This is a genomic window from Massilia sp. CCM 8734, from assembly GCF_011682155.1.
GTDB lineage: Bacteria > Pseudomonadota > Gammaproteobacteria > Burkholderiales > Burkholderiaceae_D > Telluria_A > Telluria_A rubra.
The window spans coordinates 1-56,962 of sequence record NZ_WHJI01000012.1; the positions used below are offsets into that span (position 1 = coordinate 1).

The 56,962-nt window shown below is 63.6% G+C and carries 51 protein-coding genes (1 of these 51 cut by a window edge); 36 read left to right on the forward strand and 15 right to left on the reverse strand.

All coding sequences use genetic code 11. The features are described from left to right. Positions 1-167: 167 nt before the first annotated feature. Together F2P46_RS13025 and F2P46_RS13030 are read right to left on the reverse strand one after the other, a co-directional pair. A complete protein-coding gene (locus tag F2P46_RS13025; protein ID WP_166889955.1) occupies positions 168-1,838 on the reverse strand; it encodes a hypothetical protein in 1,671 nt (556 codons plus the stop codon). Positions 1,839-2,067: 229 nt separating this feature from the next. After that, complete coding sequence (locus F2P46_RS13030; protein ID WP_166889956.1) at positions 2,068-2,298, reverse strand: TonB family protein; 231 nt, start codon at positions 2,296-2,298, stop codon at positions 2,068-2,070. Positions 2,299-2,541: 243 nt separating this feature from the next. Here F2P46_RS13030 and F2P46_RS13035 point away from each other — a divergent pair, with 243 nt between their 5' ends. Both F2P46_RS13035 and F2P46_RS13040 read left to right on the forward strand, forming a co-directional pair. Beyond that, positions 2,542-3,393 carry an MOSC domain-containing protein gene (locus F2P46_RS13035; RefSeq protein ID WP_166889958.1) on the forward strand — a complete coding sequence of 284 codons (852 nt, stop codon included), beginning with the start codon at positions 2,542-2,544 and terminating at the stop codon, positions 3,391-3,393. 113 nt (positions 3,394-3,506) lie between these two features. Further along, positions 3,507-4,637, forward strand: coding sequence for a sensor domain-containing diguanylate cyclase (locus tag F2P46_RS13040; protein WP_166889960.1), 1,131 nt, complete (start codon positions 3,507-3,509; stop codon positions 4,635-4,637). A gap of 234 nt (positions 4,638-4,871) precedes the next feature. Here F2P46_RS13040 and F2P46_RS13045 read toward each other — a convergent pair whose 3' ends face one another. Next, on the reverse strand, positions 4,872-6,854 hold the full coding sequence (locus F2P46_RS13045; RefSeq protein WP_166889962.1) for a monovalent cation:proton antiporter family protein: 1,983 nt from the start codon (positions 6,852-6,854) through the stop codon (positions 4,872-4,874). A gap of 130 nt (positions 6,855-6,984) precedes the next feature. On the opposite strand from F2P46_RS13045, the gene F2P46_RS13050 reads away from it, so the two are divergent. From F2P46_RS13050 to F2P46_RS13075, 6 genes are read left to right on the forward strand one after another with little or no spacing between them, the layout of a single operon-like run. Next, a complete protein-coding gene (locus tag F2P46_RS13050; protein WP_208296611.1) occupies positions 6,985-7,983 on the forward strand; it encodes a KpsF/GutQ family sugar-phosphate isomerase in 999 nt (332 codons plus the stop codon). 1 nt (position 7,984) lies between these two features. Then, complete coding sequence (locus F2P46_RS13055; RefSeq protein ID WP_166889967.1) at positions 7,985-8,527, forward strand: HAD family hydrolase; 543 nt, start codon at positions 7,985-7,987, stop codon at positions 8,525-8,527. A 21-nt stretch (positions 8,528-8,548) separates the two neighbouring features. Next, a complete protein-coding gene (lptC, locus tag F2P46_RS13060; RefSeq protein WP_166889969.1) occupies positions 8,549-9,172 on the forward strand; it encodes an LPS export ABC transporter periplasmic protein LptC in 624 nt (207 codons plus the stop codon). Then, entirely contained in the window at positions 9,169-9,798 is a 630-nt protein-coding gene (gene lptA, locus F2P46_RS13065) for a lipopolysaccharide transport periplasmic protein LptA (RefSeq protein WP_166889972.1), read from the forward strand. The genes lptC and lptA overlap by 4 nt, the downstream gene beginning before the upstream one ends. Further along, positions 9,795-10,553, forward strand: a complete 759-nt coding sequence (gene lptB, locus F2P46_RS13070) for an LPS export ABC transporter ATP-binding protein (RefSeq protein ID WP_166889974.1) — start codon at positions 9,795-9,797, stop codon at positions 10,551-10,553. Before lptA ends, lptB begins: the two co-directional genes overlap by 4 nt. Before the next feature lie 2 nt (positions 10,554-10,555). Beyond that, positions 10,556-12,028 (forward strand): RNA polymerase factor sigma-54, encoded by a 1,473-nt coding sequence (locus tag F2P46_RS13075; protein WP_166889978.1) that lies wholly within the window; start codon positions 10,556-10,558, stop codon positions 12,026-12,028. Between the two features lie 25 nt (positions 12,029-12,053). Here F2P46_RS13075 and F2P46_RS13080 read toward each other — a convergent pair whose 3' ends face one another. From F2P46_RS13080 to F2P46_RS13090, 3 genes are all read right to left on the reverse strand, one after another. Continuing rightward, positions 12,054-13,376 (reverse strand): tetratricopeptide repeat protein, encoded by a 1,323-nt coding sequence (locus tag F2P46_RS13080; RefSeq protein ID WP_166889981.1) that lies wholly within the window; start codon positions 13,374-13,376, stop codon positions 12,054-12,056. A 218-nt stretch (positions 13,377-13,594) separates the two neighbouring features. Next, positions 13,595-14,914 (reverse strand): hypothetical protein, encoded by a 1,320-nt coding sequence (locus F2P46_RS13085; RefSeq protein WP_166889985.1) that lies wholly within the window; start codon positions 14,912-14,914, stop codon positions 13,595-13,597. A gap of 173 nt (positions 14,915-15,087) precedes the next feature. Then, a complete protein-coding gene (locus F2P46_RS13090; protein ID WP_166889988.1) occupies positions 15,088-16,425 on the reverse strand; it encodes a hypothetical protein in 1,338 nt (445 codons plus the stop codon). Positions 16,426-16,810: 385 nt separating this feature from the next. On the opposite strand from F2P46_RS13090, the gene raiA reads away from it, so the two are divergent. The 6 genes from raiA to F2P46_RS13120 all read left to right on the forward strand — a co-directional run bounded on the left by raiA (position 16,811) and on the right by F2P46_RS13120 (position 22,871). Then, positions 16,811-17,176 carry a ribosome-associated translation inhibitor RaiA gene (gene raiA / locus F2P46_RS13095; RefSeq protein WP_166889991.1) on the forward strand — a complete coding sequence of 122 codons (366 nt, stop codon included), beginning with the start codon at positions 16,811-16,813 and terminating at the stop codon, positions 17,174-17,176. 98 nt (positions 17,177-17,274) lie between these two features. Next, the gene (locus F2P46_RS13100; RefSeq protein WP_166889993.1) at positions 17,275-18,360 is read left to right on the forward strand and encodes an enoyl-CoA hydratase/isomerase family protein; all 1,086 of its coding nucleotides are present in this window, start codon (positions 17,275-17,277) and stop codon (positions 18,358-18,360) included. Positions 18,361-18,375: 15 nt separating this feature from the next. Further along, entirely contained in the window at positions 18,376-18,693 is a 318-nt protein-coding gene (locus F2P46_RS13105; protein WP_166889996.1) for a hypothetical protein, read from the forward strand. A 72-nt stretch (positions 18,694-18,765) separates the two neighbouring features. Then, positions 18,766-19,143, forward strand: a complete 378-nt coding sequence (locus F2P46_RS13110) for a BlaI/MecI/CopY family transcriptional regulator (RefSeq protein WP_166889998.1) — start codon at positions 18,766-18,768, stop codon at positions 19,141-19,143. A gap of 2 nt (positions 19,144-19,145) precedes the next feature. Continuing rightward, positions 19,146-20,678 carry a M23/M56 family metallopeptidase gene (locus tag F2P46_RS13115; RefSeq protein WP_166890001.1) on the forward strand — a complete coding sequence of 511 codons (1,533 nt, stop codon included), beginning with the start codon at positions 19,146-19,148 and terminating at the stop codon, positions 20,676-20,678. Positions 20,679-20,765: 87 nt separating this feature from the next. Continuing rightward, the gene (locus tag F2P46_RS13120; protein WP_166890004.1) at positions 20,766-22,871 is read left to right on the forward strand and encodes a TonB-dependent receptor; all 2,106 of its coding nucleotides are present in this window, start codon (positions 20,766-20,768) and stop codon (positions 22,869-22,871) included. A gap of 22 nt (positions 22,872-22,893) precedes the next feature. Here F2P46_RS13120 and rapZ read toward each other — a convergent pair whose 3' ends face one another. The 3 genes from rapZ to F2P46_RS13135 form a co-directional block, all read right to left on the reverse strand. Further along, positions 22,894-23,757, reverse strand: a complete 864-nt coding sequence (gene rapZ, locus F2P46_RS13125; RefSeq protein ID WP_166890007.1) for an RNase adapter RapZ — start codon at positions 23,755-23,757, stop codon at positions 22,894-22,896. Positions 23,758-23,961: 204 nt separating this feature from the next. Further along, a complete protein-coding gene (hprK, locus tag F2P46_RS13130) occupies positions 23,962-24,897 on the reverse strand; it encodes an HPr(Ser) kinase/phosphatase (protein WP_166870929.1) in 936 nt (311 codons plus the stop codon). Positions 24,898-24,948: 51 nt separating this feature from the next. Continuing rightward, a complete protein-coding gene (locus F2P46_RS13135) occupies positions 24,949-25,431 on the reverse strand; it encodes a PTS sugar transporter subunit IIA (protein WP_099873918.1) in 483 nt (160 codons plus the stop codon). Between the two features lie 136 nt (positions 25,432-25,567). Between F2P46_RS13135 and F2P46_RS13140 the strand changes: the two genes are divergently transcribed. After that, positions 25,568-25,876 (forward strand): hypothetical protein, encoded by a 309-nt coding sequence (locus F2P46_RS13140; RefSeq protein WP_166890010.1) that lies wholly within the window; start codon positions 25,568-25,570, stop codon positions 25,874-25,876. Here F2P46_RS13140 and queF read toward each other — a convergent pair. Together queF and ilvA are read right to left on the reverse strand one after the other, a co-directional pair. Then, complete coding sequence (gene queF / locus F2P46_RS13145) at positions 25,870-26,700, reverse strand: NADPH-dependent 7-cyano-7-deazaguanine reductase QueF (protein ID WP_166890013.1); 831 nt, start codon at positions 26,698-26,700, stop codon at positions 25,870-25,872. The genes F2P46_RS13140 and queF overlap by 7 nt on opposite strands. A gap of 169 nt (positions 26,701-26,869) precedes the next feature. Continuing rightward, positions 26,870-28,405, reverse strand: coding sequence for a threonine ammonia-lyase, biosynthetic (gene ilvA, locus F2P46_RS13150; protein WP_166890016.1), 1,536 nt, complete (start codon positions 28,403-28,405; stop codon positions 26,870-26,872). Positions 28,406-28,598: 193 nt separating this feature from the next. Here ilvA and F2P46_RS13155 point away from each other — a divergent pair, with 193 nt between their 5' ends. After that, positions 28,599-29,111 (forward strand): YqaA family protein, encoded by a 513-nt coding sequence (locus tag F2P46_RS13155; RefSeq protein ID WP_166890019.1) that lies wholly within the window; start codon positions 28,599-28,601, stop codon positions 29,109-29,111. A gap of 3 nt (positions 29,112-29,114) precedes the next feature. Here the strand turns inward: F2P46_RS13155 and F2P46_RS13160 are convergent, their stop codons facing one another. Continuing rightward, a complete protein-coding gene (locus F2P46_RS13160; RefSeq protein ID WP_166890022.1) occupies positions 29,115-31,247 on the reverse strand; it encodes a TonB-dependent receptor in 2,133 nt (710 codons plus the stop codon). Positions 31,248-31,333: 86 nt separating this feature from the next. Between F2P46_RS13160 and F2P46_RS13165 the strand changes: the two genes are divergently transcribed. The 8 genes from F2P46_RS13165 to F2P46_RS13200 all read left to right on the forward strand — a co-directional run bounded on the left by F2P46_RS13165 (position 31,334) and on the right by F2P46_RS13200 (position 41,242). After that, positions 31,334-32,524: a sensor histidine kinase gene (locus F2P46_RS13165; protein ID WP_166890025.1), complete on the forward strand. Its 1,191-nt coding sequence runs from the start codon at positions 31,334-31,336 to the stop codon at positions 32,522-32,524. Positions 32,525-32,534: 10 nt separating this feature from the next. Then, a complete protein-coding gene (locus F2P46_RS13170) occupies positions 32,535-33,302 on the forward strand; it encodes a LytTR family DNA-binding domain-containing protein (protein ID WP_166890027.1) in 768 nt (255 codons plus the stop codon). Between the two features lie 219 nt (positions 33,303-33,521). Further along, complete coding sequence (locus F2P46_RS13175; RefSeq protein WP_166890030.1) at positions 33,522-37,550, forward strand: FAD/FMN-binding oxidoreductase; 4,029 nt, start codon at positions 33,522-33,524, stop codon at positions 37,548-37,550. Continuing rightward, positions 37,547-37,969 (forward strand): HIT family protein, encoded by a 423-nt coding sequence (locus F2P46_RS13180; RefSeq protein ID WP_166890033.1) that lies wholly within the window; start codon positions 37,547-37,549, stop codon positions 37,967-37,969. The genes F2P46_RS13175 and F2P46_RS13180 overlap by 4 nt, the downstream gene beginning before the upstream one ends. Next, complete coding sequence (locus tag F2P46_RS13185) at positions 37,966-38,382, forward strand: gamma-butyrobetaine hydroxylase-like domain-containing protein (RefSeq protein ID WP_166890036.1); 417 nt, start codon at positions 37,966-37,968, stop codon at positions 38,380-38,382. The genes F2P46_RS13180 and F2P46_RS13185 overlap by 4 nt, the downstream gene beginning before the upstream one ends. Positions 38,383-38,506: 124 nt before the next feature. Next, on the forward strand, positions 38,507-39,544 hold the full coding sequence (locus tag F2P46_RS13190; protein ID WP_166890039.1) for a hypothetical protein: 1,038 nt from the start codon (positions 38,507-38,509) through the stop codon (positions 39,542-39,544). Beyond that, a complete protein-coding gene (locus tag F2P46_RS13195) occupies positions 39,537-40,856 on the forward strand; it encodes a hypothetical protein (protein WP_166890042.1) in 1,320 nt (439 codons plus the stop codon). Before F2P46_RS13190 ends, F2P46_RS13195 begins: the two co-directional genes overlap by 8 nt. After that, positions 40,853-41,242 (forward strand): hypothetical protein, encoded by a 390-nt coding sequence (locus tag F2P46_RS13200; protein ID WP_208296612.1) that lies wholly within the window; start codon positions 40,853-40,855, stop codon positions 41,240-41,242. The genes F2P46_RS13195 and F2P46_RS13200 overlap by 4 nt, the downstream gene beginning before the upstream one ends. Before the next feature lie 92 nt (positions 41,243-41,334). Here the strand turns inward: F2P46_RS13200 and F2P46_RS13205 are convergent, their stop codons facing one another. The 3 genes from F2P46_RS13205 to F2P46_RS13215 form a co-directional block, all read right to left on the reverse strand. After that, a complete protein-coding gene (locus F2P46_RS13205; protein ID WP_166890045.1) occupies positions 41,335-42,405 on the reverse strand; it encodes a hypothetical protein in 1,071 nt (356 codons plus the stop codon). Further along, on the reverse strand, positions 42,405-43,469 hold the full coding sequence (locus F2P46_RS13210) for a hypothetical protein (RefSeq protein ID WP_166890047.1): 1,065 nt from the start codon (positions 43,467-43,469) through the stop codon (positions 42,405-42,407). Before F2P46_RS13210 ends, F2P46_RS13205 begins: the two co-directional genes overlap by 1 nt. Positions 43,470-43,552: 83 nt before the next feature. Further along, on the reverse strand, positions 43,553-44,314 hold the full coding sequence (locus F2P46_RS13215) for a DeoR/GlpR family DNA-binding transcription regulator (RefSeq protein WP_166870955.1): 762 nt from the start codon (positions 44,312-44,314) through the stop codon (positions 43,553-43,555). A gap of 144 nt (positions 44,315-44,458) precedes the next feature. Here F2P46_RS13215 and glpD point away from each other — a divergent pair, with 144 nt between their 5' ends. The 12 genes from glpD to ubiB all read left to right on the forward strand — a co-directional run. Then, positions 44,459-45,985 carry a glycerol-3-phosphate dehydrogenase gene (gene glpD, locus F2P46_RS13220; protein WP_166890050.1) on the forward strand — a complete coding sequence of 509 codons (1,527 nt, stop codon included), beginning with the start codon at positions 44,459-44,461 and terminating at the stop codon, positions 45,983-45,985. Positions 45,986-46,036: 51 nt separating this feature from the next. After that, positions 46,037-47,137, forward strand: coding sequence for an ABC transporter ATP-binding protein (locus F2P46_RS13225; RefSeq protein ID WP_166890053.1), 1,101 nt, complete (start codon positions 46,037-46,039; stop codon positions 47,135-47,137). Beyond that, positions 47,138-48,232 carry an ABC transporter ATP-binding protein gene (locus tag F2P46_RS13230; protein ID WP_166890056.1) on the forward strand — a complete coding sequence of 365 codons (1,095 nt, stop codon included), beginning with the start codon at positions 47,138-47,140 and terminating at the stop codon, positions 48,230-48,232. It abuts the gene before it with no gap. A gap of 1 nt (position 48,233) precedes the next feature. Next, complete coding sequence (locus F2P46_RS13235) at positions 48,234-49,103, forward strand: carbohydrate ABC transporter permease (RefSeq protein ID WP_166890059.1); 870 nt, start codon at positions 48,234-48,236, stop codon at positions 49,101-49,103. Further along, the gene (locus F2P46_RS13240; protein WP_166890062.1) at positions 49,100-49,900 is read left to right on the forward strand and encodes a carbohydrate ABC transporter permease; all 801 of its coding nucleotides are present in this window, start codon (positions 49,100-49,102) and stop codon (positions 49,898-49,900) included. The genes F2P46_RS13235 and F2P46_RS13240 overlap by 4 nt, the downstream gene beginning before the upstream one ends. A gap of 1 nt (position 49,901) precedes the next feature. Beyond that, positions 49,902-50,186 (forward strand): DUF2160 domain-containing protein, encoded by a 285-nt coding sequence (locus F2P46_RS13245; RefSeq protein WP_166890065.1) that lies wholly within the window; start codon positions 49,902-49,904, stop codon positions 50,184-50,186. A gap of 64 nt (positions 50,187-50,250) precedes the next feature. Then, the gene (locus F2P46_RS13250; protein ID WP_166890068.1) at positions 50,251-51,975 is read left to right on the forward strand and encodes an ABC transporter substrate-binding protein; all 1,725 of its coding nucleotides are present in this window, start codon (positions 50,251-50,253) and stop codon (positions 51,973-51,975) included. Positions 51,976-52,115: 140 nt separating this feature from the next. After that, on the forward strand, positions 52,116-53,600 hold the full coding sequence (gene glpK / locus F2P46_RS13255) for a glycerol kinase GlpK (protein ID WP_166890332.1): 1,485 nt from the start codon (positions 52,116-52,118) through the stop codon (positions 53,598-53,600). 66 nt (positions 53,601-53,666) lie between these two features. Then, positions 53,667-54,401: a bifunctional demethylmenaquinone methyltransferase/2-methoxy-6-polyprenyl-1,4-benzoquinol methylase UbiE gene (gene ubiE, locus F2P46_RS13260; RefSeq protein WP_166890071.1), complete on the forward strand. Its 735-nt coding sequence runs from the start codon at positions 53,667-53,669 to the stop codon at positions 54,399-54,401. 10 nt (positions 54,402-54,411) lie between these two features. Beyond that, positions 54,412-55,014 carry a Tim44-like domain-containing protein gene (locus tag F2P46_RS13265; RefSeq protein WP_166890074.1) on the forward strand — a complete coding sequence of 201 codons (603 nt, stop codon included), beginning with the start codon at positions 54,412-54,414 and terminating at the stop codon, positions 55,012-55,014. Positions 55,015-55,118: 104 nt separating this feature from the next. Beyond that, the gene (locus F2P46_RS13270) at positions 55,119-55,793 is read left to right on the forward strand and encodes an SCP2 domain-containing protein (protein WP_166890077.1); all 675 of its coding nucleotides are present in this window, start codon (positions 55,119-55,121) and stop codon (positions 55,791-55,793) included. After that, on the forward strand, positions 55,793-56,962 hold the 5' portion of the coding sequence (ubiB, locus tag F2P46_RS13275; protein WP_166890080.1) for a ubiquinone biosynthesis regulatory protein kinase UbiB. It continues 399 nt past the right edge of the window; 1,170 of the gene's 1,569 nt are visible here — the first part of the coding sequence; it begins with the start codon at positions 55,793-55,795; the stop codon falls past the right edge of the window. The genes F2P46_RS13270 and ubiB overlap by 1 nt, the downstream gene beginning before the upstream one ends.

Below are 56,962 nucleotides of genomic sequence, written 5' to 3' on the forward strand. Positions count from 1 at the left end.
CGTCGTTGGATCGAGGAGCATCAAAAGCGAATGACTCTTCATGAGCTTGCTCAGGCCCTCACCCAGCTACGAAATATGATCAAGACATATGACGTTTGAGGGGAAGGGTCAGGGTCAGACCCCGGTTTTTCCGTTAGGGGTCTGACCCCGGTGTTAAGTCCCCGGTATCACACACCCTGGTCAGCGCTGGCGCGCGGCTTGCGGCGGCGCCGGATCAGCGCACCGATGCCGATCACGCCGCCCAGGGCGATCCCGGCAACCGGCAGCGGCACCGGGCTCGATGCCTTCGGCGGCGGCGCATTGGCGTCGCGCAGCGCGTCGGGAAACGGGCGCGCTCCGACCGGGACGATTTTCCAGTCGGCCTGGTTGGGCGGCGTGCGCTGCCTGTATTCGCTGAACGAAAACACCGGGTTCGATCCCATCACGCGGCTCGACGGTATTTGCGGAATGCGCACCAGCACCAGCGCCTCGATATCGCCCTGCAGCTGCTTTTCGTACGCCGTCAGCTTGCGCGCCTTGCCCTTGGTCGCGCCCACCAGTTGCAGCAGGTCGTTGCCGGCCGCCTCGAACGCCACCGCCGGATACAGGCGCACCTGTTCTTCGGTCAGGTAATCGTACATCTTGCGCCCGCTGGCCAGGCTCATGTCCTTGGCCGACAGGTAAGCGTACGCGCCCAGCGCCTTGAGGTTGCTGGTCGGTCCGCGCTGCGGCACGTTCCAGCCCAGCCCCTTGAACACGTCCAGGCTGATGCCGGCGCAGTTGGCCTTCGCATGCTGGTAGGTGAAGTCGTGGCGGTAGAACTGGTTGAACACGCGCTGCACGCCACCCTGGTAGGCGGCCGCCGTGCGCGCGTTGCTCAAGACCGCCACCAGCATGTACGAGGGCCGGTAATACTGCTGGCCGCTGTTGAGGTCCATCAAGTAGTTATCCATCGGGACCGGCGCGGCGATGATGCCTTTTTCGCTGACCGAATCGAGGTTGTAGAAGTTATTGACGATCCAGTCCGACCATTCGCCCTCGCGCCCGAGGTAGCCGGTGGCGACCGCGAAGTGGCCGCCGTAGGCTTCGTCGTCGTCGCCCTGGGCGCCGTTGAGCATCACGCCGATGACCGGCTTGTCCTGCCACTGGCGGGCCTGGCCGGGTTTGCGCTCCCACAGCAGGCGGGTCGAGAACGGGCTCGATGCGCCGCCGCCTTCCGCGCGCACGTAGGTGGCGAAGCTTTCGTCCTTGCCCAGCGGCTGCGCGCGCATCTTGGCCTGGTCGATCGCGAAGTCCTTGGGCCAGACGGTGCGCGCGACGAACGACGACTTGCCGTCCGCTTCGTTGTAGGTGCCGCGCATGCGCACTTCGCGCTGGGCGAAGAAGGCGGTGGTCTTGGGGTCCCAGTACGACAGGTTGCTGGCCAGTTTGGGCGCCAGCGCCAGGCTTGTTACGGCATCGTCGCTGCTGCGCACGTGGGCGCCGTCGGCCAGGATGTGGGCGTCATCGAGAATGTGCGGGGCGCCCAGCCACACCAGGCCGGGGAGCGCCAGCTGGTTGCTGGCGCCGTCCGGCGCCCACTCCTTGGTCCCGCGCACGATATCGCCGCTGCGCTTGAAGCTCGATACCGGCTGCGACGGCAGCGGCACCGCCAGTACTTCGTTCTGGAAATACCACAGGCCTTGCTTGACCGTGACGCAGTCCGGGCAGTTGCCATTGCTGAGCCGAAATTGCATGGCCGGCAGCAGCCCGAGTCGTTCTCCGGCGAGAGCGCTTTTCAGCCCTGCCGGTTCGGTTGCCTGTGTGCCTGCCGACATCAGCAGCACGCCGGCACCGAGTAAAGAACGGGTTTTCAACATAAGTTGTCCTTGAGCGTTAATGAGTAAAACCGCAAGCTTGCAAATCTACACGGGTTGCGTGACATCGCGATGATTTAAACTGCTTTAGAGCAAGAAAGAGGATGGAAAAGACACATTTTTCGACGTTCTGTTGTGATCACGGAAACAAGTAGTCAGCTTCTGTATCATTGTCGGCAACACAAGCATCCGCTCGGCGCCCGTTGCACGGCGCCTGTTGCACGACGCCCACTTAGTCGAGCGTCCAGACGTGTCGCATTTTGATAACATCCTGCACCGGCTTGGCGCCGAGGCGCGCCGGACGGAAGCGGCAGCGCGACAGCGCGACGATGGTGGCCTCATCCCACAGGCGATGGCCGGCGCTTTGCTCGACGCGTGCCGTGAGCACGCGGCCATCGGGCCCGATGACAAACGCAATCCCGACCGGGGCGAGCTCGTCGATCCGGACGCGCGTCGTGGCCATTGCGGCGCCGGGCAGGAGTTGGCGAGTACCGACGCCGGGATGCGTTCATGGGGTGATCGGGCGTACACCGGCGCGGCCAGCAACAGGCACGCGGGAAGCAGGAGATGGCGCATGAATCGGGCTGGGTCGACAGGGATACGCTTGCGAGGCCGCTAATGTACACCATCCTTGCCCGAATGGCGCCATCGGACAAAAACTGAGATAGACTTGGTTTTTCTCAACCTTCATGACGACGTAAACACGATGGCGATCCTGTCCCAACTGGTTTTGTACCCGATCAAGTCCTGCGCCGGCATCTCCGTGCGCGAAGCCACGCTGACGCGCTCCGGCCTGTCGGTCGATGCGGTGTACGACCGCGAATGGATGCTCATCGACGAGCACGGGCAGTTCCTCACGCAGCGCGAGCATCCGCGCATGGCGCTGATCGTGCCGCGCCTGTTGTCCGACACGCTCGAGCTGCGCGCGCCGGGCATGCTGCGCCTCGAAATCCCGCTCGGCCTGCCCGACCCCGACCACGAAGTCACGCGCGAAGTGACAGTCTGGGAAGACACCGTGCTGGCCTACGACTGCGATGAAACCACCGCCACCTGGTTTTCGAAAGCGATCGGCGTGCCGTGCCGGCTGGTGCGCTTCCACGCCACCGCCACCCGTTTTTCGAGCACCAAGTGGACCGGCGGATCGGCCGAGCCGACCCTGTTCTCGGACGGCTATCCGATCCTGGTGGTGGGCCAGGCCTCGCTCGACGACCTGAATCAGAAAATGCAGGCGGCCGGGCGCGATGCGCTCCCCATGAACCGCTTCCGCCCGAATATCGTCATCGAAGGCATCGAGGCCTTCGAAGAAGACTACGCCGACCATTTTGCGCTGGGCGAGGCGCGCCTGAAACCGGTCAAGCCCTGTTCGCGCTGCCCGATTCCGGCGGTCGACCAGGCCAGCGGCGAGCCGGGTCCCGATCCGCTCGACATCCTGCGCACCTACCGCAGCAAGCCGGCCATGGACGACAAAATCTGTTTTGGCATGAATGCGATCGTGACCGACGGCGATGGCGAGCGCCTGCAGGTGGGCCAGCCGGTGACCATGACATTGGCGTTCTGAGGCCGCGGGCAGTCCTCCAAATACGACACGGCGCAATTTTTCGTTTTCAAGGCCGGCCGGATGGCGTAAGGTGGCAGAATTGTCGAGGTCGACAGGAAAAAGGTGGGAACCGTATGCATGATCCCGGCGCCGCGGCGCGCGATGTGGAAGCCGAAAACGAGTCCTTGCGCGCGCGCCTGGACTATCTGGTGGAGCAGGCCGAGCGCAATCACGAGATCATGTGCCGGCACCAGGCGTTCGACCTCGAGATCGTCGGTTCCGACAGCTTCCAGGCGCTGATCGGCACCATCTTCCGCAGCCTGCCGGCGATTGCCGGTCTCGATATCGTCACACTGAGCCTGGTCGACGAAGACGCCGACATCCGTACCGTGATGGACAAGCTGGGTGTGGACTTCAACGATTTTCCGCACATGATTTTCGTGGACGCGGTGGCGGCGCTGGGCTTCGTGCCGTCGCGCAGCGAGGTGTTCACCGGCCCGCCCAAGCCGATGCTGGGGCCTTACCATCCGGCCGGGCACCAGCCGATGTTCCCGAACCAGCCGCCCGGCCTGCAAAGCATCGCGCTGGTGCCGCTGCTGCGCAACAAGCGCCTGATCGGCAGCCTGAATCTGGGCAGCCTCGATCCGACCCGCTTTACGCCGGCCATGGCCACCGACTTCATCGAGCACATGGCGTCGATCATCGCGATTTGCCTGGAAAACGTGATCAGCAACGAAATGCTCAAGTATATCGGGCTGACCGATTCGCTCACCGGGGTGTACAACCGGCGCTACATCGACCGTCGCCTGCTGGAAGAAATCGGCCGCGCGCGGCGCCAGGCGTACCGCATTTCATGCCTGTACATCGACATCGACCATTTCAAGCTGGTCAACGACAGCAGCGGGCACCAGGGCGGCGATGAAGTGCTGCGCGAGGTGGCCGCGCGCATCAAGGCCGAGCTGCGCCTGTCGGATGCGCTGGGGCGCTTCGGGGGCGAGGAATTCGTGGTGCTGCTGATCGATGCGAACCTCGACAGCGCGACCCAGGTGGCGCAGCGGATCTTGCAGAGCATCGCGGGCGCGCCGTTCGTCTTGTCGACTGGGGAAAACTTGCGTATTTCGGTGTCGATCGGGGCGGCCACGCTCGATGATTTCGAGCGCGATCACGCGATCGAAGGCGTGGCGCAGGAGTTGGTGGCGCATGCCGATTCGGCGCTGTACAAGGCGAAAGAGGGCGGGCGCAATCGGGTGGTGTCGTTTACCTGATCACTAGGAGTCTGCGCGGCAGAAGCTCGTCGGCCGAAACGGGTGGAGAAAAGTCCCACTTCCCACCCATTTCTCGATCTGTAGCGACGGCTACGGACCTCAAAAGTGGGCGTGAACTGGGTTCTTTTCCCACCCGTTCCGCCTCGACTCCTTCTGCCGCGCAGACTCCTAGCCCGTCGTCCCCGGCATTGCCGAAACCGACTCCCCGCCGGCGCGGGGACGACGGCATAGGGGCTAATGCAGCAAGCGCTCCTCGGCGCGGTTCACCGCATCGGCCGACCCGCGCAGCACCACCACATCGCCCACTTCCAGCTGCGTGAGCGGCGTCACATCGAGCCGCTCCTTGCCGCGTCGCACGGTGGTCACATCGGCCCCCAGCTGGCCCAGGTCCAGCTGGTCGATGCGCTTGCCGACCGAGGCCGCATCTTCGCGCAGGGTCACGGAATGGAGCCGCACGAACAAATGCTCCGGATCGTCGCTGACGTCGCCGCTGCCATGAAAATACCCGCGCAGCGACGCATAGCGCTCGTCGCGCGCGCTCTGCACCCGGTGCACCACGCGCCGCAGCGGCACGCCCATCATCACCAGCGCGTGCGAAGCGAGCATCAAACTGCCCTCCAGCGCTTCCGGCACCACTTCCGCCGCCCCCGCCTTTTTCAGCACATCGAGATCGGTATCGTCATAACTGCGCACGATCACAGGCAAGGTCGGCGCCAGCTCGTGCACCAGGTGCAGCACCTTGATCGCCGACGGCGTGCTGGCATACGTGATCACCAGCGCGCTGGCGCGGTAAATCCCGGCCGCCACCAGGCTTTCGCGGCGCGCCGCGTCGCCATACGACACATCCGCGCCGGCCGCCTGCGCTTCCTGCACCCGCTCCGGGTCCAGGTCGAGCGCCTGGTAAGCCACTTTTTCCTCGGTCAGCAAGGTCGCCAGGGTCTGGCCGCTGCGTCCGAAGCCGGCGATGATCACGTGCTTCTGGGTCGACATGGTGCGGCTGGCGATTTGCGTCAGCTGGAGCGACTGCATCATCCACTCGTTGGACGAGACCTTCATCACGATCTGGTCCGACTTGGCGATGATGAACGGCGCCACCAGCATCGACAGCACCATCGACGCCAGCACCAGCTGGATGATGAAGTCGTCGATCAGGCGCGCTCCGGACGTCAGGTTGAGCAGCACGAAGCCGAATTCCCCCGCCTGCGCCAGCGCCAGGCCGGTGCGTATCGACACGCCATCGGACGCGCCGAACAACTTGGCCAGCACCGCGATCAGGGCGAACTTGAGCAGCACCGGCAGCACCAGCAAGAGCAGCACCAGCCACCAGTTTTCCAGCACCAGGCCGACATTGAGCAGCATGCCGACGGTGATGAAAAACAGCCCGAGCAGCACATCGCGGAACGGCTTGATGTCTTCTTCCACCTGGTGCTTGTACTGGGTCTCGGAGATCAGCATGCCGGCCACGAACGCGCCCAGCGCCAGCGACAGGCCGGCGTGCTCGGTGATCCAGGCCGCGCCCAGGGTAATCAGGAGCAGGTTGAGCATGAACAGCTCCTGCGAGCGGCGCTTGACGACGATGGCGAACCACTTGCGCATGATCTTCTGGCCGATGAACAGCAGCAGCACCAGCACGATCACCGCTTTCACGCCGGCCCAGGCCAGCGTTTCGGCCAGTTCCTCCGGAGGTTTGCCGAGCGAAGGAATCAAGATCAGGAGCGGCACCACCGCCAGATCCTGGAACAGCAAGATGCCGATGATCTTGCGGCCATGCCCGCTTTCGAGTTCGAGCCGCTCGGTCAGCATCTTGACCACGATCGCGGTCGAGGACATGGCCAGCGCGCCGCCCAGCGCGAACGCGGCCTGCCAGGTGATTTTCAGGCCCGGCAGCTGGGTCGCCAGCAGCCAGCCAAACAGCATGGTGGCGACGATGGTGAGCACCACCTGGGCCATCCCCAGGCCGAACACGATGCGCCGCATCGCCATCAGCTGCGAGAGGGAGAATTCGAGCCCGATCGAAAACATCAGGAACACCACGCCGAATTCGGCCAGGGTTTCGGTGGTTTTGCTGTTTTCGGCCAGTCCCAGGGCGTGCGGGCCGATCAGGATGCCGACGGCCAGGTAACCGAGCATCGGCGGCAGGTGCATCATGCGGAAAGCGACCACGCCCAGTACGGCGCTGCCTAACAGAAGGAGGGTGAGTTCTAGTCCTGAAAACATGCGGTGCCGTGTAAAGAAATGGTAAAGGCCGGCCGAAAACACGGGGTAACCACGATTTCTGCGTCTGGCAAGTTTTTTGCTTTCGCAATTCGTTTATACTTCTGCCATGAGTGTAACCCATGAAAAAACAATGCTGAAAGCTTTTGACAAAAACCTCACGCAACGCGCCATGCAACTGGCCCGCGAGACCTTGGCAATCGAAGCGGACGCCATCCGCGCCCTGCACGCGCGCCTGGAGACCGACGACAGCGTCGGCCAGGCCGTCGGCCTGCTGATGGAGTGCGGCGGGCGCGTGGTCGTCTCCGGCATGGGCAAGTCGGGCCATATCGCGCGCAAGATCGCCGCCACCCTGGCCTCGACCGGCACCCCGGCCATGTTCGTCCACCCGGGCGAAGCGGCCCACGGCGACCTTGGCATGGTCACCGCGCAGGATGCCTTCATCGCCATCTCGAATTCCGGCGAGACGGCCGAGCTGATGTCGATCCTGCCGATCATCAAGCGCATGGGCGCACCGCTGATCGCCATGACCGGCAACCCGCAATCGAGCCTGGCGCTGCTGGCCGACGTGCACCTCGACGTCTCGGTGGCCAAGGAAGCCTGCCCGCTCAACCTGGCGCCGACCGCCAGCACCACCGTCACCCTGGCGCTGGGCGACGCGCTGGCCGTGGCGCTGCTCGACGCCCACGGCTTTAAAGAAGAAGATTTCGCCCGCTCGCATCCGGGCGGCGCGCTGGGACGGCGCCTGCTGACCCACGTGCGCGACGTCATGCGCAGCGGCGACGCGGTGCCGGCCGTGACTGCCGATGTGTCGCTCTCGGTGGCCCTGCTCGAAATCACCCAGAAGGGGATGGGCATGACCGCTATCGTCGATGACGCCGGGCACCCGGTCGGCGTATTTACCGACGGCGACCTGCGCCGGCTGATCGAGCGCGTGCAGGATTTCACGAAGATCACCATCCGCGACGTGATGCACGCCGACCCGCGCCGGGTCGGTCCCGACCAGCTGGCGGTCGACGCGGTGGCCATCATGGAAGAATTCCGCATCAACCAGATGCTGGTGGTCGATTGCGCCGGCAAGCTCGTTGGCGCCCTGCATATCCACGACCTGACCCGCGCCAAGGTGATCTGACATGACCGAGCCCGCAAACCAACTGGCCCACATGCAGCGCGCCGCCGCCGTCAAGGTCATGATTTTCGACGTCGATGGCGTGCTCACCGACGGCAGCCTGACCTACGGCCCCGATGGCGAAGCGACCAAGACCTTCAATGTGCTCGACGGCCTGGGCATCCAGCTGCTGCAAAAGAGCGGCGTGGCCACCGCCATCATCAGCGCGCGCCAGTCGCCGATCGTGGTGCGGCGCGCCGCCGACCTGGGCATCATGCACGTCCACCAGGGCATCCACGACAAGCGCGTCGCCTTTGCCAAATTGCTGGAAGCGACCGGCGTCACCGCCGCGCAGTGCGGCTACATCGGCGACGATGTGATCGACCTGCCGCTGCTGCTGCAGGTCGGCTTTGCCGTCACCGTGCCGACCGGGCATCCAGAAGTGCAGTACCGCGCCCATTACGTCACCAAGGCCGGCGGCGGGCGTGGCGCGGTGCGCGAAGTGTGCGACCTGGTCATGCGCGCGCAAGGCACCTACGACGCGGCACTGGCGCCGTACTTCGCCTGATGCACACCACAGGAGACCACCATGCATAAGCGCACCGCACACCGCTGGCGCCTGACCGCGATCATGGTGGTCGGGACCTTCTTCGCCTTCGGCACCTTCTGGCTGGTCCAGCTGGCGCAAAACGGCGACGACACGGTCGATCCGAACACCTTCAAGAATGAACCCGACTACATCGTCGAACAATTCAGCTTCGTGCGCATGACGCCCGAGGGCAAGCCGCGCTACCTGGTGTCCGGCGCCAAGCTCACGCACCGCCCGATCGACGATTCCTCCGATGTCGAGCTGCCGGTGCTGCAGGGCGTCGCGCCCGGCCAGCCGCTCACCACCATCACCTCGCAGCGCGCGCGCATCCGCCACGCCCAGAACCAGGCCGACCTGATGGGCGATGTCAAGGTGGTGCGGCCCGAGTCGCCCAACAACCGCGCGATGGAACTCAAGACCGAAGCACTGACCGTCTTTACCGACGAAGACCGCATGACGTCCGACCAGCCGGTCCAGGTCACGCTGGGCAATTCCACCATCAGGGGAACCGGCATGGAAGCGAACAACGCGACGCGCGAGCTCAAGTTCGCCAGCCGCGGGCAGATCGTGTATCCACCGAAAGCGGCGCGCGCAGCGCCAACCATCACAGGTAAACCACAATGAAAAAATTCCTAGCCATCGCCCTGCTGGGCCTGGCCGCGGCCACCGCGTCCGCCGAAAAGGCCGATTCCGCCAAGCAGGCGGTGATCACTTACGATTCCCTGGAGACCAATGAAGTGACCCAGGTGACGATCCTGACCGGGAACGTGGTCGTCACCAAGGGCACGCTGATTCTCAAGTCGGACCGCGCCGTCATCAAGGAGACGCCCGAAGGCGACATGTTCGTGACCCTGACCGCCAGCGCCGGCAAGGCTGCCACCTTCCGCCAGAAGCGCGACGGCGGGCCCGACCTGTGGATCGAAGGCCAGGCCCAGCGCATCGAATACGATGAACGCAACGACATGATGAAGCTGTTCTCGAACGCCAGGATCCGCCAGCTCGAAGGGCAGAAACCGACCAACGAAATCGAAAGCGAATTCATTTCCTACGACAGCCGCAAAGAGGTGTTCGTGGCGCGTAATGACGCCAGCGGCGTCAACAAGCCGGGCCAGGGTCGCGGCACCATGATCATCGCCCCGCGCAAGCCGCGCGCCGCGCCGGCCACGCCGGCGGCCGGCGCGCCGGCGGTGACGCCCGCACCAGCGCCGGCGCCCGCGCCGACCACCACGCCAGTTGCGGGAAATCCATGATCGAACCGAAAAATTGCGGCAGCACGCTGATCGTGCGCGGCCTGCAGAAAAGCTACGGCAAGCGCCTGGTCGTGCGCGACGTCTCGTTGCAGGTCGACTGCGGCGAAGTGGTCGGCCTGCTCGGCCCGAATGGCGCCGGCAAGACTACCTCGTTCTACATGATCGTCGGCCTGGTGCCGTCGGACGCGGGCACGATCGATATCAGCGGGGTCGATATTTCGAGCCTGCCGATTCACCGGCGCGCCGCGCTCGGCCTGTCGTACCTGCCGCAGGAAGCGTCGGTGTTCCGCAAGCTGACCGTGGAAGAAAACATCCGCGCCGTGCTGGAGCTGCAAAAGGTCGATGGCAAGTCGCTCACCAAGGCGCAGATCAACGAACGGTTGGATACCCTGCTGGCCGACCTGCAGATCGAAAAACTGCGCGAAAACCAGGCCATGTCGCTCTCGGGCGGCGAGCGGCGCCGGGTCGAGATCGCGCGCGCGCTGGCGACCAACCCGCGCTTCGTGCTGCTCGACGAACCGTTCGCCGGGGTCGATCCGATCGCCGTCATCGAGATCCAGCGCATCGTGCGCTTCCTCAAGCAGCGCGGCATCGGCGTCCTGATCACCGACCACAACGTGCGCGAAACGCTGGGTATCTGCGACCGCGCCTACATCATCAACCAGGGCGCGGTGCTCGCCTCCGGTCGTCCCGACGATATCATCGCGGATGAATCCGTGCGTCGGGTCTACCTGGGCGAACACTTCCGGATGTAGGCATGAAACAGTCCCTTCAACTACGCACTTCCCAGCACCTGGCCCTCACGCCCCAGTTGCAGCAGTCGATCCGGCTGCTGCAGTTGTCGACCCTGGAACTGCACCAGGAACTGGAACAGCTGTTGACCGACAATCCGCTGCTCGAACGGCTCGACGATCCGCTCGATCATTCGGTGCGCCTGTTGGGCGATGGCGCCATCAGCAGCACCTCGACGCCGACCGAAGCGACGCCCGAGCCGGGTGCGCAGGATGCGCCGGCGCCGAGCGAAGGCGAGAATTTCGAAGGCGGCGAAGCGGACAGCCCGTCCAGCAACGACAACGATGGCGAGTGGGGCGACCTCGGTCGCGCCAAGACGCCCGACGACGAGGATTCGCGCCCGCAGCTCGAAGCATCAAGCACCACCTTGCGCGAGCACCTGATGGAGCAGATGCGCGTGACCGTGCTCGAAGCGCGCGACCGGGCGCTGGTCGAACTGATCGTCGACGCCATCGACGACAACGGCTACCTGACCGAGTCGCTCGAAGAGATCCACGAGCGCATGCCGCCCGAGCTGGAGATCGAGATCGACGAACTGCGCACCGTGCTGGCGCTGCTGCAAAGTTTCGATCCGAGCGGGGTATGCGCGCGCAATGCGTCCGAATGCCTGGCGCTGCAGATCCGGCGCATGCCCGGCGTGCCGATGGTGACGCGGCGCATGGCGCTGACCATCGTCGAAAACCACCTGACCTGGTTCGCCCAGCGCGAATTCAACAAGCTGAAAAAAGCGCTCGATTGCGACGATGAAGACTTGCGCGAGGCGCAGACCGTGATCCGCCAGTGCAATCCGCATCCGGGCGCGGAGTTCGCGTCCGACGTGTCGGACTACGTGGTGCCGGACGTGATCGTGCGCAAGGCAAAAAACGGCTGGTCGGTGATGCTCAATAACGACGTGATGCCGCGCCTGCGCGTAAACAGCATGTACGCCGCGCTGCTCAAGCAGGGCAAGGGCGAAGGGCAGATGGGCGCGCAGCTGCAGGAAGCCAAATGGCTGATCAAGAACATGCGCCAGCGCTTCGACACCATCTTGCGGGTGGCCGAAGCGATCGTCGAACGCCAGCGCAATTTCTTCTCGCACGGCGCGGTGGCGATGCGACCGCTGGTGCTGCGCGAAATCGCCGACACGCTTGGCCTGCACGAGAGCACGATCTCGCGCGTGACCACGCAAAAGTACATGATGACGCCGCACGGCATGTTCGAGCTGAAGTATTTTTTCGGCAGCCACGTGGCCACCGAAGCGGGCGGCGAAGCGTCATCGACGGCGATCCGCGCGCTGATCGTGCAGCTGACCAGCGCCGAAGATCCGAAGAGCCCTCTGTCGGACAGCAAGATCGCCGACATGCTGGGCGAGCAGGGCATGGTGATTGCGCGCCGCACGGTCGCCAAGTACCGCGAAGCGCTCAAGATTCCGCCGGTCGCCCTGCGCAAGTGCCTGTGACCGGGCGGGCAGGTTTGCGCAGCGCTTACAAGAACTGCGGGTAGTCGCGCAAGAGCGACTGTTCCAGTTGGTCGACGTTGCCGAACAGGTCGAGCTCCCCGCCGTTCGAGATGCGTCGTCCCGCATCCCAGCTACGCCAGGCGCGCACGGTGTCGTCGCTTCTGTAAAGGGACATTCCGAGGCCGGCGTAGGCCGATGCCATTGCCGGATTGGCCTGCAGCGCCTTGGCGTACAACGCAGCTGCTTCGCGGTACCTACCCAACTCTTTGAGGTTATCGGCTTCAAACAGCATCAGGACGTGTTGCTTGCGTGTAGTGTGCTTGCGCAGTTCCTGCAGCGTGGCGAGCGTCGCTTCCAGTTCCGCCTTGGTCTCTTGTTTGCGCATCACCGCCGCAAGGCTGCTCAACTGCGGGTTGGCCTGGAACAGCGCCCGCTGCGCCGGCGTCGGCATGACCGGATCGCCCCCCCCGGAGAATACCCATTCGTTCATCCCCAGCATAGCGTCCAGCACGCGATTGTCGGCGAACGCCTGCGCGGTTTCGCGCTCGAACGCCTGCCTGGCCGCCGCTGTCGGCGGTGCTGCGCTGATGGCTCCCTTGTCGAGCACCTGGTCGATCTCGTCACCTTGCGGCGCGCGCAGCTTGTACGCGGCCAGACTGTAGCTGGCCGGTGCGCCTTGCTTGACGGCGCTGATCGTATAGGTACGCGTTTCGCTGTAGCCTTCGATCTGCTTGTGGTAGGTGACCAGGCTGGCCGGCAGGCGTGGTTGGGCGGAGAGGCGCGTCAGCACGCGCGGATGGGTACCGAAAGTGCGCAGGATGCGTGCGAACATGGCCGCGTCGCCGGCGCTGACGCTGGTTCCGCCGGCGCCGATACTGGCCAGGCGAAAGCCGTCGACAGCCAGCACCGTGGCGCCGCCTTCGGTCGATTCGGTCAGCGTGCGCGCCGCCACCTCGACCGACAGATTGTTTTCCAGCTCGATCAGGCCGTAGGTCGGCGTGAAGCTGCCTTTCTTTTTGACTGCGAGCAGGCGATAGGCGATGGTGTCGAACATCGAATAGGCCACGTAGCTGCGGCTTGGCTCGTCGATTTGATAGCGGCGCCGCGTGACCAGGTCGACAATCGTCGTTTCCTTCGCGTCTTGCACGGTCAGATAGCGTTCGCCCTGCGTGACCTTGAATTTATGCGTCTCGTTCGGTATGGGGACGCCGCCGCGCGTGGCGCCCGTGTAGTTGACGGCGACATGCAAGTCGAAGGTGATGGCGGCGCACGCCGGCGCGCCAGCGGCGCCCAGGGTGCCCAGCATCGCCAGGCGCAGCAGGGAAGTGGAGGTGTATCGCGTGAACATGGTTGGCCCGCTATGGTGGTGATAGACGGACCATTATAAGAGGAAGAGATTGTCGTAACGCTATCTTTTGGCGGTCAGCCGGCGGCTGCGCGCAGGGTAGCGCAGCTCTGTACCGCCGGTATCGGAGCGTCATTCTTCTTGCGTGCGGGCCGTCCGACGCCCTGCGTCGGTCGCCCTGCGCAAGTGCCTGTGACCGGGAGAGCAGGTTTGCGCTGCGCCTACACGAACTCCGGGTAGTTGCGCAAGAGCGTTTGCTCCAGTTGATCGACGTTGCCGAACAGGTCGAGCTCCCCACCGCTCGAGATGCGTCGTCCCGCATCCCAACTGCGCCAGGCGCGCATGGTATCCTCGTTTCTGTAAAGTGCCATTCCCAGGCTGGCGTAGGCCGACGCCATCGCCGGATTGGCCTGTAGCGCGCTGGCGTAGAGCGCAGCAGCTTCGCGATATTGGCCCAGCTCTTTGAGGTTGTCGGCTTCAAACAGCATCAGGACGTGTTGCTTGCGCGTGGTGTGCTTGCGCAGGTCCTGCAGCGTGGCGATGGCCGCTTCCAGTTCCGCCTTGGTATTTTTTTCGCCCATTGTCGCGCCCAGCCTGATCAACTCCGGGTCGGCCTCCACCAGCGCATGTTGCGCCGCCGTACGCGTTATCACATCGCCCCCCGAACATACCCATTCGTTCATCCCCAGCACGGCGTCCAGCAAGCGATTGTCTGCGAATGCCTGCTCAGTTTCGCGTTCGACGGCTTGTCTGGCCGCCGCCGTCGGCGGGGCTGCGTTGACTGCTGCCTTGTCGAGCACCTGGTCGATGTCGTCACCCTGCGGCGCGCGCGGTCTGTATGCGGCGAGGCTGTAGCCGGCCGGTGCGCTTTGCTTGACGGCGCTGATCGTATAGGTACGCGTTTCGCTATAGCCTTCGATCTGTTTGTGGTACGTGACCAGGCTGGACGGCAGGCGTTGTTGGGCGGAGAGCCACGCCAGCACGCGCGGATGGGTGCCGAAAGTGCGCAGGACGCGTGCGAACATGGCCGCGTCGGGGGCGCTCACGCTGGTACCGCCGGCGCCGATACTGGCCAGGCGAACGCCGTCGACGGCCAGCACCGTGGCGCCGCCTTCGGTCGACTCGGTCAGCGTGCGCGCCGCCACCTCCAGCGACAGATTGTTTTCCAGCTCGATCAGGCCGTAAGTCGGCGTGACGCTGCCCTTCCTCTTAATTGCGAGCAGGCGAGAGCCGATGGTGTCGAACATCGAAAAGGCTACATAGCTGCCGCTTGCCTCGTCGATGTGATAGCGGCGCCGCGTGGCCAGGTCGGCAATCGTCGTTTCCTTCGCGTCTTGCATGCTCAGATAGTGTTCGCCCTGCGTGATCTTGAATGTATACGTGTCGTTCGGTATGGGTATGCCGCCGCGCGTGGCGCCGGTGTAGTTGGCAGCGATATGCAGATCGTAGGTCATGCCCGCGCACGCCGGCACGCCAGCGGCGCCCGAGGGCCCCACGGTCGCCACGCGCAGCAGGGCAGTGGGGGTGAATTGTGTGAACATGGTGGCTCGCTATGGTGGTGATAGACGGGCCATTATAGGGGGAGGGATTGTCGTAAATGCTATCTTTTGACGGTCAGCCCGCGGCTGCGCGCAGGGTAGCGCAGCCCTGTACCGCCGGTATCGGCCTGCCATCCTTCTTGCGGGCCGTCCGGCTGGCGCACCGTCGCGCCGGCTCAAAAATATTCCGGATGCTCGCGCAGCAGGTTTTGCTCGTGCTGGTTCACCGCTTTGAACAAGTCCAGCGCGGGCGCCATGCGCCGTCCCGCGTCCCAGCTGCGCCAGGCGCGCGGCGTTTCGTACATCTTGTAGAGCGCGTCGCCCATATCCTTGTACGCCCCGGCCAGCGCCGGATTGGTGCGCAGGACGCTGGCGTACAAGGGCAAGGCGCCGCGCACGTCTCCCAATTTGCCGCGCAAATTGGCTTCGAACAGCATCACGATGTGCTGCTTGCGCGTGCTTGACTTGCGCAGTTCCTGCATCTTCGCGACCGCCGCTTCCAGCTCCGCTTTCGACTTGAACCGCATCAAACCCAGATAGGCCTGGGTGGCCGGATCGGCGCGCAGCAGCGCCGTGCGCTGCGCAGTCGGCTTTATCGGCTCGCCGCTGACAAACGACCATTCGGCCATGCCGAGCATGCCGTCGAAGATGCGCTTGTCGGCAAACGCCTGCGCAGTTTCGGCCTCGAACGCTTGCTTGACCGCCGCCGTCGGCGGCGCCGCATTCGCCTGCGCCTTGTCGAGCAACTGGTCGATCTCGTTACCCTGCGCGGTGCGCGCCGTGTACGGCTTGAGGTCGTAGCTGGCCGGGGCGCTGTGCTGGAGCGCGCTGATGGTATAGGTGCGCGCTTCGCTGTAGCCAATCTGCTTGTGATGCATGACGAAGCCGGCCGGCACCCGCTTTTCGCCCGACAGGCGCGCCAGCACCAGCGGATGGCCGCCGAAACGGTAGCGCATCATGCGCTCGAACTGGGCCGCGTCGCTGGCGCTGATGCTGGTGCCGCCGGCCGGGATCCGCGCCAGCGGGTTGCCGTCCACCGCCAGCACGGTGGCGCCGGCCTCGTTCGATTCGGACAGCTTGCGGCCGGCCGCGGTGAGCGAAAAATTATGCTCGTCGAAGACCGGGTCGAACACCGGCCCGGCCCCGGCCTTGCGCAGGTTCTCGCCGAGGAATGCGCGGTTAAGCAGTTCCGACTTGCGCGAGCCGATGCCGTCGAACAGCGAATAGTCGACATAGCTGGCGCTGGCCAGGTCGACCTGATAGCGGCGTCGCTGCGCAAAATCGTAGATCATCGATTCGCCCGCCGCGCTCACCGACAGATAGCGTTCGCCCAGCACCACCTTGTACTGCTTGATGTCGTCCGGCGGCGGGTTGTCGCCATGCATGGCCACCGTGAATTTGGTGCTCACGCTCATGTCGAAACTGAGAACGGCCAGGGCCGGCGCGGCGGCGGCGCACAGGGCCCCGGCCAGGGCCAGGCGCAGCAGGAAATTGGGGGCGGTTCGCTTGAACATGATCGGCTCGGATAAATGGCGGGGGGACGATTCTAGGCGAAACCGCCGGCCGCAAAACGACGATCCGTTTTCTGCTACTTTTTGATCCCGCCGGTATCGCGAGCTTATACCGCACAGAATATATCGGGTATTTTCCCTTGAAACTTTCCCGCTTTGTGCTTACCTTGTGCTATGCCAAATAACTGATACACTTGGTTCTACACGAGAGAAAGTTGCTCGGGTACAAAATGAAGGAGTTGAATCCCATTAAACCCATTAATCGATTGGCAATTTTCCGGACATAACAGCATCACATCGTCCGTGCGGTAATAAAGCAGTTCCTCTGCGCTGCCAAGCGTACGAACCGACAGTAACAAGAAGTGCCATTATCATTAGGAGTGTGTGTATGAATCTCACAATCAGTGGACATCATCTTGAAGTAACGCCAGCCATCCGTGAATACGTACAGAGCAAGCTTGAGCGCGTAAGGCGCCATTTCGATCAAGTGATCGATATCGCAGTCATCCTCACCGTCGATAATCTGACGGAAAAAGAAAAACGTCAAAAGGCCGAGATCAACCTGCGCCTGTCGGGCAAAACCGTGTATGTGGAAAGCCTGTCGCACGATCTCTACGCCGCCATCGATACCCTGGTCGACAAACTGGATCGCCAGGTCATGAAGTACAAAAACAAGGTCCAGGACCACAACCACCAGGCCATCAAGCACATGCCTGAAGAAATGCCTGAAGAAGAGACGCCGTCGGCCGCATAAGCAGGCCCCGTCCCATTCGCCAAGGGGCGCCCGCGTGGCGCCCTTTTTGCATCCATGCGCGATAAAATAGCGCTCCTTTTCTTCTTCCGGCCAGCCCCATGAGCGAATTCGTCCAGACCCGCATTGCCAATCGTACCGGCGTGATTACCCTCGACCGTCCCAAGGCCCTCAATTCGCTGTCGCTGGCGATGGTGCGCGACTTGGCCCGGATCCTGGGCGCGTGGCGTAATGATGCCGCCATCGACGCCGTGGTCATCGGCAGCAGCAGCGACAAAGCGCTGTGCGCCGGCGGCGATATCCGCTTTTTCCACGATTGCGGCCATGCCACGCCAATGGGCGGCAGCGCCTTGCTGGAAGATTTTTTTACCGAAGAATACGCGCTCAATCACCTGATCCATTTTTACCCCAAGCCGTATATCGCGCTGATGGATGGCGTGGTCATGGGCGGCGGCATGGGCATTGCCCAGGGCGGGCCGGAATGCCGCATCCGCATCGTTACCGAAAAAACCAAGATGGCCATGCCCGAGGTGAATATCGGCCTGTTTCCGGATGTGGGCGGCAGTTATTTTCTGTCGCGCGCGCCCGGGCAGCTGGGCCAGTACCTGGGCCTGACCGGGCTGACCATCGGCGCGGCCGACGCCTTGTATGTGGGGTTGGCCGACCTGTTCGTGCCGCAGGCGCGGATGGCCGAGCTCAAGGAGCTGATCGACGCCACCCCGGGCGCCGGCCTGCGCGCGGCCATTGCGGCGTTCGCGGCGCCATTCGCCCTTGATGCGGGCGCGTCCACCCTGCAGGCGCAGCGCGATGGCATCGACCGCCATTTCGGCGCTGCCTCGGTGGCGGCCATCATGGCCTCGCTCGAAGGCGACGATGGCGAGTTCGCGCAAAAGGCGCTGGCCGCGATGCGCCAGCGTTCCCCGCTGATGATGTGCGTCACGCGCGAACTGCTGCTGCGCGGCGCCGCGCTCGACGTCGCCGACTGCCTGCGCATGGAACGCAGCGTGGTGCGCCACAATTTCGAACACGGCGAAGTGCTCGAAGGCGTGCGCGCCCTGGTGATCGACAAGGACAATGCGCCCAAGTGGAACCCGGCCAGCCTCGATCAGGTCGACGCGCCGATGATCGAGCGTTTTTTTGCGCCGGTGTGGCCGGCGGCGGCGCATCCGCTGCGCCATCTTGACTGAACCGGCGTAGTCGCCATGGCGTATGACCTCGTCGCCGGTCCCGGCAGCGAGCACGGGGAAGCGCCCGCTGACGCCACCAGCATCGACTTGCACGACCTGCCAGCCCTGGCGCGCCTTTTGCGGCGCGGCCATTGCGATTTCCTTGAACGGATTTCGCACCTGGCACAGGACCAGGCGTTCGACCTGCGCCAGGTCGACGCGGCCCTCGACTGCCTGCTGCCACTGCGGCACGCCAGCCTGCATCCGGACGAACGCACCTTGCTCCACAAGCTGATCGGCGTACTGTCGTTTGCCAGCCGCACGCAGCAAGGGCTGTACGGCATCTGCGACTGAACCGGATGTGGCTTGACCTTATGTGACAAATGTCGCATACTTGCCCCATCAGTCACAATGTGGAGCATGACCATGTCAGCCATTCCTTCGGTTTCAGAACTGAGCCTGCTTAAAGTCCTCTGGAAAGACCAGCCCCTGAGCGCGCGTGAACTGCACGAGCGCGCCGTGGCGGAACTGGACTGGTCGTTTTCCTCGACCCGCAAGACGCTCGAACGCATGCTCGACAAGCAGATGGTGGCGCAGGACATGCAGCACGGCGTGCAGGTCTACCGCGCCCAGCTCGACAAGGTGAGCACCCTGGCCGCTTTCGCCCACGACTTCGGCCGCCGCGTGATGGAAATCGACGCGCCGCTGCCGGTCAATATGTTCACCGGCAGTAAACTGGTCGACCGGCAGGAGCTGGCCGAACTCGAACAGATGCTGCAAGACTGGCCCGACGCGAAGGACTGAGCATGTTGAACGCGATCGCCTTTTCCTTCCTCAAAGCGAGCATCACCTGCGGCATTGCCGCCGCTGTCATCCTGGCGCTGCTCACGCTTGCCACGCGTGTGTGGCCGGTGCTGGCCGGGCACCGTTCGGTGTGGCTCTGGTCGCAGGCCGCCATCGCCTGTGCTTTCGTGCTGGCGCTGCTGCCGCAAAGCGCCAGCTACAGCGTGGTGCCCGCCATCGAGATCGCGCGTCCCGCACCAGCGGCCACGCAGTCTTCCGTGCAGCCGCAGTCCGATGCGTACGAAGCCGATGGCCTTGACGACGACATCGACCCGCTCGAACTGCTGGCGCAAGCCTGGCTGGCGCTGTACGTGGCCGGCTTGCTGGCCGCCAGCGCGCGCTGGGTGCATGCGCAGCGCGGCCTGCGCGCCTTGCTCCATCATGCCCGTCCGCTCGATACGACGGCATTGGCGCAGCACGCCGGCTTCGATGGCGAACCGGTGGCGGCCTTGCTGCGGCGCGGCCTGCGCGTCTGCGAAACCGATGCGTCCATCTCGCCCATGCTGGCCGGCCTGGCGCGTCCGCACCTGCTGCTGCCGCGCCATCTGCGCAGTTTCAGCGACGAGCAACAGCGCCTGATCGTCGCCCACGAACTGACGCATTGGAAGCGCCGTGATCCCCTGTGGCTGCACGCCAGCATGCTGCTGCAAACGCTGTTCTGGTTCAATCCCCTGTTCGCGGTGCTGACCCGGCGCCTGAACTGGGCGCAGGAACTGGGGTGCGACCACGCCGTGCTGGCCGGCCGTCCCACGCAGCAGCGCAAGCAGTACGCGGCCGCGCTGGTGGCCCAGCTGAAGGTGCAGCAGGACAGACTTGGCGCGGGCATCGCCTTCGGCCACGGAAGTCCCGCCTCGCTGCGCGCCAGGGTCGGCCTGATCCGCGAGCAGGGCTTGCGCGCCCCTGGCTTGCCCGGCAAGGCCGCGGTGGCCGCCGCGCTGGCCTCCGTGCTGGGCGCGAGCCTGTTGCTGCAGCCGGCGTTTGCGTGGCGCGCGGCGGAACCCGGCGTGCCAGCGCCATCGGCCAGCGTTGCGGCGCCCGCCGCCGGCGCGCCGCAGCAGTGGCAAATGCCGCTCGAGCGCGTGCGCGTGACCAGTTTTTACGGCGCCGCGCGCAAGAAGCTGGACGGCGGCCATCACGGCATCGATTTCGCCGCCCGCACCGGCACTCCGATCCTGGCCGCTGCCGGCGGCACGGTGATTGTATCGACCGCGCAGTACGAGGGCGGGCCGCAGTACGGCGATGTGGTCCTGATCGAACACGCCAACGGCGTGCGCTCGCTGTACGCGCACCTGAGCGTGCGCTCGGTCGAAGCGGGCCAGGTGGTGCGTGCCGGCGAGACGATTGGCCTGGCCGGCGCGACCGGCAAAGTCACCGGCCCGCACCTGCATCTGGAAGCCTTCAGGGATGGTGAGCGCATCGATCCGCAGCAGATGTTCACTGGCCTCGACGCGCTCGCGACCTCCCAGGCGCTGCGCAAGCGTCCCGCCAGACTCTAAACACCCCCCTGGTCAAGCGCGGTTTTCCGCACGGCGCAGCAGCGCCGTGCGAGCGCGCTCGTCCCTCCACAGCACTGAAGGAAACCCATGCAGATTCGTCCGTATGCCTGCGCTTGCGCGCTGGCTTTATCGTTACCGGCGCTGGCCGAAGAAGTCATTCCCAAGATCGAAATAGCCGGTGCGCGCTACGACCAGCGCGGCGAGGAAACCGCCGCCAGCCTGGTGGTCGGGCGCGAAGAACTGATGCGCCACGGCGACCGCTCGCTCGGCGACGCGCTCAAGCGCGTGCCCGGCATCACCATCGGCGACGGTGGCGGGCGCACCAGCGACATCCGCCTGCGCGGCCTGGGCAACGGCTATACGCAGGTGCTGCTCAACGGCGTGGCCGCGCCAGCCGGCTTTTCGCTCGAATCGCTGGCGCCGGAACTGATCGAGCGGGTCGAGGTGGTGCGCGGCGCATCGGCGGCGACCAGCATGCAGGCCATCGCCGGCAGCGTGAACATCGTGCTGCGCAAGTCGGCCACGCGCCTGCGTTCCACCATCAAGGCCGGCGTGGACACGCAGCACGGCCGGCGCTCGCCGAGCCTCTCCGGAGAGGTGAGCGGCAAGAGCGATGCGTTTTCTTACTCGGTGCCGGTCAGCCTGTCGTATGCGCCCGTGCCGGCGCCGTCGCGCGAAGAAGAAACGGCGTCCGATACGGCGCCGGGCCTGCGCCGCAGCACGCTGCTGAACGAAATCAACACCACGCGCCTGGCCAGCCTGTCGCCGCGCGCCAACTGGAAGCTTGCCAACGGTGACACCCTCGGCTTGCAGGCATTTATCAGCAACAGCCGGCGCGCGATCGACGCCTGGGCGCTTGAAACCACCCACATCGGCGCGCCGACCCTGCACCCGCAACGCGCCGCCGTGTTCAATATAGCGGCGATATGGCTGCGGACCGACCTGGAATGGGCGCGCAGCCTGGGCGAGGGCGCGCGCCTAGAAGCCAAGGGCGGCATCCACCGCAGCCGGCGCGAATCCGACTTCGAGTTTGGCGACATGATGAACGGACGGCGCGCGCCGGCGCTCAGCTTTGTCACCTCCGACTTGCGCGAGGGCGGCTACCATCTGGGCGCCACCTGGACGCGGCCTTTCGGCGGCGGCCACGTGCTCAGCGCCGGCTGGGATGGCGCCCACACCACGCGCAGCCAGACCCGCGTGGGCAGCGAGCGCGATACCTTCGACGAGGCGCCGGAGCTGAGCGACAACCGCTATCGCGGCGTCATCGACCGCTTCGGTGCATTCGCGCAGGATGCCTGGGAAATCAGTCCGGCGTGGTCGCTCTCGGCCGGCGCGCGCTGGGAAACGTTGCGCACCTCGGTCGCGCAAGCCGGCGTGGCGGCGGTCAGCCAGCGCAGCGCGATTCCGGCGCCGGTGCTGCAGGCGCTCTACAAACCGGCCGCCGGCCACCAGTTGCGCGCGGGGCTGGCGCGCACCTACAAGGCGCCCACCATGGGCAGCCTGATCCCGCGCCGCTACACGGTTGACAACAACAACAGCCCCACCAATCCGCACAACGAGGGCAACCCCGCGCTGCGGCCCGAAAAAGCCTGGGGCCTGGACATCGGCTACGACCGCCAGGTCGGCAAGGATGGCTTGCTGGCCGCCAGCGCGTACCTGCGCAAGATCGATGACGTGACGGTGACGCGCTTGTTCCAGGATGGGACGCAGTGGGTATCGACCCCGGCCAACCAGGGCAGGGCGAGCGCGCGCGGCATTGCGCTGGAAGCGAAGTTGCCGCTGCCCGGTTTTGCGCAAGTATCGTTAAATGGCAACGTGGCGCGCAACTGGTCGCGCATCGACAAGGTGGCGGGGCCGGATAACCGGTTGGCGGATCAGTCGCCCTTGACGGCCAGCGTAGGCATCGACGTGCGCACGGCGCTGGCGTTTGGCGCCAGCTTCACCTACGAGCGCGGTGCGCGCACGCGCTACGCGCCCGAATGGAGCGAAGCGAACGGCGGCACGCGCCTGCTCGATATGTATGTCTTGTGGGGAGGGGGCAAGCAGACGCGCTTGCGGGTCGGGCTGACCAATGTGCTGGACCGGCCGCGCGTATCGCAATCGACCTATGGCAGTCGCAGCACCCGGCGCGAACTGATGCCCGGCACGGCGTTGCGCATCACGTTCGAACACGATTTTGAACGGCTCAAATGAGCCGATGAAGTCAGCCTGATACTCAGGACTGTTCGCGGTGGCGCAGCACGACTCGTTCGGTCGGGCTGAAGTAGGCGGCCAGGCGTTCGGCCATGTACACCGAGCGATGCTGGCCGCCCGTGCATCCGAGCGCCACGGTCAGGTAGCTGCGGTTGTCGGTCTTGAACGACGGCAGCCACTTCTCGACGAAGGCGCGGATATCTTCCAGCAGATCGGCGGCGCTGGGCTGCGCGTCCAGAAAAGCGATGACCGGCGCGTCCATGCCGGTGAGCGGGCGCAGGGTCAGGTCGTAATAGGGATTCGGCAGGGCGCGCACGTCGAACACAAAGTCGGCGTCGAGCGGCACGCCGAGCTTGAAGGCGAACGATTCGAAGAACAGCGTCAGTGGCGCGCGCTCGATCTCGACCAGTTCCTTGATCCACGCGCGCAGCTTGTTGGCCGACAGGTCGGACGTGTCGATCACATGGCCAAGCTGCTCGATGGCCGACAGGCGCTCGCGCTCTTCGAGAATGCACTCGATCAGCGTGCGGCGGGAGGCCGGGTTTTCGTCGGGGCGCAGCTGGTGCGACAGCGGATGGCTGCGCCGCGTTTCGGAAAAGCGTGCCACCAGCGAGTGCGTGTTCGAGGTCAGGAACATGACTTTGATGTCGTGTCCCTGGTCTTTCAGCAGGCGGATATTGGCGGGCAGTTCGACCAGCGACTGGGCGCTGCGCGCATCGACCGCGACGGCGGCGCGGGCCGTGCCGTCGGCGATGAGCGCGTCGATCAGGCTCGGTAACAAGGCTGGCGGAAGATTGTCGACGCAGTAGTAGCCTGCGTCTTCAAGGACATTGAGGGCGACCGACTTGCCCGATCCGGAAATACCTGTAATGAGTACGATGCGCATAGGCCCGATGATACCCCATGCGGGTGGGCTTTGCTCAGGCACTATGCATCATTCTCACGAGGCAACAGGGATTTTACAACGGTCCCTATACATTTTGATTGGTTTAGTCGGAACTCATTGCCTGGTGAAGCAGGGAATTCACGGAGCACCGCTCCGTGCCTGCGGAACGGTGTGCCCTTGCAAGGGCACACTCCGTAAACTGGCCTAGTCGGAACTCATTGCCTGCCGTTGCCGTTCCATGAATTCCTGCAGCGTGTCGATACCTCGTAACTGAAGAATCGTATTGCGTACCGCGGCTTCCAGCAGCACCGCGATGTTGCGGCCTGCGGCCACGGGGATCACGACTTTGCGGATCGGCAGCCCAAGTACATCCTCGGTCGGGAACAAAAACGGCAAGCGTTCGACTTCTTCTTCCAGCGCGCTGCGGCGCACGAGATGAACGATCAATTTCAGCCGCATCTTGCGCCGCACGGCCGTCTCGCCGAAGATCGCCTTGATATCGAGCAGTCCCAGTCCGCGCACTTCCAGCAGGTTTTGCAGCAGCGCCGGACAGCGTCCCTCGATCATGTTCGGCGCAATGCGCGAGAACTCCACCGCGTCGTCGGCCACCAGGCCGTGGCTGCGCGAAATGAGTTCCAGTCCCAGCTCGCTCTTGCCCAGGCCCGAGTCGCCGGTGATCAATACGCCCACGCCCAGCACGTCCATGAACACGCCATGCATGATGATCCGCTGCGCCAGTTTCTTGGACAGGTACACGCGCAAAAAGTCGATCACCTGCGCGGCCGGCAGCGGCGTGGAAAACAGTGGAATATTCTGCTCGTCGCAGATGGCCAGGATGTCGGGCGGGGTATCGAGTCCCTGCGCGATGATCAGCGCCGGCGGCCCGCCGGAAATGAGTTCGCCAATCACGTGGCTGCGCGAACCCGATTTGAGGCGGTGGTAGTAGGTCAGCTCCTGATGCCCGAACACCTGGATGCGGCCGGGGTGGATCAGGTTCAGGTGGCCGACCTGGTCGGCGGCCGAGGCGACATCGCCCGAAATGAGGCGTTCGCCGCCCGGAAAGCCGGCGAACCAGCCCAGCTGAAGACTTTCGCGATTGTCGTCGTACAGCCGTTGGATGGTCAGCGGAGTTTGCAGCATGAACGGGTCTTCAGAAAAGTGAGGGCGCCAACGCGCCCGGCACCCGGAAGTTTAACCCAGTGCTTGCAGACTTGGTTGCCAATTGATGATGCGCGAGTGAACCGATTTCGGGTCCGGATCGGTCGCCAGCGCTGTGCGGAATCCGTCGTCCGAAAACATCTCGGCGATCTCGGACAAAATCTCGAGGTGCTGCTGGGTCACATGGTCGGGAATGAGCAGGAAGAACAGCAGGTTGACCGGCTGGCCGTCGGGCGATTCGAACGGAATCGGTTCGAGCAGGCGTACAAACGCGGCCAGCGGCGACTTGAGGCTCTTGCTGCCCTTGATGCGGCCGTGCGGCACAGCCACGCCATGGCCGAGGCCGGTAGAGCCAAGGCGCTCGCGCGCAAACAGGTTGTCGGAAACGGTCGAGCGGGCGATCCCGCAGTTGTTCTCGAAGATCAGTCCGGCCTGCTCGAAAGCACGCTTTTTGCTGGAGACTTCGAGATCAAGCAACACGTTCTCGAGCGATAAAATTTTGCTAAGGTTTGTCATAACGCTGAGTATTGATGCGAGGCACAAGGGTGCTTGCGAGCCAGAATTATAGGCCTGTTTTCCAGCCGTGTAATCGGAATTTGTCGTCGATTCATGTCAAGTTCGCATTGACATATCGCAAGTGGAATAGCGATTCATGCAAGACGGGAAAACCGCTCCCAAGCCGGGTGTCGAAAATTTGAATTTCCGGCACGAAATTGAGGATTTTGCACACAAATGCTGGTCCTTAATGCAGTTCGCCATTTTTCCTGTGCTTCCTGCCCGTTTTTTCAGCGCTTGGGAAAGAGTCCGCGCCTGTTGTTCATTTGTAAAGTTGGTGGCTTTCGCCTGTCGCCCGAAAAGCACACCCGTTCCCTTGCCAACCAAGGTATTCCCGCATGGCAATGTCGTCAAGCGTGCGCGCAAGCGAAAACCGGTCCCCTTGCGCTGCCTCAAACATCACTGACGCGCGGTGCGCAGATTAGGTGGACGACCCGAGCTGAAGTTGCTGCGCCATGGATTGATGTCCAGTCCGCCGCGCCGCGTGTAGCGCGCGTACACGGCCAGTTTTTGCGGCGCGCACTGGCGCAGGATGTCGGTAAAAATGCGTTCGACACACTGCTCGTGGAATTCATTGTGCTCGCGAAAGCCGATCAGGTATTTCAGCAAGCCGCCCTGTTCGATTTGGGGGCCGACGTAATGGATTTGTACGCTGGCCCAGTCCGGCTGGCCGGTGACCAGGCAGTTCGACTTGAGCAGGTGCGACACCAGTTTTTCCTCGACCGGCGCGCCGCCGGTGGCGGCGGTGAGCAGGGCGGGCGAGGGCGAGTAATGATCGATCTCGACGTCGAGGCGGTCGAGCAGCATGCCATCGAGTTCGCCCATTTTGACGGTGTCGAAGGCGTGCGGTTCGGTCAGGGTGATGTGGACCGGCGCGCCGAAGCCGCCGGCCAGGTCTTCGCGCAGCAGGGCCAGCAAGGCGTCGCTGCTGGACAGGCGCGTCTGGTTGAACGAGTTCAGGTACAGCTTGAAGGATTTCGATTCGACGATGTTGGGCGACTCGGCCGGCACCGTGATCGTGGCGATCGCCACCTGCGGCTTGCCGCGCATGTTCAGCCAGGAGATTTCGTAGGCGTTCCAGATATCGACGCCGAAGAAGGGCAGGGTGCCGGTGAGCTGGAGTTCATCGCGCTTGCCCTGGCGCGGGATCGGGAACAGCAGATCCGGCGCGTACTGGGTCTGGTAGGCGGAGGTTTTGCCCAGGGGAGATAGATCGGCGGTGTTGGTCATATATATTTAGTCGATAACGTAAGCTCCGTCGCTCCCGCGCAGGCGGGAGCCCAAGTTCGTTTAGCCGTCTGCAACTGCGGAAGGAACTTGGATCCCCGCCTTCGCGGGGAAGACGGATCATGGTGCGGAGCCATGCCGGGTGCGACGATGACTCTCGTCGGCACGTGCATCACCCCAAAAACATCTTATACACCGGATTGGCGCTTTCATCCCAATGCCGGTATCCGAGCGTGGTGAGGAACTGGCGGAATTGTTCCATTTCTTCCGCCGGCACCTGCAAGCCCACCAGAATGCGCCCCACATCACCGCCTTGATTACGGTAATGGAACAGCGAGATATTCCAGTTCGGCGCCATGCTGTCCAGGAAGCGCATCAGCGCGCCCGGACGCTCGGGGAATTCGAAACGATACAGCAGTTCGTCATGGGCCAACGCACTCTTGCCGCCCACCAAATGGCGGATGTGCAGCTTGGCCAGTTCGTCATGGGTCAGGTCCAGCGTCTTGAAGTCGCTCTGCTCGAAGGTACGCGCCAGCACGCCCGACTCGCCGCGGCTGGCAATCTGCACGCCCACGAACACATGCGCCTGCGCCGCATCGCTGATCCGGTAATTGAACTCGGTGACATTGCGCGGCCCGATCAGGGCGCAGAAACGCTTGAAACTGCCGCGCTGCTCGGGAATGGTCACCGCGAACACCGCCTCGCGCGCTTCGCCCAGCTCCGCGCGCTCGGCCACGAAGCGCAGGCGGTCGAAGTTCATGTTGGCGCCGCAGGCAATCGCCACCAGCGTTTCGCTGCGCACCGGGTTCTTGCTCATCGCCGAACGCTCGATATACGCCTTGGCCCCGGCCACCGCCAGCGCGCCGGACGGCTCCAGGATCGAGCGCGTATCCTGGAACACGTCCTTGATCGCCGCGCAGATCGCATCGGTATCGACCAGGATGATCTCGTCCACGTACAACTGCGCCAGGCGGAAGGTTTCTTCGCCCACCAGGCGCACCGCGGTGCCGTCGGCGAACAGGCCCACATCGGGCAGGGTCACGCGCTCGCCGGCTTTCAGACTGCGCGCCATCGCGTCCGAATCGGTCGACTGCACGCCGATGATCTTGATGTCCGGGCGGATCTGCTTCACATACGCGGCCACGCCGCCGATCAGGCCACCGCCGCCGATGGCGACAAAGATCGCGTGGATCGGTCCCGCATGCTGGCGCAAAATCTCCATGCCCACCGTGCCCTGGCCGGCGATGACGTCCGGGTCGTCGAACGGATGCACAAAGGCGAGATTCTGTTCTTTTTCGAGCGTGAGCGCGAAGTTATAGGCGTCGGTGTACGAGTCGCCGTGCAAAATGACTTCCACGTTGGCGCCGCCGAAGGCCTTGACCGCATCGACCTTCACGCTCGGCGTGGTGGTCGGCATGACGATCACCGCGCGGCAGCCGATCTTGGCGGCCGACAGGGCCACGCCCTGGGCGTGGTTGCCGGCCGAGGCGCAGATCACGCCGCGCTTGAGCTGCGCCGGCGCCAAGTTGGCCATCTTGTTGTACGCGCCCCGCAGCTTGAAACTGAACACGCTCTGCATGTCTTCACGCTTGAAGTAAATCCGGTTTTCCATGCGCTGCGACAGGATCGGCGCGAATTCGAGCGGCGTTTCGGTGGCGACGTCATAGACGCGGGCGGTCAGGATTTTCTTGAGGTAGTCGATAGTCATAGTCTGCAAACAAAGTGATTCTGGGCCGGAAAATCCGGAACGCGATGCTGTTGACGCTGGACTGTGTTGTCGGCGGATGACCGAGGCTTGCAGTGCGATGCGCGGTTCCGGATGGCGGGCTCGGCGTATCGTGTCGTTGCAATAGTTTTTCCTCATTATAATGGACGGCTTCAGCAGTCCTCAAAGTGCCTCCATGATCGAATCCGCTGTCCTCTGGCTGCTCAAATTGCTGGCCGCTCCCGCGGTCGGGCTCAGCTCGGTCTTCGTGATTGCGTTCGTGTCCGCCACGCTGGTGCCGCTCGGCTCCGAGCCGGCTGTGTTCGCCGTCATCAAGGCCAATCCGGCCATGTTCTGGCCGGCCATCCTGGTGGCGACCCTGGGCAACACGCTCGGGGGCGCGCTCGACTACTTCATCGGCTACCGCGCCAAGGTGGCGTTTGCCAAAGAGCGCAAGTCGCGCTGGTTCGCCTGGCTGGCGCGCTACGGCGCCAAGACCATGCTGCTGTCGTGGGTGCCCGGCATTGGCGATCCGCTGTGCACACTGGGTGGCTGGCTGCATCTGCCGTTCTGGCCGAGCCTTGGCTATATGGCGATCGGCAAGTTCGCCCGCTACCTGACCATGACCACCGCCCTGTTGTATGTGCCGGACAGCTTCTGGAAGGGACTCGGCGAGTCGCTGTCGAATTTCTGGCACATGCTGTTCTGAGGCCTACAAGCTCGTTTCCAGCACAATCCGCACTACCGCCACCGACGACGCGCGCACCGCGCGGGTGTTGCTGCCGTCAGCATCGGCGTACTCGCTGCCGCTGGTCCTGTCGCGGTGCAGCGCGTTCGCCATCGACAGGCGCAGCTGGGTTTTTGGGCTGGCCTTCCACACGCCATACAGATCGAGCACGCGTACCGGGCCGGCGTCGCTGTGCAGGTAGCGGCTCATTTGCGTGGCCCCGGCCAATTGCAGGTTCAGGTTCATCCCCGCCGTGTAGCGCGGCCCGATGCGCGCATCGACGCCCAGATTGGCCGTTATCCGCGCCTGGTCGCCCAGGCGGTTGTCGGGCCCCGGCACCGCGTCCAGGCGCGACCAGTTGCGCGCGCCGTTGGCGCGCAGGTCCATGTCCGGCGCCGCCGGCAGCACGCTGCGCAGCGGGAAGCGGGCATCGAATTCGAGTCCAGCCACCTTGGCCTTGCCGTTGTTGAAGGGCGTGGAGATCCATGCGCCGTTTTCCTGATACAGCGTCTGCACCGTCACCGCATCGATCCGGCGCGCATAGGCCGACACGCTGACCACGCCGCTCTTGCCGAAGTAGGATTCGTAGGCCGTGTCGATCCCCCACGCCAGTTCCGGCTTAAGTGCCGGATTGCCGCGCACGTCCGGATTGGTCGGCCCGTTGGCGTTGTTGACCGTGTAGCGGCGCGGCACCAGGTTGCGGATCGTCGGCGCCTTATAGGTGCGCGAGAGCGAAAAACGCAGCTGGTCCTTGCCATCGAGCTTCCACAGCAGCTGGGTGATGGGGCTGAGCACCGACGACTTGCTGCTCGTTTCATCGAGCATGCGGCCACGGGTAGCCGTGCGCAGCCCTTCCCAGCGCAGGCCCAGGTACGCCTGCAGGCGCGGCGAGACGGTCCATTCGTCCTGCGCGAACAGGGCCAGGCGGCCGACCACTGCGCGGTAGTCTTCGTCGAGCTGCGACAGATACTCGCCGGTGGCGGTGCTGTCGTTCTGGCGCCGCGATTCGGAGCGCTGGGTGCGACCGCCTTCCCAGCCGATGCCGATGTCGTGGCCGGGAACGAGCGGCGCCAGGTATTTTCCGCTCACGATGGCGCTGTCTTCGAGCGCGTCCGACAGCACCTTGCGCGCCAGCGTGCGCGACGCGCCCGCGCCCTGGAACAAATAATCCGATTCGCGCTTGTTGTGATTGAGGCCCGCCTTGACCGTCAGCTTGCCCTCGGTGCCGACATTGCGCGCCAGGGTGATGTCGCTGCGGGCGGAGACGAAGTTCCCTGTCAGCCCGAAATCGTTGACCGGATAGTCGGTGCTGGTCCCGGCGAACGTGGTTTCGACACTGTTGCCATGGTTGGATGCGCGCGACAGGTCGATGAAGGTCTGCCACGCAACACTGCCCCCCTGCGCCAGGGTCCAGTTCAGACGCGGCGTGAGGTTCAGGCGCGCCGTGCGGAACGAGATCGCATCGCGCAGTTCGCGCCGCGCGGCCGGCGTGCCGTCCGCGCCGGTTACGGTCTCCAGCGTCCGGTCACGGATGTCGGAACCCGTGCGCGCCATCTCGGCCGCCAGCGAATACGCCAGGTCGCCGGCACGCTCGCCCCATTGCATCGACACTGACGGCTCGCCCCGCCCCGCCAGCAGGTTGACCCCTGATTTCACGTCGCGCTGACTGGGCGCGTTACCCTTCTTGAGGATCACGTTGATGGTCCCGGCGATGGCCTGTGAGCCCAGTTCCGCCGTGGCCGTGCGCAAAATATCGATCCGCTCGATCATCGCCGGGGCGATGCTGTCGATCGAAAACCCGGCCGCCACCGGGTCGCCGTTGACCAGCAGCTGGGTGTAGCCGGCGCCCAGCCCGCGCATGCGGATCTCGCCGCCTGTCAGCGACACCCCCGGCTGGCGCTTGAGCACCGCCGACAGCGAGCTGTCGCCATACTGCGCTATCTCGTCGCGCCCCACCACGATGCGCGCTGCGGTGTCGTCGCGCCGTACGTTGGTGCCGGCGGCGCCGTTTACTTCGACCTGGACGATGGTGCCGCCAACGTCCTGGGCGTGCGCGGCGTGACCGAAGGACGACAGCAGGGCAAGCGCCTGCGCGGACAAAACGAGAGAGTATTTCATGAACGATGGCGTGATTGACAGGGAAGCCGATTGTGTCCCCTCGCACGGCCTGGCAACACCGGTATGTGACGAGTCGCCGGAACTGGATGACGAAGGCCGCAGCATGCCAGAAAAATGGCCGGGTGGCGCTGGTATACTTTGCCTCGATGATGACCGCACCCAATCCACCTGCCCCAACCCGCCTGCTCAAAGCCTTCCTGACGATTATCGCGATCTGGACGGTGCTGTGCGCCATCGGCGCCGTGGGCGATCACAGCGACGGCCTGCAACGCGCCGATTACGTGCGCTCCTACGCGCAGACGTTCTGGCTCTGGTGGCGCGAGCATGTGCTGTTGATGTCGATGAGCGTTGGCTGTTACGCCGTGTTCACCGCGTGCCCGGCGCTGCTGGGCAGTATGCCGCGCATCTTGGCCGTCTACCTGCTGGTCGCTGCCGTGTTTGCGCCACTCGAACTGCTCAATGGCACCATGCTGACCTTGTACGACAAGGGCAAGCTGTCGGGCGTGTCGGCCGTTGTGGATGCGGCGCTGGCGCGCTCGGGATTTGCGCAATTCATGGCGCTGATGTGGGTTAGCTTTACCTGCGTCGCCACGATCGCCGCCTGCATCTGGCGCGAAAGCCGCTTGCGCGAGCAGGCCTGGATGCGATCCCAGAGCGATAACCTCGCGCTGCGCCTCGAACTGGAGCAGCAACGCCTGCTGGCGCTGCGTGGCCAGCTCGAACCGCATTTTCTGTTCAACGCCCTGAACGCCATCAGCGCGCTGGTGCGCTCCGACGACAAGCGGGTGGCGCTGGACGGCATCAATCACCTGAGCGCTTTGCTGCGCTATGCACTGGAAGCGAGCGCGCACGATCATGTCAGCGTGCGCGACGAGCGCCAGTTCCTGGACGACTACCTGGCCTTGCAGCGACTGCGCTACGGCGCGCGCCTGAACGTTCACATCGACGGCGACAGCGAGTCCGTGCTCGGTGCCGACATACCGCCGCTGCTGCTGCAACCGCTGATCGAAAATGCGTTGCGCCACGACCTCGATTGCCATGACCGCGCGAGCGACATCCGCGTCGTCTTCAGCGCCGATGCGCAGTCCCTGGCGATCCACGTATCGAACCCCGCCAGCGATGCCCGCTCGGCCAATCCCGGCCTGGGACTGGGCCTGCGCCACGTGCGCGAACGCCTGCAACTGGCCCATGGCAGCAGCGCCGCGCTGCAAACCGGCCTGCACGACGGCCGCTTTGTCGTCGATATCCACATGCCGCTGCACGCGCGCGACGCATGAGGCATGAGGCATGACCGTGCGCGCACTGATCGTCGACGACGAGGAACCGGGCCGCATCAACCTGCGCTACGCCTTGGCCGAGCATCCGCGCTGGGAGGTGGCCGGCGAATGCGCCAGCGCGGCCGCTGCCCAGGCGCTCATCGCCGCGCAGGAGATCGACGTGGTCTTCCTCGACATCCAGATGCCGGGCGACTCCGGCCTGGTGCTGGCGCGCGCGTTGGCCGCCATGGCCACGCCGCCACTGGTCATTTTCGTCACCGCACACAATGCCTTTGCGCTCGACGCCTTTGAGGTGCACGCCCTCGACTACCTGCTCAAGCCCGTGCACGACGTGCGTTTGGCCACAGCCCTGGCGCGCGCCGAAGCGATGCTCGTCCTGCGCCAGCGGCCTGCCTACGGCGCCGCGCTGCGCGCCTGGGCCGATACAGATTCGCCTGCCACCGGTTACTGGCAGCAGGTAAGCGTGCGCTCGGTCGGGCGCATCGAATGTATCCAGCTGGCCGACGTCGACTGGATCGAAACCTGCGGTAACTACGTCAGCCTGCACCTGGCCGCGCGCAGCGTGATGCACCGGCTGCCCCTGAGCCGCCTGTTGTGCCATCTCGACCCGGCCCATTTTCTGCGCGTGCACCGCAGCGCCGTGGTGCGCGCCGGCCAGGCCGCCAACCTGGAGGTGGCGGGCGACGGTGCGTATCGCCTAACCCTGCGCTCCGGCGCCCTGGTCCCCGTCAGCGAGCGCTATGTTGACGCGCTGCGCAAGTCGATGGCTGAGCGGTGATTCAGTATTCCATATTGGAAATTCACGAATAGGCTGAATTTTGATCGTCAGAAGGCTGATTGAATTATCAAAAATATTGTCAATTTCTCAAATTGCCATCGTTTTGTTTGTGCACATTCCCTGCCTCTCCTATGCAAAAGCGATGGCCCTTCCAGCGTGGTGCAGCGCAATACGCTAGAATGAACTCCCTTAGGGTCAGTCCACATAGTCCACCAATTCATGAACGCCCCCGCACAAATCCAAGCACTCCTGGCCGAAACGCCAAACGGTCACGCCGCGACCCGCCTGCGCGAAATCCCCTATAACTACACCTCGTTTTCGGACCGCGAAATCGTGATCCGCCTGCTGGGCGAGTCGTCCTGGGAGCTGCTCGACGAATTGCGCGGTTCGCGCCAGACCGGACGCTCGGCGCGCATGCTGTACGAAGTGCTGGGCGATATCTGGGTGGTGCGGCGCAATCCCTACCTCCAGGACGACATGCTGGACAACCCGAAGCGGCGCCAGGAACTGATCGACGCGCTGCATCACCGCCTGGCCGAAGTGGACAAGCGCCGCACCAGCGTCGACGTGCCCGATGGCGACGATGCGACCGGCGAAGTGGCGCGCGCGCGCAGCGCCAACGTGGAAAAGCTGCTCAAGGCGGCTTCCAAGGCGGTTGAGGACTTCGGCAACGAATTCCGCCAGACCTGGGACCTGCGCAAGCGCACCACCAAGGTGCTGGGCCGCTACACCGAAAAGCACAACATCTGCTTCGACGGCATGAAGCGCGTCGCCCACGTGACCGACGCCACCGACTGGCGCGTCGAATACCCGTTCGTGGTGCTCACGCCCGATACCGAAGACGAAATGGCGGGCTTGGTCAAGGGCTGCATCGAACTCGGGCTGACCATCATCCCGCGCGGCGGAGGAACCGGCTACACCGGCGGCGCCATTCCGCTCACGCCCATGTCGGCCGTCATCAACACCGAAAAACTGGTCACCCTGGGCGAAGTCGAAATGACCATGCTGCCCGGCGTGGACCATGAATATGCGACCATCCACTCCGGCGCCGGCGTGGTCACCAAGCGCGTCTCCGACGCCGCTGAAAAGGCCGGCTTCGTGTTCGCGGTCGATCCGACGTCGGCGGAAGCGTCCTGCATCGGCGGCAACGTCGCCATGAACGCCGGCGGCAAGAAGGCGGTCTTGTGGGGCACGGCGCTCGACAACCTGGCCTCGTGGAAGATGGTCGACCCGAACGGCGACTGGCTGGAAGTGACCCGCATCGGCCACAATCTGTCGAAGATCCACGACGCGCCGACCGCCACCTTCAAGCTCGAATGGACCCACCCGAACGTGCGCGGCGAAGCCAAGGACGCGCCGTTCAAGACCGAGATGCTGGTCATCGAAGGCAAGCGCTTCCGCAAGGAAGGCCTGGGCAAGGACGTCACCGACAAATTCCTGTCCGGCCTGCCGGGCATCCAGAAAGAAGGCTGCGATGGCTTGATCACGTCGGCGCGCTGGATCCTGCACAAGATGCCGAAGTACGCGCGCACCGTCTGCCTCGAATTCTTCGGCCAGGCGCGCGACGCGATTCCGTCGATCGTCGAAATCAAGGATTACCTCGATGGCTTGCCGGCCAAGGGCGGCCCGTCGTTCGCCACCATCAGGCTGGCGGGCCTGGAGCATCTGGACGAGCGCTATCTGCGCGCGGTCGGTTACGCCACCAAATCGAAACGCGGCGTGCTGCCGAAGATGGCGCTGTTCGGCGACATCGTCGGCGACGACGAGAACGCGGTGGCGCAAGCCGCTTCGGAAGTGGTGCGCATCGCGAACACCCGCGTGGGCGAAGGCTTTGTGGCCGTCAGCCCGGAAGCGCGCAAGAAGTTCTGGCTCGACCGCGCCCGCACGGCGGCCATTGCGCGCCACACCAACGCCTTCAAGATCAACGAAGACGTGGTCATTCCGCTTAATCGCATGGGCGAGTACACCGACGGTATCGAGCGTATCAACATCGAACTGTCGATCAAGAACAAGCTGCAGCTGACCGACGAACTGCGCGCGTTTTTCGCCGCCGGTAACCTGCCGGTCGGTAAAAGCGACGACGCCTCGGGCGAATCGATCGGCGACGAAGAGATGCTGGGCGACCGCGTGCAGCAAGCGAGCGAACTGCTCGGCGCCGTGCACGCGCGCTGGACCTGGCTGCTGGCGCAACTCGACCAGCCGCTGGCCGGCGCGCGCGACGCCCTGCGCGCCATCGGATTGGGCCGCCTCGACGTCGTGTTCGACGAGCGCCTGGCGCAGCAGCCCGACGCCACCCTGTTCGACGTGGTGCAGGATCGCACCGTGCGCGTTTCGTGGAAGCAGGAGATCCGCGCGCAGCTGCGCCAGATCTTCAACGGCGCCGCCTACAAGCTGATTCTCGACGAATCGACCGCGATCCACCAGAAGGTGCTGCGTTCGCGCGTGTTCGTGGCGCTGCACATGCACGCCGGCGACGGCAACGTGCACACCAACCTGCCGGTCAATTCCGACGACTACGCCATGCTGCAGGACGCGCACGAAGCCGTGGGCCGCATCATGAAGCTGGCGCGTTCGCTCGATGGCGTGATCTCGGGCGAGCATGGCATCGGCATCACCAAGCTCGAATTCTTGACCGAAGAAGAAATCGGCGAATTCCGCGACTACAAGCTGCGCATCGATCCGGAAGGGCGCTTCAACAAGGGCAAGCTGCTCAACCTGCCCGAGTTCGGGGCCGACCTGCGCAACGCCTACACGCCGTCGTTTGGCCTGATGGGCCACGAATCGCTGATCATGCAGCAAAGCGATATCGGCGAGATCGCCAACAGCATCAAGGATTGCCTGCGTTGCGGTAAATGCAAACCGGTGTGCACCACCCACGTGCCGCGCGCGAACCTGCTGTATTCGCCGCGCGACAAGATCCTGGCGACGTCCTCGCTGATCGAAGCGTTCCTGTACGAAGAGCAGACCCGGCGCGGCGTCTCGATCAAGCACTGGGAAGAATTCGAAGACGTGGCCGACCACTGCACCGTGTGCCACAAGTGCGTCACGCCATGCCCGGTCAACATCGATTTCGGCGACGTGTCGATGAACATGCGTAACCTGCTGCGCAAGATGAACAAGAAGACCTTCCGGCCGGCCAATGCGGCGGCGATGTTCTTCCTCAACGCCACCGACCCGGTGACCATCAACGCCACGCGCCAGGTCATGGCCGGCTGGGGTTTCAAGGCGCAGCGCTTCGGCCACAACGTGCTGAAAAAATTCGCGAAAAAGCAGACCAAGGCCCCGCTGCCGACCACCGGCAAGGCGCCCGTGCGCGAGCAGGTGATCCACTTCATCAACAAGAAAATGCCGGGCAACCTGCCCAAGAAAACCGCGCGCGCGCTGCTCGACATCGAAGACGACAAGATCATCCCGATCATCCGTAACCCGAAGGTGACCACGGCCGATACCGAAGCCGTGTTCTACTTCCCCGGTTGCGGGTCGGAGCGGCTGTTCTCGCAAGTGGGCCTGGCCACGCAGGCCATGCTGTGGGAAGTGGGCGTGCAAACCGTGCTGCCGCCGGGTTACCTGTGCTGCGGCTATCCGCAGCGCGGCGCCGGCCAGTACGACAAGGCCGACAAGATGATGACCGATAACCGGGTGCTGTTCCACCGCATGGCCAACACGCTCAATTATCTCGACATCAAGACCGTGCTGGTCTCGTGCGGCACCTGCTACGACCAGTTGGCCACCTACGAGTTCGACAAGATCTTCCCTGGTTGCCGCATCATGGACATCCACGAGTACCTGCTCGAAAAAGACGTGAAGCTCGAAGGCGTCAGCGGCACGCGCTACATGTACCACGAGCCCTGCCACAATCCGATGAAGCTGCAGGATTCGGTCAAGACCGTCAACGCGCTGGTGTCGACGGTGGACAACGTCAAGATCGAAAAGAACGACCGCTGCTGCGGCGAGTCCGGCACCTTCGGCGTGTCGCGTCCCGACATCGCCACCCAGGTGCGCTTCCGCAAGGAAGACGAGATGGAGAAGGGCGCCGACAAGCTGCGCGCCGACGGCTTTACCGGCGACGTCAAAATCCTGACCAGCTGCCCATCGTGCCTGCAAGGCCTGTCGCGCTACAACGACGACGCCGGCACCACCGCCGACTACATCGTCATCGAAATCGCGCGCCACAAACTGGGCGAAAACTGGTTGCCCGAGTACGTGGCCCGCGCCAACAACGGCGGCATCGAGAGGGTACTGGTATGAGTTGTGAACTGTGCGAACTGGCGGTCGAACCGATCTGGCGCGACGACAAGCTGTCGATCATCCTGGTCGACGACGCCGCCTATCCGGGCTTTTGCCGCGTGATCTGGAACGATCACGTGAAAGAGATGACCGACCTGGCGCCGTCGGACCGCCTGCTCCTTACCGACGCGGTGTGGCACGTGGAACTGGCACTGCGCGATGTGATGAAGCCAGATAAAATCAACGTCGCCAGCCTTGGCAACATGACGCCGCACCTGCACTGGCATGTCATTGCCCGCTACGCCGACGATGCGCACTTTCCCAATCCCGTGTGGGCGGTGGCGGTGCGCGCGACCGACGAACCGACCCTGGCGGAGCGCCGCGCGCTGCTGCCAAAACTGGCGGACGACATCGTCCGTCGCATGGAAAAACCAGCATGAACCCGACCGCACTGACCGTCCACCAGAAGTCCCGCGTACTCGATATCGCATTTGACGATGGCAGCAGTTTTTCGATTCCGTTCGAGCTGCTGCGCGTGTACTCGCCGTCGGCCGAAGTGCGCGGCCACGGCCAGGGGCAGGAAGTGCTCCAGCTGGGCAAGCGCAATGTCGGCGTCACCGCGCTCGAACCGGTGGGGAACTACGCGGTGCAGCCGACCTTCTCGGATGGCCACAACACCGGCTTGTTCTCGTGGGATTACCTGTACAAGCTCGGTAACGAGCAGGCCGCCTTGTGGGCCGATTACATGGCGCGCCTGCACGCAGCGGGCTTCGAAGGCGACGCCGGCCGCGAACCGGGCGCCGAGCTGCCGGGCGCAGTCACAGCGCACCAGGGCTGCGGACACAAGCACTAAAAGGCAGACTCGCAACTGGCCGATATCTTTGTTCTTGGCGCAATGATAGCTAGATGCGGATACAGTTTGCGAAAAATCCGGCAGCGGCGTAGTGTTGTGTTAACTTTGCTGCGGAGGTAACGATATGGCCGTTAACATCACGTTTCGGACTCAGTTGCTCGGAGGCGTCGCTGAGTTTTGCCATAGTAGCAAATTGCCATTTCTCGCCAATTCCTTGCATCTGGTCGAGCTTGTCGTTCTTCTGGCGCGATATATGGAAGAGGGCGTCAAGCTCGTTCCCAAAGTTTATTTGACCGATGACATGACGCTGTTGAGTGCAATGCTCCCAGGCGGCGAACGCATGAAAATCGGAACCACTACCAGGGATGTCGACGGACTCAAAACCGCAATAAAGAAATGCGCTCCGCTTGCCGCTGGCGGGTGGATGATCTACATCGAGGATTTGGCTGATACGATCGAATACGGCGTTTTCAAGGATTCCGGAAATCCCATTGCGGTGCTGGTTGATCAGGTTCTGATGATCGAGAATAACTCATTCTCCGTTGTGAAGGTTTTTCAAGTTGCTGACGATTGTGTGGAAATTCGTTCGAATCAGGGGGCTTTTCATTATGTGTTCCTGAACCATCGCAAAGAAGACACCGCGCCACCCTTGCAATTTCTCGACGAACTGGTCCTGGCGATTGTGGCCAGTACGCAGGCAGATGTTCGCGAGGCGGCGCATGGCTATCTCACCCGCTTGTTGTTTGAAGCTCTCCGAAAATCGCACGGTTGTATCATTGCCGTCACGGACCTTGCGGAGCCGCCTGTCTTCCTGGCCGAAGACGGCGTCATTTTCGACGAGCCAATCGATTTCCCGGCATTAATCAACGAATTCAAAAAAGATCCTGCCCAACAGTCAAGACTTGAAAGCAAAGGCTATTTGCTTCAGGGGATGCTCAATTCCGACGGGATTATTCTGTTCGACAGCCGCGGGCGTCTGCTTGGCTATAATTGTTTTGTCAAACTGGAGCCCGAGGCGACAGCCGCTGCCGGCCTTGTTCAAGGAGGAGCGCGGCGACGCGCTTTTCGCAGTCTTAGTGGAAAAGTTGGAAATGACCTTCGTGCAGCATTCATGCAGTCGCAAGACGGATGGTCCGAATTTAAAGGGAGCGAACATGGATAATTTGGCGGTTTGGCAGCAAGAAAATGGAACGCTTCCGGCAGAGGCGAAATCGGCTCTGCAAATTTCGGACTATGCGTTGCAGTTGAGTACGAAGGATAAGGCTCAACTCGTTGCGGCGTTCGAAGCGCGGCACTACGAAATGGCCGTCAGTTATCTGTGGGGAAAGACCATTACCGCTCTGAAAAAAGAGCTGGCCACCGTTGGGGTGCGTCTGTTAGGGGAAATGCTCGGAAAACTGGACGTCGATGAAGATGACGACGTGGATGACATCCTGACTGTCAAGGATACGATACGTCTGGCGGAAGAGTTAGGAATTGTTTCCCCCACCGATGGCCTTCGACTCAGGCATACGTACGAATTGATCACGCACTTTTCCCAGATGGATTCCTTGGAAAGCGATGCCGAAGATATCGATGAATCGGAAGCGATATCTTCGCTAAAAGCCTGTGTGAAAGGCGTGTTGGGGCGTCCGAAAATAGAAGTCGCAAAAAAATTCGTGGATTTTCGCAAGGCGCTGGAAGGCGCGACGCTGGTTGATGAGGACCCGCACGTCGTCATGCTGAAGAGTTCTCCGTATTTTTTCTCTAAGCTCACGATCAGTGTGCTCATGAGCGCAGCGAAGAAAAATGCGGGGGGCAATTTGGACCATGCCCTTGCAAATATCAATGTGGTGGTGCCTGCTATCTGGCCAAGCTTGCGCGATACGGAAAAGTGGCAAATCGGACGTACTTACGCTGAAGCGTACGCGGATGGGAAAACCACGGTCGTGAGCGGGCTGAAAAGCGCTCTCCTGAAGGTGAAGGGTTTCGATTTCGTCCCTGAAAATCTTCGCAGCGACGCGTTTGTGAAAGCCGCCGATGCAATTATAAAAGCCCATGAAGGGCTCAATAATTTCTATAACGAAGCGTCACCCGTAAAAAACTTGGCGAAGCTGGGAACCACGATTCCGACTCCTGCGCTCCCTGCTTGCATTACCGCTTTGCTTTGCGTTGTACTGGGCAACTCATACGGCGTTGCCTGGTCCGCTGCGGAGGAAGCGTCCCAGATGCTTAACCGCCTGACCCAGGAGCGTTGGTCCTATTATCTGAACAATGTTTTCCCGGGTGATATTCGTGTGATTGGCAAATTGACGTCTGACAAGCCATTGAACCGATGGATAGATTTCGCCGAGCAGCATGGTTTCCAGGATATAGACTTGAAAGATGCCACGGTGAGTCAACTGGTACGCGCGTCTTCCGAGAAGGACGCGAGTAAGACCGCGCGGATTGCTGATCGGTTAATGAACGAATACTACGGCCGTACGCCGCCTTGAAGCGCCACGGCGTGCAAACCGGTGCGGAACTACACGAAAACCTGAGCATCCGCCAGCTGTATTTGCGCATCGCGGGCGGACGCGGTCACTTCACGGTGATCGCCACGGCGGCCGGCGTGGCCGACCAGATGCAGGCGTGGTTCGGGCAGGAAGCGGCCGACGGCTTCAACATCCTGCCGCCATCGCCATCGCCATCGCCGCCGCAGGGGCTGGATGACTTTTTGGCGCGGGTCGTGCCCGAAGCGCAACGGCGTGGATTGTTCAGAACCGCGTACGGCCACGCGAGCCTGCGCGGCCACCTGGGGCTAGCAGCCTGTCGGACTTGGGATCGTCGGCTGCAAAAATACCTGGGACGGTCCATATTTCGCCGCTTTCTCGGCCAATAGCTCGCTATTGGCACTGCGAAACCGTCAAAATCTGGCCTCGCCCAGCTATTTTTTCGCTTCGACTCCCCAAGTCCGACAGGCTGCCTAGGTGCCTAAATACCGTCGTAGCGCGCGATGAGCATGTCGCAGTGGTGCGCACACATGTGCGGCATCTCCTGCTGCCAGAGCGCCTCCGCTTCGGCAATCCGGCCGCTGGCCTTGAACGACAAGGCCATGTAGGCGCGCAGTTCGCGGCAAGTGAAGTCGATCAGCGGACTGTTATAGCGCCGTAGTTCGGCGTACACCGATTCGAACTGCGCCAGCGCGGCATCGTGCTTGCCGTCGACTTGCAGGAGCAGTGCCCGCACCACGCGCAAGCCGGCGGCATACAAGGCGGAGCAGGCGTTCGGCTCGATGCCGGCGCTCAGGCGCCTGGCGTCGTCGTAGTCGCGTGTATAACGCATCAAGGACCACGCCAGGTCCAGGCGCGCCTCGATGCTGTTGCCGCTGACGACGAGCAACTGGCGCTGGATGTCGATCTGCTTGGCGCGCTCGCCTACGGTGTCGTGGATGGCCTGGAGCTGCGTCAGGTAGGCGACAAGATCGGCATCGCCGGCATGCCCCGTGAACAATGCCAGCCCCTCGTCGATCCGCCCAAGGCCCGCCAGCAGCTTGGCTTGTTCGGCGTCGAGCATCATGGCCGAGATGCCCGCCGGTTTCGCCATGCGCAAGATGCCCAGCCACCACAGGCCGCGCGCAAACGAGCGGTTGGCCCTGGCCAGCAGCACCTGCTGGTAGGCCGCCGCCGGCAGCGACGCCATGAAGATGAGCACGATGGCGAGCAACAGCAGGGCGGCGCCTGTCCACACCAGGAACGACAGGGCGAACCACAATCCGGCGATCAATGCGAGAAGTCCCGGCAGCCACGTGATCCAGCCGCGCAGCGACGCCTTGACCATCATGAGCGCGAGCGAGCTATAGGCCGAATCGATCATCGCGGCGGCGATCTTCGGGTCGTCGCTGCCGCGCAGGTCGGCGTGCAGGAGGTCGTCGTTACGGATGCGGATGCCGGTGTGGCCGCTGCGCGTCAACTGCGCGTGCGCTTCGGCGACGCTGAGCGCGGCCACGGTGGCTTTCGTGACGCGGCCATCAGGGCCGATCGCCTCGTACAGATATTTTTTCACTATGCCGCCAGCGCCTGCGGCGGCACGCCGGCCGACTGCATTGCGCCGGCGCGCGCATAGATGGCGGCCGCCACCGGCGAGCTCAGTTTCACCACAAGGCGACGCCGGTCGGCGGTCGGGAGCTGCTCGTTGAGGCCCTCGAAGATCTCCAGCGGTCCCAATTCCTGGGCCTTGAGCTGCACGCCCAGGGCATCGAGCGAGGGATACTCCGCCAGCGTGGCGAGGACGTCGTCGGGATGCATGCCCGCGTGAATGACGATCAGTTGCGGCTCCAGCCGCGACCAGGTATCGACCGTCAGTTTGAGCTTGCGCCTGGTGTTGTCAAGCAGTGCCGCCTGCACGGACTCGCGCCAGGCCATCTGGTTCATTTCCAGCGCGTGGTCGAGCTGCTGGCCGTGCAAGGTGTCGGCGGCGCCCTGCGCGGCGGCGTGCGATTTGATTTCGGCCAGGGTCGGAGCGGCCTTGAGCTGGTGATCCATGCGCGCCGAATGCACGCGTTCGAACAGCACGATCAGGTTGTTTACGTCGAGCGCGCGTCCTTCCGCGGTGGAGGCAAACGCTTCGACCGCCGCGCGCCACGACGGGTTGGGCTTCGGTTCGACCGTCAAGGTGGCCACGCGCATGGCGCGCGCAGCCGGCGCGCCGCTCAGCACCCCCACCGTGCCGCCGCCGGAAAGCTTGAGGAATTCGACGAACGGGCGCATGCCGCGCTGCAGGCCCACCAGGCCGACGATCTTGTTGTCCGGGTGCTGGCCGATGATGTACACGCGCCCGTTTTCATCCGACGCGAAAGTGCCGATCAGTTTCATGCGGTGGTTGGTCATGCCCGACCAGAGTTTTTTCATCTCGGCGTAGGCGGCGGCATCTTCTTCGCCGATGTATTCACGTCCCAGCGGCTGCACGCGCAGGCGCACGCGCGCCGTTTGCTCCACCAGATACGGTGCGTACAGCTTGAAATCGCCGGCCAGCCTGCTGACTTGACTGCGCTGCAGGTAGAAGTAACCAGCCGCCACGGCGCCGGCCACGATCGCAAGCACCGCAATAATCATCAGAAAAGTCAACATGCTCATTCGCTAACAAAACAGGGGGAGACAGGGTAACATCAATCATCCCCCAAAAACCGCCAGCGGCCCAGCGCTCAGGTCGGTTATTGCGCAATTACAACATTAACCTTGGCTTCGCGCAGCACGCGGGCCAGGGCCTCGGGCGGTTTGGCGTCGGTGAACAGCACGTCGATCTGCGAGGCGTGCGCCATGCGCATCAGGGCCTGGCGGCCGAACTTGTCATGGTCGGCCACCAGCCACACGGCGCGCGACTGTTCGATGATGGCCTGCGCCACCTTGACCTCGCGCGGGTCGAAGTCGCGCAGGGTGCCATCGGGCTCGATGCTCGAAATGCCGATGATGCCGATATCGACCTTGAACTGGCGGATGAAATCGATGGTGGTTTCGCCGACGATGCCGCGATCGCGCCCGCGCACCACGCCGCCGGCCAGGATCACTTCGCAGCCCGGGCTGTCGCACAGGATGGATGCCACATTCAGGTTATTGGTGACCACGTGCAGTCCCTGGTGATGCACCAGCGCGCGCGCCACTTCTTCGGTGGTGGTGCCGATATTGATCAACAGCGAACAGTGCGACGGCACCTGCGCCGCCACCGCGCTGGCGATGCGGCGCTTGGCGTCCACGTTGAGCACCTGGCGGTCGCTGTAGTCGATGTTCTGGACCGACGAAGGCAGGCCCACGCCGCCGTGGTAGCGCGCCAGCAGGCCCGCTTCTTCCATCAGCTTGACGTCGCGCCGCACGGTTTGGGGCGTCACTTCCAGCTGCTGCGCGAGCGCTTCGAGCGACACCGTCACCTGCTGGCGCACGGCGTCGAGAATGCGGCGCTGGCGTGGATTGAGCGTCATGTGGGCTCCTGTAAAAGCGTTAAATTTATCACAAACGAACTAAAACGAAAACAAACACATAAATTGTTGTTTCATTTTTTTCGTTCTTGTCGTATTGTTTATCTTTGCAGTGTTTCCAGAATCCCCAATTGAAGCGAGAGCGGCATGGACAAGGCGGGCAATATCGCGTGTGATGTATTGGTGGTCGGCGGCGGCGTGAATGGCGCCGGCATCGCCCGTGACGCGGCCGGGCGTGGCCTGTCCGTGGTCCTGTGCGAGAAGGACGACCTGGCCTCGCACACCTCGTCGGCGGCCACCAAGCTGATTCACGGCGGCCTGCGTTACCTGGAGCAGTACGAATTCGGCCTGGTGCGCAAGGCGCTGATCGAACGCGAAGTGCTGCTGCGCGCCGCCCCGCACATCATGTGGCCGATGCGCTTCGTCACTCCGGTCGACAAGGGCCAGCGCCCGGCGTGGATGATCCGCGCCGGCCTGTTTTTGTACGATCACCTGGCGCGGCGCGAACTGCTGCCCGGATCCGAAGGCATCGACTTGCGCCGCCATGCGGCCGGCGCGCCGCTCAAACCCGACTTTACGCGTGGTTTTGTGTATTCCGACGGCTGGGTCGACGATGCGCGCCTGGTGGTGCTCAACGCGATCGACGCCGCCGCCAAAGGCGCGCACGTGTTTACCCGCACCGCCTGCGAGTCGGCGCGGCGCGAGGGCGAGCGCTGGGAAGCGCGCTTGCGCCGTGCCGACGGTTCGGCCATGGATGTCAGTGCGCGCTGCATTGTCAACGCCGCCGGTCCCTGGGCCTCGCGCTTTTTACAGGGGACCAACCCGGGGCCGGCCGACAAGTCGGTGCGCCTGATCAAGGGCAGCCATATCGTGGTGCCGCGCCTGTTCGACCATCCCTACGCCTACATCTTCCAGCACCCGGACGGGCGCGTGGTGTTTGCCATTCCGTACGAGCAGGACTTTACCCTGATCGGCACCACCGACCTCGAATACCATGGCGACGCCGGCAAGGTCGAAATCGACCAGGCCGAAATCGACTACCTGTGCGCGCTGTCGAGCCGCTACTTCAGTAAACCCATCACGCCGGCCGACGTGGTGTGGAGCTACTCCGGCGTGCGCCCGCTGCTCGACGACGAGTCGAGCGACGCCTCCGACGTCACGCGCGACTACACCTTCGAGCTCGATGACAAGGGCGCACCGATGCTCTCCATCTTTGGCGGCAAGATCACCACCTTCCGCAAACTGGCCGAGCAAGCCGTCGACCTGATCGCACCAAGGCTGGGCAACAGCCATGGAGCTTGGACCGTCAACGCCTGCCTGCCCGGCGGCGACGTGCACGGTCCGCTGCCGGACAACCGCAGCGTGCTCGAATTCGACCGTTTCGTGGCCGACCTGCAGAAGCAGTACGCGTGGCTGCCGGCGGCGCTGGTGGCACGCTACGCGCGCGCCTACGGCACCCGCATCCACCTGGTCATCGACCAGCGCAGCAGCATCGCCGCCATGGGCGCGCAGATCGTGCCCGGCCTGTTCGAGGCCGAAGCGGTGTACTGGATCGATCATGAATGGGCCACCACGGCGACCGACATGCTATGGCGCCGTTCCAAACTGGGCTTGCATCTGCCCGCCGACGCGGCCGTCGCAGTCGATGCCTGGATCACCGAATTTCGCAAGTAGAACAAGCAAATCCCGCGACAGGGATGCAGTAGCAAGAAAAGGGGAGATGAAATGCAGCTGGCATTGGAAAACGTGAGCACGAAGTATGGGGCGCAGGATCACCTGTACCCCATGTCGCTCGAACTGGTACCCGGTACCATCAACGTCCTGCTGGGCACCACGCAGGCCGGCAAAACCTCGCTGATGCGGGTCATGGCGGGCCTGGACCGGCCCACGCACGGCAAGGTGATCGCCGGCGGCAAGGACGTGACCGGCCTGCCGGTACGCCAGCGCGACCTGGCGATGGTGTACCAGCAGTTCATCAACTATCCGTCGTTCACGGTGTTCGATAACATCGCCTCGCCGCTGCGCATCAAGCGCGTGCCCGAGGCCGAGATCCGCACCCGCGTGGCGAGCATGGCCGAGCGCCTGCATATCTCGGCGCACCTCGACAAGCTGCCGGCGCAGCTGTCCGGCGGCCAGCAACAGCGCACCGCGCTGGCGCGCGCGCTGATCAAGGAATCGGCCCTGCTGCTGCTCGACGAGCCGCTGGTGAACCTCGATTACAAGCTGCGCGAAGAATTGCGCAAGGAGCTAGGCGCCCTGTTCGCGGAAGGCAAAACCACCGTCGTCTACGCCACCACCGAGCCGCTCGAAGCCTTGCAGCTGGGCGGCCACACGGTGCTGCTGCACGAAGGGCGCCTGTTGCAGCATGGCGCCACGCTCGATGTGTTCAACGCGCCGAACTCGGTCCAGAGCGCGCGCACCTTCAGCGACCCGCCGATCAACCTGATCCCGGCGACCGTCGGCGTCGATGGCATGGCCCGGGTGGCGGGCGAGCTGTCGATTCCCCTGAACGACGCCCAGCGCCGCCAGGCCGCGCAGCACGGCGAGGTGGTGCTCGGCCTGCGCGCCCACAGCCTGCGCGTCGCGCCCCTGCATGCCGACGATTTTCCGATCCAGGCCCAGGTCGAACTGGCCGAGATCAGCGGTTCCGAAACCTACGTCCACCTGCAGCGCGGCCCGATCGGGCTGGTGGCGCAACTGACCGGCGTGCATAACCTCGACCTCGGCGTGCCATGCACCGTGTACCTGCGCCCGGACGACCTGTTCGTGTTCGCACCCGGCGGCGCCTTGCTGTTTGCGCCGCCGCAGATCCAGGAGGCAGTGTAAATGGCCCGCATCGAACTGCCCGACCTGGCGCATGCCTACAAACCGAACCCGCAAAGGCCCGAAGACTACGCCCTGCGCCCGATGAACCTGACCTGGGACGACGGCGGCGCCTATGCGCTGCTCGGCCCATCCGGCTGCGGCAAGACCACGCTGCTCAACATCATCTCGGGCCTGGTGCGCCCCTCGCACGGACGCGTGATTTTCGACGGCAAGGATGTCACCGACCTGCCGCCCGAGGCGCGCAACATCGCGCAGGTGTTCCAGTTCCCCGTCATCTACGACACCATGACGGTGTTCGACAACCTGGCTTTCCCGTTGCGTAACCGCGGCTGGAAAGAAGCGGAGGTGCGCAAGCGGGTCGAACACATCGCAGGCATGCTGGAACTGTCCGCCGACCTGAAACAGCGCGCCAGCGGCCTGGCGGTCGACGCCAAGCAAAAGATCTCGCTCGGCCGCGGCCTGGTGCGGCCGGACGTGGCGGCGGTGCTGTTCGACGAGCCGCTCACGGTGATCGACCCGCACCTGAAGTGGCTGCTGCGCCGCAAGCTCAAGGAAATCCATCACGAGCTCAAGCTCTCGCTGATCTACGTCACCCACGACCAGGTCGAAGCGCTCACGTTCGCCGACAAGGTGGTCGTGATGACCCAGGGCGAAGTGGTGCAGACCGGCAGCGCGCAGGAACTGTTCGAGGAGCCGGCGCATACGTTTGTCGGCTACTTCATCGGCAACCCCGGCATGAACCTGCTGGCCTGCCCGGTGCGCGACGGCCGCGCCTATTTTGGCACTGACGCCGGCGTTGACGGCATTGCGCTGCCGGCCAAGGCACAAAGCGCGCTGGCCGGCGGCGCGGCCGTTACCATCGGTATCCGTCCGGAATTCGTCGAATGCGTCGCCGCGCAGGCAAGCGACACCGTGGCCGCCGTGGTGGCCAGCGTGCGCAACATGGGCACGCACTTCATGGCCGATTTTTCCGTGGGCGAGCATACCGTCACGGCCAAGCTGCGCGCTGCCCCGGCGCGCGCCGGCGAAGCGGTGTGGCTGCGCTTTCCGCCCGAGCGCACTCTTTACTACGTCAACGACAAGCGGGTGGCCTGACATGAAAACCTATAACAACCGCGCCTGGCTGCTGGTGCTCCCGGTGATCATCTGCGTGGCCTTTTCGGCCGTGCTGCCCCTGATGACGATCGTGAACTACTCGGTGCAGGACATTCTCAGCCCGACCAACAGTGTTTTTGTGGGCACCGAATGGTTCAAGATGATCATGCGCGACAGCGAACTGCATGGCGCGCTGGTGCGCCAGCTGGGCTTTTCGATGGCGGTGCTGTTGATCCAGCTCCCGCTCGGCATCCTGATCGCGCTGACCATGCCGGCGGCCGGCTGGCGCGCTTCGCTCGCGCTGGTGCTGATCGCACTGCCGCTCTTGATCCCGTGGAACGTGGTCGGCACCATCTGGCAGATTTTCGGCCGCGACGACATCGGCCTGATGGGCAATACCATTAACCGCATGGGCATCAGCTACAACTACACCGGCAGCGTGGTCGATGCCTGGGTGACGGTATTGGTGATGGATGTGTGGCACTGGACGCCGCTGGTGGTGCTGCTGGCCTACGCCGGCCTGCGCTCGATCCCGGACGCCTACTACCAGGCGGCGCGCATCGACGGCGCTTCGCGCTTTGCGGTGTTCCGTTACATCGAACTGCCGAAGATGCGCAACGTGCTGATGATCGGCGTGCTGCTGCGCTTCATGGACAGCTTCATGATCTACACCGAACCGTTCGTGCTGACCGGGGGCGGACCTGGCAACGCCACCACCTTCCTGTCGCAGTACCTGACGCAAAAAGCCGTGGGCCAGTTCGACCTGGGTCCGGCCGCCGCGTTCTCCTTGATTTACTTCCTCATCATCCTGCTGTTCTGCTTTGTGCTGTACAGCTGGATGCAACGTCTCGGCACGGGAGAGTCCAAATGAAGCGCATCTCGACACCGCTGCTGGTGTTCTACCTGGTGCTGGCGATGCTGCCTATCTACTGGATGCTGAACATGTCGTTCAAGACCAACGAAGAAATCACCGGGGCGCTCACCTTGTTCCCGCGTGAATTCACGCTGGCGAACTACCGCACCATCTTCACCGACCCGTCGTGGTACAGCGGCTACATCAACTCGATGATCTACGTGATGATGAACATGGTCATGTCGGTGTCGGTGGCGCTGCCGGCCGCGTATGCGTTTTCGCGCTATTCGTTCATCGGCGACAAGCACCTGTTTTTCTGGCTGCTGACCAACCGCATGACGCCACCGGCGGTGTTCCTGCTGCCGTTCTTCCAGCTCTATTCCACGGTCGGCCTGATGGATACCCACCTGGCCGTGGCGCTGGTGCACATGCTGTTCAACGTGCCGCTGGCGGTGTGGATCCTGGAAGGCTTCATGTCCGGCATTCCGAAAGAGATCGACGAGACGGCCTACATCGACGGTTACAGCTTCCCGCGCTTCTTCTTCAAGATCTTCCTGCCGCTGATCAAATCGGGCGTGGGCGTGACCGCCTTCTTCTGCTTCATGTTCAGCTGGGTCGAACTGCTGCTGGCGCGTACCTTAACGTCGGTGGACGCCAAGCCGATTACCGCCATCATGACGCGCACCGTGTCGGCCGGCGGCATGGACTGGGGCGTGCTGGCGGCGGCCGGGGTACTGACCATCGTGCCGGGCGCGCTGGTGATCTGGTTCGTGCGCAATCATATTGCCAAGGGCTTTGCGATGGGGAGGGTGTGAGATGGAAAACTTGTTTTCATGGATGGCGTGGTCGCCGCCGGTGGCGATTTTCTTCAGCTGCATCGGCCTGATGCTGGCCGGGATGACGATCTGGCAGGTGCGTTCGCCGTCGATCGAACGGCGCGGCTTTTTGCCGATGGCGACCACGCGCGGCGACCGTTTGTTTATTGGCCTGTTGACGGCCGCGTATGTTAACCTCGCGTGGGCGGGCCTGTCCGATCTGCATCAGGGTTTCGGCGCGGCGATCGGCTTTGTGGTGTTGTTGATTGTGATGCGCTGGGGCTGAAGCGGGCAGCGGCGCACGGGTGGGGTACTTTCTTAACGATGTACATATAAAAAAAGGCGGAGACATGAAACTGAAAATGACACTGATGGCGGCGGCATTGCTGGCCACGGCGAGCGCTTGGGCCGACACCAAGGAAGCCGAAAAATGGATTGGCCAGGAATTCCAGCCTTCCTCGCTGTCGAAGCAGCAGCAGCTCGACGAAATGAAATGGTTCATCGACGCCGCCGCCAAGCTCAAGGCCAAGGGCATCAAGGAAATCAGCGTGGTCTCCGAAACGATCGATACCCACGTCTACGAGTCGAAGGTGCTGGCCAAGGCCTTCGAGGAAATCACCGGCATCAAGGTCAAGCACGACATCATCCAGGAAGGCGACGTGGTCGAGAAGCTGCAGACCTCCATGCAGTCCGGTAAAAGTATTTACGACGGCTGGGTGTCGGACTCGGACCTGATCGGCACCCACTACCGCTACGGCGCGATCATTCCGCTGTCGGACTACATGGCAGGCGAGGGCAAGGCCTTCACCAACCCGGGCCTGGACCTGAAGGACTTCATCGGCGCGAGTTTTACCACCGCGCCGGACGGCAAGCTGTATCAGCTGCCCGACCAGCAGTTCGCCAACCTGTACTGGTTCCGCGCCGACTGGTTTGCGCGCAAGGACCTGAAAGACAAATTCAAGGCCAAGTACGGCTACGAGCTGGGCGTGCCGCAGAACTGGTCGGCATATGAAGACATCGCCGAATTCTTCACCAACGATGTGAAGAACATCGACGGCAAGAAGGTGTTTGGCCATATGGACTACGGCAAAAAGGATCCGTCGCTGGGCTGGCGTTTCACCGATGCCTGGCTGTCGATGGCCGGCGCCGCCGACAAGGGCATTCCGAACGGCCTGCCGGTCGACGAATGGGGCATCCGCGTAGCGGCCGACAAGTGCACGCCGGTCGGTGCGGCGGTGGCGCGCGGCGGGGCCACCAATTCGCCGGCGTCGGTGTTCGCGCTGACCAAGTATGTCGATTGGATGAAGAAGTACGCGCCGCCGCAGGCGGGCGGGATGACGTTCTCGGAGTCCGGCCCGGTGCCGGCGCAGGGCGAAGTGGCGCAGCAGATTTTCTGGTACACGGCGTTCACCGCGTCGATGATGAAACCGGGCCTGCCGGTGGTGCAGGCGGACGGCAAGCCGAAATGGCGCATGGCGCCGTCGCCGCACGGCCCGTACTGGAAAGAGGGCATGCAGAACGGTTACCAGGACGTCGGCGCGTGGACGTTCTTCAAGTCGACCCCGCCGGACCGGCGCGCGGCGGCGTGGCTGTATGCGCAGTTCGTCACGTCCAAGACGGTGTCGCTCAAGAAGTCGATTACCGGCCTGACGTTTATTCGCGAGTCCGATATCAAGCACGAGTACTTCACCAAGAACGCGGATAAATACGGCGGCTTGATCGAGTTTTACCGCAGCCCGGCGCGGGTGGCGTGGAGCCCGACCGGGAACAACGTGGCCGATTATCCGAAGATGGCGCAGCTGTGGTGGAAGAACGTGGCCACTGCGGTGAGCGGCGAGAAGACCCCGCAGGCAGCCATGGATAACCTGGCCGAGGAGATGGATGCGGTGATGGCGCGCCTGCAGCGCGCGGGGATGCAGAATTGTCCGCCGAAGCTCAATCCGAAGGTCGATCCGGCCACGTATTTGAGCGACAAGGCCGCGCCGTGGAAGAAGCTGGCCAACGAGAAGCCGAAGGGCGAGACGATTGCGTATGACGTCTTGCTCAAGGCGTGGAAGGAAGGGCGGGCGCGTTAAACGGTAAGCTACGTCCGTCTTCCCTCGAACCTCAAAACCGTCATCCCCGCGAAGGCGGGGATCCAAGTTCGTGCCGTAGCGACCGAGCTAACTTGGGTTCCCGCCTTCGCGGGAACGACGGCTTTACCAGCGACCCCAGCATGACCAAATTCATTCTCGCCATCGACCAGGGCACCACCAGTTCGCGCGCGATCCTGTTCGATCGCGCCGGTCACATTCACGGCGCGGCGCAGCAGGAGTTCCGCCAGTTCTTCCCCCAGCCCGGCTGGGTCGAACACGACGCCAACGAAATCTGGCAGTCGCAACGCGCCGTCATCGACGACGTCCTGCGCACCAACAAGGTGCCGGCCACCGACATCGCCGCCATCGGCATCACCAACCAGCGCGAAACGACCGTCCTCTGGGACCGCGCCACCGGCGAACCCGTCGCCCCCGCCATCGTCTGGCAGGACCGCCGCAGCACGCCCTGCTGCGAAGCCCTGCGCGAGGCCGGCCACGAAGCGCTGTTCCAGCAAAAAACCGGCCTGGTGCTGGACGCCTATTTCTCCGGCCCCAAACTGAAATGGCTGCTCGATAATGTCCCCGGCGCGCGCACGCGCGCCGAGAAAGGCGAACTGGCTTTCGGCACCGTCGACAGCTGGCTGATCTTCAAAATGAGCGGCAAGCACCTGACCGACCCCAGCAATGCTGCGCGCACCCTGATGTTCAACATCCACACGGCGCAGTGGGATGATGAACTGCTGGCCCTGCTCGACATTCCCGCCGGCCTGTTGCCAGGCGTGGTGGCCAGCAGCGGCGTGGCCGCGCACACCGATGCCAGCCTGTTCGGCGTGGCGCTGCCGATTGCCGGCATCGCCGGCGACCAGCAGGCCGCCACCTTCGGCCAGGCTTGCCACAGCCCCGGCATGGCCAAGAATACCTACGGCACCGGCTGCTTCATGCTGATGCACACCGGGCAGGCGGCCAAGATGTCGCAGAACAAGCTGATCAGCACGATCGGCTGGTCGCTCCCAAACCAGACCGATTACCTGCTCGAAGGCAGCGTCTTCATGGCCGGCGCCGCCATCCAGTGGTTGCGCGACGGCCTCGGCATCATCGCGCACGCCGACCAGGTCGAGGAACTGGCCCTGGCGGTGCCCGACAACGGCGGCGTGCTGTTCGTGCCCGCCTTTGCCGGCCTCGGCGCGCCGCACTGGGACGCCTACGCGCGCGGCACCATGGTCGGCATGACGCGCGGCACCAACAAGTCGCACATCGCGCGCGCCACCCTGGAAAGCATCGCCCTGCAAAGTGCCGACGTGCTCGACGCCATGCAAGCCGACGCCGCCATGCCGCTGACCCAGTTGCGCGTCGACGGCGGCTGCGCCCGCAACGACCTGCTGATGCAGTTCCAGGCCGATATCCTGGGCGTGCCGGTGGTGCGTCCGGTGGTCACCGAAACGACGGCGCTGGGCGCGGCCTTCCTGGCCGGGCTGGCGGTGGGTTTCTGGGCCTCGCAGGAAGAAATCGCCGCCCAGTGGCAGATGGAGCGCCGCTTCGAGCCTGCCATGGCGGCCGATGAGCGGGTGCAACGGATGGGCGAATGGCGGCGCGCGGTGGAGCGCTCGCGCGCCTGGAGCCAATAGGAAACGCATAGCGTACCGCTGCCGTTCGTCGCTTGTATAATGCACGCAGACAAACGGCAGCCTACTATGACAAACAGCACACATTTCGGTTACAAAACGGTCTCCGAGGACGACAAGGTCCACGAAGTGGCCAAGGTGTTCCATTCGGTCGCATCGAAGTACGATGTGATGAACGACCTGATGTCGGGCGGCTTGCACCGGCTCTGGAAAACCTTCACCATCGCCAACGCGGGCGTGCGCCCGGGCTTCAAGGTGCTCGATATCGCCGGCGGCACGGGCGACCTGGCCAAGGCCTTTGCGAAACAGGCCGGCAAGACCGGCGAAGTCTGGCTCACCGACATCAACGAATCGATGCTGCGCGTCGGCCGCGACCGCTTGCTCGACAAGGGCCTGATCACCCCGACCCTGCTGTGCGACGCCGAAAAGCTGCCGTTCCCCGACAATTACTTCGACCGGGTCAGCGTGGCTTTTGGTTTGCGCAACATGACCCACAAGGACCAGGCGCTGGCCGAAATGCAGCGCGTGCTGAAACCGGGCGGCAAGCTGCTGGTGCTGGAATTTTCCAAGGTCGCCGCGCCCCTGCAAAAGCCGTACGACGTGTATTCGTTCTCGGTACTGCCGTGGCTGGGCCAGAAAATCGCCGGCGACGCCGACAGCTACCGCTACCTGGCCGAGTCGATCCGCATGCATCCGGACCAGGAAACCCTCAAGACCATGATGGAAACGGCCGGCCTGGAGCGGGTCCAGTATTTCAATTTGACGGCCGGGGTGGCGGCGTTGCACACGGGTATCAAATTCTAGGAACGGTACGATGAAAAAATTTGTTGCAAGCACGCTTTTCGCCCTGAGCGCGTTCAGCGGCGCGGCCATGGCCCAGCAGGCTCCGGCCGCGGCGTCGGCGCCCACGTCGGAATATCCGCCCACGGTCTACATCGGCGGCGCGGTCATGCTGTTCGGCCTGGCCGGTTTCTTCGGTTACCGCAGCATCCGGCGGCGCGGTGCCGCTGCCAAACCGGCGCCGGCCCCGGTCAGCGCCAAGCCGGCCATTCCGCCCGGCGTCGACACCGGCGCCTTGCTGCGCCAGGCCAAGGCCACCTTCATCCGCATGCAAAAGACCTGGGACAAGGCCGACGCCAACGACCTGCGCCAGTTCACCACGCCGCAGGTGTACGCCGAGCTGCAACCGCAAATGCAGGCGCCCGGCGCCAGCGTGACCGAAGTGGTGGCTATCGAGTCCGAACTGCTGGGCGTCGAGATGGTCGGCGAGAGCTACCGCGCCACCGTCCGCTTCAGCGGCCAGATCCGCACCGCGCCCGGCGCCGCGCCCGAGCCGCTGGCCGAGGTGTGGAATATGTCCAAGCCGGTCAAGGGCGGCGGCGACTGGAAGCTGGCCGGCATCGGGCAGCTTTCCTGATTATTCTTTCTCAAAGTAACAGTGCTGCCGGAAAAGTGCCTGCCGAACTGGTAAGATCAAAACCGCCTTGTTCCCCGGCGGTTTTGTTTTTTAAGCGTGCCCACATGTCACCACCGAACTCGTTTAGTCCCCACTCCGCGCTGATGGCGCCCGCCATCGCCGCAATCAATCATTTGCTGGCGCAGGAAGCGTGGGCCAGGGATGCGCTGGCGCCGCATAGCGGCAAAGTCGCCTGCATCGACGCCAGCGGCATGGCGCTGCGCCTCCTGGTCACGCGCGACGGCATGGTCGAGGTCGCTCCCGCCGAGACGGAAGAGGGCGCCAACGTCACCATCCGGATCAAGCTGGCCGACCTGCCGCTGATCGCCCAGAACCGCGAACGGGCCTTTTCTTACGTCAAGATCGAGGGCGACGCCGAGTTCGCCAATACGATTTCGCAACTGAGCAAGGGCTTGCGCTGGGAAGCCGAACACGATCTCGAACGGGTGGTCGGCCCGATCGCCGCCAACCGCCTCGCCGGCGGTGCCCGCAGCCTGTTCGACGGCGTGCGCGCCTTGCACGGCAAGGTGACTGAAAACCTGGCCGAATACTTCCTTGAAGAGCAGCCCCTGCTGGTGCGGCCGAGCGCCGTCGAGGAATTCGGCGCCGACGTGAACCGCCTGCGCGACGATGTCGAACGCACCGCCAAGCGCCTCGCGCGGCTCGAACACAAGCTGGCGCACCCAAGCGCCGCACCGGATGCGCTCAATGCCGCCGGGCAACAGAAAACGGATCTTTAATGGTATTGAAATTCCTGCGCCTGCTCAAAATTCTCCGGGTCGCGGTCAAGTACGGCCTCGATGAAATCGCCATCTCGGGCCTGAAAGTGCCGCGTACGGCCAAGCTGATCGACAATGTGATTTTCTGGCGCGATATTTCGGCCCCGCGCGGCGTGCGCCTGCGCATGGCGCTGGAAGAGCTGGGCCCGATTTTCGTCAAGTTCGGCCAGGTGCTCTCGACCCGGCGCGACCTGATGCCCTTCGATATCGCCGACGAGCTGACCCATCTGCAAGACCGGGTGCCGCCGTTCAGTTCCGACCTGGCTATTGCCCAGATCACGCGTTCGCTGCGCGCCCATCCGGACGAACTGTTCGCCAGTTTCGACCGCACGCCGGTGGCGTCGGCCTCGATCGCCCAGGTCCACTTCGCCACCCTGAAAGATGGCAAGGAAGTCGCCGTCAAGGTGCTGCGCCCCGGCATGAAAAAATCGATCGACGAAGACGTGGCGCTGATGCACATCGCCGCCGAGTGGATCGGGCGCATCTGGGCCGACAGCAAGCGCCTCAAGCCGCGCGAAGTAGTCGCCGAGTTCGACAAATACCTGCACGACGAGCTCGACCTGATGCGCGAGGCCGCCAACGCCAGCCAGCTGCGCCGCAACTTCGCCGGCTCGAACCTGCTCATGGTGCCCGAGATGTACTGGGATTATTGCGCCAGCAGCGTGATCGTGATGGAACGCATGCACGGCATTCCGGTCTCGCAGATCGACCGCCTGGCGGCCGAGGGCGTGGACCTGAAAAAACTCTCCAGCGATGGCGTGGAGATCTTTTTCACCCAGGTGTTCCGCGATGGCTTTTTCCACGCAGACATGCATCCGGGGAATATCTTGGTCTCGGTGGCGCCGGAAACCTTCGGCCGCTACATCGCGCTCGACTTCGGCATCGTCGGCACCCTGAATGATTTCGACAAAGATTACCTGTCGCAAAACTTCCTGGCCTTTTTCCGGCGCGATTACAAGCGCGTGGCCGAAGCGCACATCGAATCGGGCTGGGCCCCGCGCGAAACCCGCGTCGACGAGCTCGAATCGGCCGTGCGCGCCTGCTGCGAACCGATCTTCGACCGCCCGCTCAAGGATATTTCGTTTGGGCAAATCCTGCTGCGCCTGTTCCAGACCTCGCGCCGCTTCAAC

What these genes read in the sequence shown, in the direction of transcription:
- queF (WP_166890013.1), bottom strand. Translation starts at nt 26,700, where the DNA reads ATGACCAACACCGCCGATCTATCTCCCCTGGGCAAAACCTCCGCCTAC.
- F2P46_RS13195 (WP_166890042.1), top strand. Translation starts at nt 39,537, where the DNA reads ATGGATAATTTGGCGGTTTGGCAGCAAGAAAATGGAACGCTTCCGGCA.
- F2P46_RS13055 (WP_166889967.1), top strand. Translation starts at nt 7,985, where the DNA reads ATGACCGAGCCCGCAAACCAACTGGCCCACATGCAGCGCGCCGCCGCC.
- F2P46_RS13185 (WP_166890036.1), top strand. Translation starts at nt 37,966, where the DNA reads ATGAACCCGACCGCACTGACCGTCCACCAGAAGTCCCGCGTACTCGAT.
- F2P46_RS13085 (WP_166889985.1), bottom strand. Translation starts at nt 14,914, where the DNA reads ATGTTCACACAATTCACCCCCACTGCCCTGCTGCGCGTGGCGACCGTG.
- F2P46_RS13175 (WP_166890030.1), top strand. Translation starts at nt 33,522, where the DNA reads ATGAACGCCCCCGCACAAATCCAAGCACTCCTGGCCGAAACGCCAAAC.
- F2P46_RS13100 (WP_166889993.1), top strand. Translation starts at nt 17,275, where the DNA reads ATGAGCGAATTCGTCCAGACCCGCATTGCCAATCGTACCGGCGTGATT.
- F2P46_RS13040 (WP_166889960.1), top strand. Translation starts at nt 3,507, where the DNA reads ATGCATGATCCCGGCGCCGCGGCGCGCGATGTGGAAGCCGAAAACGAG.
- F2P46_RS13235 (WP_166890059.1), top strand. Translation starts at nt 48,234, where the DNA reads ATGAAAACCTATAACAACCGCGCCTGGCTGCTGGTGCTCCCGGTGATC.
- F2P46_RS13245 (WP_166890065.1), top strand. Translation starts at nt 49,902, where the DNA reads ATGGAAAACTTGTTTTCATGGATGGCGTGGTCGCCGCCGGTGGCGATT.
- glpD (WP_166890050.1), top strand. Translation starts at nt 44,459, where the DNA reads ATGGACAAGGCGGGCAATATCGCGTGTGATGTATTGGTGGTCGGCGGC.
- F2P46_RS13140 (WP_166890010.1), top strand. Translation starts at nt 25,568, where the DNA reads ATGCAAGACGGGAAAACCGCTCCCAAGCCGGGTGTCGAAAATTTGAAT.
- ilvA (WP_166890016.1), bottom strand. Translation starts at nt 28,405, where the DNA reads ATGACTATCGACTACCTCAAGAAAATCCTGACCGCCCGCGTCTATGAC.
- F2P46_RS13135 (WP_099873918.1), bottom strand. Translation starts at nt 25,431, where the DNA reads ATGACAAACCTTAGCAAAATTTTATCGCTCGAGAACGTGTTGCTTGAT.
- F2P46_RS13190 (WP_166890039.1), top strand. Translation starts at nt 38,507, where the DNA reads ATGGCCGTTAACATCACGTTTCGGACTCAGTTGCTCGGAGGCGTCGCT.
- rapZ (WP_166890007.1), bottom strand. Translation starts at nt 23,757, where the DNA reads ATGCGCATCGTACTCATTACAGGTATTTCCGGATCGGGCAAGTCGGTC.
- F2P46_RS13035 (WP_166889958.1), top strand. Translation starts at nt 2,542, where the DNA reads ATGGCGATCCTGTCCCAACTGGTTTTGTACCCGATCAAGTCCTGCGCC.
- F2P46_RS13265 (WP_166890074.1), top strand. Translation starts at nt 54,412, where the DNA reads ATGAAAAAATTTGTTGCAAGCACGCTTTTCGCCCTGAGCGCGTTCAGC.
- glpK (WP_166890332.1), top strand. Translation starts at nt 52,116, where the DNA reads ATGACCAAATTCATTCTCGCCATCGACCAGGGCACCACCAGTTCGCGC.
- F2P46_RS13240 (WP_166890062.1), top strand. Translation starts at nt 49,100, where the DNA reads ATGAAGCGCATCTCGACACCGCTGCTGGTGTTCTACCTGGTGCTGGCG.
- F2P46_RS13160 (WP_166890022.1), bottom strand. Translation starts at nt 31,247, where the DNA reads ATGAAATACTCTCTCGTTTTGTCCGCGCAGGCGCTTGCCCTGCTGTCG.
- lptB (WP_166889974.1), top strand. Translation starts at nt 9,795, where the DNA reads ATGATCGAACCGAAAAATTGCGGCAGCACGCTGATCGTGCGCGGCCTG.
- ubiE (WP_166890071.1), top strand. Translation starts at nt 53,667, where the DNA reads ATGACAAACAGCACACATTTCGGTTACAAAACGGTCTCCGAGGACGAC.
- F2P46_RS13180 (WP_166890033.1), top strand. Translation starts at nt 37,547, where the DNA reads ATGAGTTGTGAACTGTGCGAACTGGCGGTCGAACCGATCTGGCGCGAC.
- F2P46_RS13120 (WP_166890004.1), top strand. Translation starts at nt 20,766, where the DNA reads ATGCAGATTCGTCCGTATGCCTGCGCTTGCGCGCTGGCTTTATCGTTA.
- F2P46_RS13270 (WP_166890077.1), top strand. Translation starts at nt 55,119, where the DNA reads ATGTCACCACCGAACTCGTTTAGTCCCCACTCCGCGCTGATGGCGCCC.
- F2P46_RS13225 (WP_166890053.1), top strand. Translation starts at nt 46,037, where the DNA reads ATGCAGCTGGCATTGGAAAACGTGAGCACGAAGTATGGGGCGCAGGAT.
- F2P46_RS13170 (WP_166890027.1), top strand. Translation starts at nt 32,535, where the DNA reads ATGACCGTGCGCGCACTGATCGTCGACGACGAGGAACCGGGCCGCATC.
- F2P46_RS13045 (WP_166889962.1), bottom strand. Translation starts at nt 6,854, where the DNA reads ATGTTTTCAGGACTAGAACTCACCCTCCTTCTGTTAGGCAGCGCCGTA.
- lptA (WP_166889972.1), top strand. Translation starts at nt 9,169, where the DNA reads ATGAAAAAATTCCTAGCCATCGCCCTGCTGGGCCTGGCCGCGGCCACC.
- F2P46_RS13230 (WP_166890056.1), top strand. Translation starts at nt 47,138, where the DNA reads ATGGCCCGCATCGAACTGCCCGACCTGGCGCATGCCTACAAACCGAAC.
- F2P46_RS13215 (WP_166870955.1), bottom strand. Translation starts at nt 44,314, where the DNA reads ATGACGCTCAATCCACGCCAGCGCCGCATTCTCGACGCCGTGCGCCAG.
- F2P46_RS13155 (WP_166890019.1), top strand. Translation starts at nt 28,599, where the DNA reads ATGATCGAATCCGCTGTCCTCTGGCTGCTCAAATTGCTGGCCGCTCCC.
- F2P46_RS13050 (WP_208296611.1), top strand. Translation starts at nt 6,985, where the DNA reads ATGCTGAAAGCTTTTGACAAAAACCTCACGCAACGCGCCATGCAACTG.
- F2P46_RS13075 (WP_166889978.1), top strand. Translation starts at nt 10,556, where the DNA reads ATGAAACAGTCCCTTCAACTACGCACTTCCCAGCACCTGGCCCTCACG.
- F2P46_RS13110 (WP_166889998.1), top strand. Translation starts at nt 18,766, where the DNA reads ATGTCAGCCATTCCTTCGGTTTCAGAACTGAGCCTGCTTAAAGTCCTC.
- hprK (WP_166870929.1), bottom strand. Translation starts at nt 24,897, where the DNA reads ATGCTGCAAACTCCGCTGACCATCCAACGGCTGTACGACGACAATCGC.
- lptC (WP_166889969.1), top strand. Translation starts at nt 8,549, where the DNA reads ATGCATAAGCGCACCGCACACCGCTGGCGCCTGACCGCGATCATGGTG.
- F2P46_RS13025 (WP_166889955.1), bottom strand. Translation starts at nt 1,838, where the DNA reads ATGTTGAAAACCCGTTCTTTACTCGGTGCCGGCGTGCTGCTGATGTCG.
- F2P46_RS13165 (WP_166890025.1), top strand. Translation starts at nt 31,334, where the DNA reads ATGACGAAGGCCGCAGCATGCCAGAAAAATGGCCGGGTGGCGCTGGTA.
- F2P46_RS13210 (WP_166890047.1), bottom strand. Translation starts at nt 43,469, where the DNA reads ATGTTGACTTTTCTGATGATTATTGCGGTGCTTGCGATCGTGGCCGGC.
- F2P46_RS13080 (WP_166889981.1), bottom strand. Translation starts at nt 13,376, where the DNA reads ATGTTCACGCGATACACCTCCACTTCCCTGCTGCGCCTGGCGATGCTG.
- F2P46_RS13115 (WP_166890001.1), top strand. Translation starts at nt 19,146, where the DNA reads ATGTTGAACGCGATCGCCTTTTCCTTCCTCAAAGCGAGCATCACCTGC.
- F2P46_RS13250 (WP_166890068.1), top strand. Translation starts at nt 50,251, where the DNA reads ATGAAACTGAAAATGACACTGATGGCGGCGGCATTGCTGGCCACGGCG.
- raiA (WP_166889991.1), top strand. Translation starts at nt 16,811, where the DNA reads ATGAATCTCACAATCAGTGGACATCATCTTGAAGTAACGCCAGCCATC.
- F2P46_RS13030 (WP_166889956.1), bottom strand. Translation starts at nt 2,298, where the DNA reads ATGGCCACGACGCGCGTCCGGATCGACGAGCTCGCCCCGGTCGGGATT.
- F2P46_RS13105 (WP_166889996.1), top strand. Translation starts at nt 18,376, where the DNA reads ATGGCGTATGACCTCGTCGCCGGTCCCGGCAGCGAGCACGGGGAAGCG.
- F2P46_RS13090 (WP_166889988.1), bottom strand. Translation starts at nt 16,425, where the DNA reads ATGTTCAAGCGAACCGCCCCCAATTTCCTGCTGCGCCTGGCCCTGGCC.